This window comes from Sphaerospermopsis sp. FACHB-1194 (assembly GCF_014696235.1).
Taxonomy (GTDB): domain Bacteria; phylum Cyanobacteriota; class Cyanobacteriia; order Cyanobacteriales; family Nostocaceae; genus Sphaerospermopsis; species Sphaerospermopsis kisseleviana.
Map to the genome: position 1 here is coordinate 1 of NZ_JACJPU010000028.1, position 57,671 is coordinate 57,671.

Here is a 57,671-nt window from a genome sequence, read left to right on the forward strand (position 1 = left end):
GTACATCCTATAATCCTGGTTATCCTGATTCAGACAATTATCAATTATCAATTATCCATTATCAATTATCAATCACATCCCGTACATCCTATAATCCTGGTTATCCTGATTCAGACAAAATAAAATCATAATAAAATAATTATATCCCCAGTCACCACCAATTCACATAAAATATGTTATAATTAATATTATGAATAAACCAAAATATTGCATCTACCAATGACCCGATTTATATATGATGAATTTTCTAAAGACTACCTAGAAGAACTCCTGCAAGATTTTGGAGAAATTCAAGCACCTTATAAAATTTCTTCAGAAGTTAGAGAAATAGACGTTTATTTCTCACCATTTCCTCAACAAAATCCCAATATTAAAAAATTGGGACTTTTAGGAGACTTAGCAAAAACACCAGCAATATTTGAACCCTATCGTAACTCTGTTACTGATGAACAGATAGAAGATTGTATTTTGAAATTGTTGGAAGTTAAAAGAGTTCTGAGAAAGGAATTTAAAGACAAAAACACCAAAATTCCAGATCATCAAATCCCCCGACTTTGGATCATTACTCCCACTTTATCAGATAGAATATTATCTAGTTTTGGTGCATTTTCATCAACTAAATTTTGTCAAGGAGTTTATGAAATTGCTGAATATTTCCGTGCGGGAATTGTCGTCATTCATCAATTACCAGAAACTCCCGAAACTATCTGGTTAAGAATTTTAGGAAGAGAAAAAGTACAATCAAAAGCAATTGATGAGTTACTATCTTTAGATACTGACGAACAATTCAAACGAAAAACGCTAGAATTATTCTATGTGTTGATGGACAGAATCGCAATCAGAAACCCTAAAACAATCACAGAGGTAAATATGAAACGGTTAGTTAACTACTATCAACAAGATCGTGATTTAGCGGTTCAAGAAGGTAAAACTGAGGGACAATTATCATTAGTTATCAGACTTTTAACTAAAAAGTTCCAAGAAATAAACCCGAATATCACTCAAAAAATTCAACAATTATCCCTAGAAAAAATTGAAGAATTAGCAGAAGCATTACTTGATTTTAACCAATATCAAGACCTAGAAAATTGGTTACAACAAAATCAGTAATTTGGTGACTGGGGACTGGGGACTGGGGACTGGGATATAATTATTTTATTCTGTAGGTTGGGTTGACGCAAGGAAACCCAACATTTTTATTTAACGCAGATAAACAAAATAAATCATCACTAAAAACGACAATCTCTAAACAACATCCTGTACATCCTATAATCCTGAAAATCCTGATTCAGACAATTATCAATTATCAATTATCCATTATCAATCACATCCCGTACATCCTATAATCCTGAAAATCCTGATTCAGACAATTATCCATTATCAATTATCCATTATCCATTATCAATCACATCCCGTACATCCTATAATCCTGGTTATCCTGATTCAGACAATTATCAATTATCAATTATCCATTATCCATTATCAATCACATCCCGTACATTCTCAAATCCTAAACATCCTGATTCAGACAAAATAAATCATCAATAAAATCATAATAAAATAATTATATCCCCAGTCCCCAGTCCCCAGTCCCCAGTCCCCAGTCCCCAGTCCCCAGTCCCCAGTCCCCAGTCCCCAGTCCCCAGTCCCCAGTCCCCAATTACCCAGTCCCCAGTCCCCAATTACCCAGAAATAGGCCATAAATAAATTAAACCTACAGGTTCAACTCGTACCGCTTTCACTTGATAAGTTCTTTCAATTCTCTCCGGTTCAGTAATTAATTCTATCTCTAATTTTTCCAACCTTTTCACCCAATAACGACGATCTGCGTCTATTTGTTTTTGTTCATCTGCGGGAAATAATGATAATTGTATTTTGGTGGTTTCTTCCTGTTTTTGGGTAATACGTTCTTTTTGTTCTGCTAAAATCTTTTTCATTTCCCCAGCTTCTTTTTTACCCCTTTCAGTTAATTTTTTCTCTGCTCTTTCTGCTAAAATTTGAGCGCGTTTCTCTAAATGGGGAATGAGTTCTGCAATATCCTGACTTGCGTGTTTTTGTAGTCTGGTTTTGATCCCTTCTCCTACTTCATGAAAATGGGCGATCGCTAATGAGTCTTCTAACAACTGCAAGACATCCTGTTTATCCCCTTCTCCCAATGGTTGCAGTCTTTTTTTACCCCGGTTTGCAGGATCTATCCATTCTGCGGCCATTGCGATCACCTCATCATGCAACCTGGCCGCTTTGTCTCCGTATAACGACAACCGCCCCAAAACAATAATTTTCGGGATCGGATCATTGGTTAAACACACAGAAGCACGGGTAAGTTCATCATGTAAAAACCCTTGGGATAAAAACCTGCTTAATAATCTCTGTACTAACCGATGTTCTAAATGTAAATGTACTACATCCCCATCCAAAGAACCTGGATCACGGAAAACTACCGGACGAATAGGTGCTTCCCTGCGCCATTCCCAGGGTTTTTGTCCTCTTTGTTTCGGTACTCGTAAAGTATCTAAAGTTGCTGACCAAGTAGGATCTGCCCCAGTTTGCTGATCCAGTGCTGGAATCATCCACCGGGCAGTTATCGGGTTATTAACCGCCTCACTTTCATCCAGCGGTGTCAATGGGGAAGCGTTGAGAATTTCTAAAGATGCAGAGATGGCCGCCCGGAAATGTTGATCACTTAAATTTAACCATTGCTGTGATTTTTTTAACATTTCTTGCAGTTCACCCAGTTGTTTATTTAGGTCTTTTTGTCTGATTCTTGCTGCTTCCAACTCGGCGTTAATAACTTCTAAATTCCCCTCTGTTTTAGTATCTATTTTATCGGCTTGATTAATTTCCTCCGTAATATTATTGATGCTTTGATGGCGAATACCGTCCGCTAATAACCGGGAAACTTTTTTCTCTACAACCGGTGCAAGACTGCCTAACTCTCGCTGAATATTATCTGTTTTTCGTACCAAAACATCTAAAACTTTATCTTCCACCCGTTGAGGTAAGATAAAATAATAACATCTCACTAAAGGCGATCGCTGTAATTTTCTATCTATCCGTCCGTTGCGTTGTTCCATCCGGCTAGGATTCCAAGGTACATCAAAATGAAACAGATCCGCGCAGTGATTCTGTAAATTTACTCCTTCTCTCGCCGCATCCGTAGCAATTAAAATCCGTAATGGATGCCGACTAGGATCACTATTAAACGCCTGTTTAATTTCTTCCCTCCTGTCATCCCCTATCCCCCCATGAAACACATCTATGCGGTTATCTGCTAGATGGGAATGGGCGATCGCTGCCTCTAACTGTTGTTGTAAATAGCGTTTTGTATCTGTATATTCAGTAAAAATAATCACCCTTTTATTTAACCAAGCAGCGTTATTTTCCCCCAAATCAGGACAAAGATTAACTTTAATCCACTCTATCAGCTTGATAATCCTGGGGTCTGGCTGATACCGTACTTGATCAGCAATTTCCCCCATTTGCCGTAAAATCTCTAATTCCCTTGGTGTTGCTTGTAACCCATCTTCCCTACTAGCGGCGCTCATTTGTGCATCTTCTTCCGCTTCTATTTCTGCCTCTGGTAACTCCGCCCTGTCATCATCCGCCCCCGCAGACTCTAATAATACTGGGGACTGGTGACTGGTGATTGGTGACTGGGAAAAATAGGAATAATTTCCCTTTGCACCCCTACCTTCTTGACTTCTTTCTATAGCAGTTCTATGTACTTTTAAAGTCCGAGCAAAAGCTTCAATAGAAGATAACAACCGCTTTTGTAAAGATGTAATTACCAACATTGCCGCAGCTTGGGCGGTTTTAGAAACATCCTTTAATCTTTCTTCCCGTAAATGACGATATTCTTGTAATAACCGAGATAATTGTAACTCTGGGGCATTTTCTGGCAAATTATCAATAATAATCGGTGTTACCTGACGCTGGGGAAAAGCTTCCCCGATCTCCCGTAAGTCCTGCTTTAATCGCCGTACCATCACCGTATCAAGTAACTGCCGATTTCGCACCGGTACACCCCGACAAAACCTTTGCGGATCAAGAATTTCCAATAAAGCTGCAAAACTATTAGAGTGGCCATTGTGAGGCGTAGCAGACAAAAACAACTTATGTTCAAATCTTGGCGCTACTTCCCGGATAGTCCGGGTAAGGTGAGAGTCCACCGCATATTTAGCCCCACTCGCAGGGGCGGCATTGTGCGCTTCATCTAAAATTAACATAGAAGCGGCGTTAAAATCTCCCAACCAATCCCGTAAAGGTGCAGAGTATGTTTCATCTCTAAGTAAAGCATGGGAAATAATAAACCGGCTGTGAGTCGTCCAAGGGTTAATTCCATAACCTCGTTCTTGACGACGGGCGGCGACAAACTCCCGATCAAAAATCATGAAAGTCAACCCAAATCGGCTTTCCATCTCCTCCCGCCATTGTCGCACTACGGAAGGAGGGCAGGAAATAACAACACGCTTAACTTTCTGCCGCATCAGCATTTCCCGCAAAATTAAACCCGCTTCAATGGTTTTACCCAAACCCACATCATCGGCAATAAATAAGGCTACCCTGGGCATAAGTAAGGCCTTCCGCAGTGGTTCTAACTGATAAGCTTTAACTTCTATCCCTGCTCGATAAGGTGCTTGAAATAACTTAGTATCTGTGGAAGTTACGCAATTCCAGCGTAAGGTATGCAGGTAAGCACTAAATAACCGGGGCTGGTCAAAACCACAATTAGCTACACTTTCCCAGGAAGTAGTACCAATGATTTTTGCGTCTATTTCCCGTTCCCAGAGGACTTCTAACTGTTCTCCTAATGCGTCATCTTCTAAGCAAGATAAACTAACTTTAGTATCTTCTTTATCATTGGGTTTAGGTACTACCTCTTCTACGAGATATTGACGCGATCGCACCCGTACTATTTGACCTGGTATAATATTATTTATGTCAGTTACAGTATTATTCACCTCAACCAGCCCCCTAACTGAGTATTTGCAAGCTAATCATAATCATAATCTGTTTCATATATTTCAACACTGAGTATTTGCAAGCTAATCATAATCATAATCTGTTTCATATATTTCAACATCTGGTGAAACCCCAGTAGCAGATAAATCTAAAACATCATCTGTCAAGCTGATAATTTCCCCCCTAAAAAATTCCGCCAGGCTTTTAGCTGCTTTTGCTACTTGTTCAGCATTCCAAGTTGATACAGGTGCTGGTGATATGGGTGATTGGTGATTGGTGATTGGTGATTGGTGATTGGTGATTGGTGATATGGGTGTTGGTGATATGGGTGTTGGTGATATGGGTGTTGGTGATATGGGTGCTGGTGATATGGGTGTTGGAGTTAGTGGGGGTGCAGAATTATCTACTGAAGCTGTATTCGTAACTACAGGCTCAATTTTCGGTGTAGGTGGAGGTGGTGGTGGTGCGGGTTGTGATGTAGGTGGAGGTTGATTATAAATAGGGGTTGTCGGTAGTTGCTGAACACTAGTAGAATCTTGTGGAGGCGAATTTTTTTTAGCTGTGGCAGAAGTAGATGAAGTTGCTTTTTCCAAACTTACTTGGATGTCACGTTGAAAAGTGTGGTGAAAAGCAGTTGTAATGATAGGTAAATAAGATTTAACTTTGTCATACCATTTAGGTTGTACAGCAACACGAGCTATGACATCATTTAACTCGATTAATTGGCACATTTGACCTAGTAAAGTTCGTGGTGGTAACTGTTGGATGTTATTACGGACTTGATGCCAAATCTGATTTAAATCATACTCCGATCCCGCTACTACTTCCTGTGGGGGTGCTGTGGGTGTTGTCTCAGGTGCAGGAGGTGTATAAACAGGTTCTGCTGCTGGTGTGGATATCGTGTGAGGTGCTGTGTTAGGTGCTGAATTTTGATTTGGTTGATGATTTGGTTGATGATTTGGTTGATGATAAGCTGGTGCAGGTGCAGAGACTGGAGAATGGTAATTTGGTTGAGTATAAGCCGGTGGTGGTGCAGATACAGCAGATGTATTTGCTGCTTGGGGGATACTAGGCGCTTGTACCTGAATATTTGCACTAGGTAATAAACCCAGTAATGTGACTTCTAACCACAAACGGGGTTGAGTAGTATTTTTGAGTTGTACTTCGGCTGTTCTTAAATGTTGCTGTCCCCGCAGAATTGTGGTTATATCTAACCTGTGGGCAAAGTTAACTAATAAAGTCCAAGTTTGTTGAGTACAAGCAACTAAATCTTGTCGAGTTGGGGCGGTTTTGGCTATAAGTAAATCTCGATAAAAAGCGGCTAAATTTTGGAGAATGATTAAGGGTTCACGTCCTCGATCTAGGATTTTGCGGGTAGAATCTAATACTATTTCTGAGTTATCTTGAGCGATCGCCTCTAATAAAACCAGCAAATCTTTTTCACTCACTGAACCCACCAAGTCCCAAACCTGATCCGGTGATACTTCCCCTGGTAACAAAGCTAATTGATCTAATAAACTTTCTGCATCCCGCAAACCACCCTGTGAAAGTTGGGCTACCAATGTAATAGCATCTTGAGAAATATTAATACTTTCGTTATTAGCAATTTTACTTAAATGTCTAACCATCGCTTCTAACTGAATCCGCCGAAAATCAAACCTTTGACAGCGGGAAATAATTGTTGGTAATACTCGCTGGGGGTCAGTTGTCGCTAAAACAAAAACTACGTGCTTAGGTGGTTCTTCCAGGGTTTTAAGTAACGCATTAAACGCGGCGGTACTTAACATATGACATTCATCTATCACATAAACCTTATAGCGACACTGCACCGGAGCAAACTGCGCTTTTTCTATCAATTCCCGGATATTATCAACACCAGTATTACTAGCAGCGTCAATTTCAATTACATCCAAAGAATAGCCTTTGGTAATGCCTTGACAAATATCACACACTCCACAGGGTTCAGCAGTGGGATTGTTACTTTTAAGACAATTTAAAGACTTAGCCAAAATCCGGGCGCTGGAAGTTTTCCCCGTACCTCTAGGACCAGTGAATAAATAGGCAGGGGCGATTTTTGCCGAATTAATGGCATTGGTGAGGGTAGTAGCGATCGCCTCTTGTCCCACTAGTTCAGCAAAACTCTTGGGGCGATACTTATGGTGTAGGGGTTCGTAAGGCATAAAGAATAGGCAGTTAACAGTGAACAGTTAACAGTTAAAGTAAATATATGTAAATATCTATGGAGTATCACCACCAACAAGAATTTGGGGTTTCACTATTTTAACAACTGATGACCATTTCCTCTGGCAAAGAAGGGAACAGGGAGATGGTGACTGGGGACTGGGGACTGGTGACTGGGGACACTTCGACAAGCTCAGTGCATCGCTGGGGACTGGGGACTGCCTCCTTACATAGCACCTTGTTACCTAACATCGCTAGAATTTTAAGAGCAAGTCCTAAGTTGACAATTTCATAGACAAAACTATACTTATATTGACAAAAATCAATATATTTTTAGGAAAAAATCAACTACTTGATATATAATACGGTGATATCAAGTATTGAATTGAGACTATTGCCGACGCGAAAACCAAGCAATGATGGTGGTAGTCTTTTTCAGAAACTTAATTGGAACACAATCGCGTCTGGCTAAGGCGTGAAAGTCTACTGAGGGATAACTGCTCCCATGCTCCCGTTGAAGTAGAAAGTAAAGTCTAGTTTTGTCTAGGTTTTATATAGCAGGTAACAATCAATGGTGCAGCAGATGCTCAAGCGGGTAATTCAGTGGCTCAAAAAATTGTTCCAGAGTTTATTTGCTAGGAAACATAGTCCTAAACCAGTACAGCAGAATATTGAGAAAACAACCGCACCACCTCTGAGTGATACGGATCTAGAATTTCTGTTTACAGAACTGTTAGCAGGAGTTCATCAAGCTAGAGGCCAGGCTTGGGCGCAAAACTGGTTACATAAAATTGAACATCGTGTCAGCACTCAACAATGGCTAGATTGGCTAAATCACTTTGGAGAGAGATTATTAGCATCTACTAAACCTCATAATGAATTAGCGGCACGGTTAGTACAGTTGGGTGAGTTGGAGGTTGGTGAAGTTGGCGACCTGGCATACAATATTGGTATGCAATTGCTGACACGCACCCAAGCAGAACCTATTTGGGAATATGATGGACCCGATGCTGTCAGTCCAACTGTCTCTGAGGAGAATTTTCCAGAGGAAGAATACCAAACTGTGACTTGGGATGAATTATTGGTGATTTTGCAGGAAAATGACATCTTACGTCAGCAAATTGTACAAGATTTCGCTATTGAAAGTGATGACCCACAACAAATTATTCAGGTACTCATAAATAAATCTCAGACAATGGGTGAATCTGCTGGATCGGAAAAGTCAGATCAACCCATTCCTGAATGAATTGATGACAATATGATGACAATATTAGGTAATTAAATGATTTTTTTGACACAAGGATAGCTACAATCTAGGAGAAAGAAAATCCAAGAATGTGGCAAATGCTCAGGTGGCTATTGCAGTGGCTTAACAACTTATTCAAGTACCCCTTTGGCAGTCGTCGAACTCATGAGTTCAACGGCGATGAGGTGTCTATGGTAGAAAAGTCTCTACCAGAATTAACCAACGTGGATCTGGAAGTATTGTTTAATGAGTTGCTTGAAGGTGTACATCAAGCGCGGGGACAACAATGGGCGCTGAAGTATTTGCAGCGAATGGAACCCCGGATCACTGTTGAGCGTTGGATCGATTGGTTGCTGATATTTGCTGAAAAGTTGCTTTCTTCACCAGCGCCCAATAGTAAGATCGCAACGCGAATGGTACAACTGGGTGAACTCAACATCGGCAAAGTTGGAGAACTGGCATCGGAAATTGGCATCCAGTTGTTAAGCCGTGAGTTCTTAGCCCAAAACTTACCGCAAAATCTACAAAAAACTCCACAACCCGCAGCGGTGGCAACCACACCACCAGTAGAACCATCGTTAAAAACTCCAGGACAACGATTGCTGCGGGATTTGGGTGAGCAATTATGGCAGTATGAACAGAAGGAAACTGTAGATATTGCACCAGATATTGCACCAGATATTGCACCAGATATTGCACCAGATATTGCACCAGTATCCATGAGATTGGAGGAGTCTTGGCCAAGTAATCTACAGCATTTGAGTGTCCAAAATGCAGTAGCAGAAATATCTGATGTGATTTATGAGTATGTAGGGGAAGAACACCCAGGGACGGTGAAAGCAGAAGTAGAGGAAGTTGTAGCCTCTCCCTTGGCAGAAAATTGGGATCAGTCGTTGACTAATTTGCAGCCACAAGTAGCCCAAACTCTGGATGAGTTGGTGATAAGGTTGGAACAAAGTACCAGTTTAGTTCAACAACTAGCTTCGGAATTAGCATTGCGTGATGCCTACGGTGGGCAAAGCCATCTTCCGGCAATAACTCAACGTCTGAGTTATCAACTGACTGTCACTAACCAGGCGGAAATCTTATTTTACCAAGGTTTACAACAAGCTAAGTCTGGTGATTTGTTGGGGTCTTTGGCTTTTTATAGTCAAGCTATTAAATTGCAACCAGAATCTTACGAGTATTGGTTTAATCAAGGGTTGACTTTGTTTCATTTACAAAGGTTTGAAGAAGCGATCGCTGCTTATGACCAAGCAATTAGTCTCAAATCTGATTTCTCTAAAGCTTGGTACAACCGGGGTAGTGCTTTAGGAGAGTTGGGTGATTTTGATGGGGCGATCGCTTCTTTTGATCAAGCTATAGAGTTTAAGTCTGAATACCAAGAAGCTTGGGCTAGTCGGGGTTTAGCCTTGCTCAAATTAGGTCTGATTTGGGAAGCTATTTCTAGTTATGATCAGGCTTTGAAATTACAACCCCAAGATCAGGAAACTTGGTATTACCGAGGAGTTGCTTTGGGGGTAGGTGAGCAGTTTGAAGAGGCGATCGCTTCTTATGACCAAGCTTTAAAAATTCAACCAGACTATCATGAAGTGTGGATTGACCGGGGTGTGGTGCTATTTAACCTCAAACGCTGGTCAGAAGCAATTGAATCCTGGGACGAAGCATTAGCTATTCAATCTGATTTTTACTTAGCTTGGTATAACCGGGGCATCGCCTTAGAAAACTTAGGCAGACGCGAAAAATCTATTAAATCCTATCAACAAGCCATCACCATTAAACCTGATTTTCACCTCGCTTGGTATAATCAAGCTGTAGCTTTGTTTTACTTGGGAAGACTTACAGAAGCTATTTCTTGCTATGACAGCGCCTTAGAAATTAAACTCGACTATTGGGAAGCTTGGCTTGGTCGCGCCTTAGCCGTGGGGAATGTGGTTAATAACAAAGCATCTCTGAGTTTACCCAGTAGCATAGCGAAATCTCATCCTACCCTCAATCAGGGAGGTTATGAGGGCAAAATAGCCACTTATGAAGAAGGTTTAAAACATCTCCGCCCTGATACCCACCCAGAAGGTTGGGGAAGATTGCATTTAGCACTGGGTAACACCCACTACGAACACGGCAAAAAGCAACCTTCACCCCGCTATTATTGGCAACAAGCGTTAACTGAGTATCAACAAGCACTATTAACACTCACTTATGAAGATTTTGCAGAATTGCATCTAGAAGTATTGCAAGCTGTAACCAAAGTGTTTGTTGCTTTAGGGGAAATAGAAACAGCAAAGGAATTACAAAAACAAGGTCTAGATTTATTACAACAATTACTAAATCAAAGCACCTGCTCGGAACAAAACAAAAAACAACTCGCTTTGAAATTTGCAGGTTTCATACAATTAGGAGTTGATTTAGCGGTAAATGCAGGTGATTTAGTAGAAGCTTGGGAAATTGCTGAACATGGCAAAAATACCTGTTTAAAACTACAGCTTTCTGGTGGGAGTAATGAAATTTATTCCCTCAACTATCAAGGGATTCAACAACTACTCAATCCGCAAACTGCGGTTATTTACTGGCATCTTAGCCCGGTTGCTTTACACACCTTTATTATTAAATATGATGCCCCATCACCGCTACTTTTATTAACACCTATCCAAGAGGTAGAAGTCATACCAGAAGCAGTAAAAAGGTTACTAGAATTTGAAAGCTGGCTAGACTTTTGGCAAAAAGAATATCAAGAATATTGCCAAAATCAAAACTTAGAAAATCCCCTGGAAAATTCCTGGTGCGTGGATATGGAAGGCAGATTATTAAATCTGCGGAATATCCTCAATATTCCCACCATTATTCAGGAACTGGAAGGAATTACCAATCTAATTTTAATTCCCCATCGGGATTTACACAAATTGCCTCTTCATGTCCTTTTCTCTCTTGCACAACCAGATGTAAATTACACTATCCATTATCTCCCTAGTATTCAAACGGGTTTGGATTTAAACACCAATGGGTTATCAAATTGGCAACAGCAAAAATTCCTAAGTGTGGAAAATATCAAACCAGCAGTTAATGAGGAAATACAGCAAGAAATACAATTTGTTGACTTTGCAGCAGCAGTGGTGAGACAGATGTTTGATAATTCCCAACACATCCAGGGTTCACAAGCGACAAAAGATAATTTAGAAAATGCCCTAGCCGCAGATTATAACATCTTGCATTTTACTGGTCATGCGGTTAACAATTTAAGTGAAGTTGCAAAATCAGCTTTAGTTTTAGCAGATGAAGATAAACTGACTTTATCAGAAATTAGTCAACAGACTTTTAGTAATTACAATCTGTTTACTCTCACTAATGCTGAAAATGTTAGTCATAATATTCAAAATATCAGCAGTGAATATGTGGGTTTAACAACTGGGTTGTTAAATAGTGGTGTTCCTTATGTATTGAGTACACTTTGGAATGTGGAATCATCTGCTAATGCTTTAGTCATTATAGAGTTTTACAACAGATTACTTTTTCATCACTCTCCAGTTACTGCTTTAGCGGAAGCTACAACTTGGCTAAAAGAAATAACTGTTGCAGAACTGATCACAGAGTATGAAAATTTACTCAATAATCTGCAACCAGAAGAGTTGAAATTGAGGGATTTTGTCACGATGCAAATTGATAAACATCGCCAATTATCACCTCAACAACAGCCTTATAATCATCCTTACTATTGGGCGGGATTTATCATTGCTGGATGTAATTGAATGGATCTTAAAATTACACATTACCTTAAAAACTGTGCATTTTGGGTCTGATAAATTAGAAAATCTGGGGATAACAGATAGCTAAAACTATTCCCTATTCCCTATTCCCTATTCCCTATTCCCTGCCTCAACGAAGGGACTTTTTCAGCAAACCCTATCTAGGGTTTGCTGAATAAACCTAAAACCTTGATATATCAAAGGTTAGAGGCTGATAAACACAGAAATTAGTGCAAGGGTTTTGAAGGGTATACCGGAAAAAGTGTGCATTTTTTGGGATTTCAAGAGATGGCAAAGAAATTTTCAAATCTCCTCCTGACTCCTGACTCCTGACTCCTGACTCCTATGCCCTCACGGAAAGACTTTCTCAGCAACCCCTATCTATTTTAGATGAAATGTTGAAATTGGCAGTGGTGGTTAATTCTTTAGAGGATTTTCAACAGGCTTTGAAATCTGCAACATCAAATTGATAATCTCCGGGCTAGAATCTACTGTAGAGACGTTCCATGGAACGTCTCTACATTCTTTTTCGGAGAGGTCTAATTGACAATTATCAATTATCAATTATCAATTATCAATTATCAATTATCCTATCTCATATTTTGTTTTTTCTCAGCTTTCGGATCACGATTTGCTACAGCAGCTAATTCTGCATCCATTAAAGTTTTACCTGTTGCTGCTAAATAAACATCATCTAAACTAGGACGAGATTGGGCAATACCAAAAATGGGTAAACCTGCATTATTTAACGCTTGTTGAATAGAAATTAAAGCGTCATTTTGGGGAGTAACTACCAAATTTAAGGAGTTACCTTGGGCGGAATTAATGATAATTTCTTGCACAAAAGGTAAAGATGACAGCAGATTTTTTGCTTTGTCTGCTTCTTCATTTGGTGAAAATTCGCGGATGCGTAAGGTAATGCGATCGCCTCCTACTTGATCTTTTAATTGGGAAGGTGTACCAGTGGCAATTACCAAACCCCGATCTATAATTGCTACCCTATCAGCTAAAGCGTCAACTTCTTCTAAATAATGACTGGTGATGACAACCGTAGTCCCCCCAGCGCGTAATTTTCGCAAAAAGTCCCACACCACAAAACGGCTTTCTATATCAAGTCCTACCGTTGGTTCATCTAATACTAAAACATCTGGGGAATGTAATAAACCAGCGGCCAAGTCTAGACGTTTGCGTAAACCACCGGAATAAGTGCCGGTTTTCTTATCTGCGTATTCCTGTAACCCGAGTAAATCTAATACAGTGTTAATGCGTTCTTTGATAACTTTACTGGGGAGGTGATAAAGTGCTGCTTGCAGTTGTAGCAGTTCTCGACCGGTTAAAACCTTATCTAAAGCCACCTCTTGAGCGACATAACCCAGCTTTTGACGTGCTAGTTTAGGGTTATCTAACACCGAGATTCCCGAAACTTCGATTTTTCCAGAGTCAGGGGTGGTGAGGGTACACAAAGCGCGGAGAGTAGTGGTTTTCCCTGCACCGTTGGGACCAAGTAAACCGAATATTTCCCCTGGTTTCACCTCAAAGGAGACATCCTTAACAGCGACTACAGAACCGTAGCTTTTTTTTAGATTTTCGATTAAAACTGCTGAGGCCATGACAGCAATAAATCCTAACTATACATTTCGCAACAATCTATTTTCTATTGTACGAGTTAGGCGTTAGGTGTGATGAGTTCTGGGTTTCATTTTGAGAAACTTGTTTTTTGGTATAAAGCAGTACAGTGTCTCAATCAGGATTTCCAGATTTTCAGAATGAACAGAATTTTGCAGAAAAAGCCGAATTTTACCATGACACAAGAGTTAAGGGGTTCATTTTTTTTTATTTTTTGGGGCAATTTTGGGATAAAATATGTTTTATAGATGTTTGATAGTCTTTAGGGAATAGCCTAAAAACCTTATATATTAATATATACTAATAGTTTTAAAACAAGCCCGTGACGAGGATTGAACTCGTGACCTCACCCTTACCAAGGGTGTGCTCTACCACTGAGCCACACGGGCAAAATTGAAATTTACTTTTCGGGTTTTTGATGATTTATGAATTACAAAGCTGAGAATTTAACTCGACACTCAGCTATTGTAACCCATATCATCTCAAAGTGGTGGGCCGGGCTGGATTTGAACCAGCGTAGGCGCAAACCAACGGATTTACAGTCCGTCTCCATTAACCACTCGGACACCGACCCGCTTCGTTCCACTTTTCCTATAGTAGCAGCAGTTTTTAGGTTTGGCAAGGGGTTGGGAAAACTTTTTTTCAAAAAAACCGGAAAGGCTTAAATCACAACGGTTTCAGATGATTAACCCCTGAGTTAACCTGTTTCTTGCAGGGAGTGTAAGCGGTGATCAATGTCATTATCTCAAAGAGTGTTTAAATGTGATAACTGTGGCTTTGAGATTGACAGAGATTTAAACGCTGCGATTAATTTAAAACAAGAAGCGGTCAGATTGATCGTGTTAGCCTGTGGACTAGATAGTGCCGACACTGCTAGGGTGAAACAGGAAGAAAAAGCCAACTTTTGTTAGCATTAGTTAGCTTTTTTGTATCGGGTAAAATTCCAACCGATAACGATAAAGCGCCACCGGACGAGAACCTGCGGTAAAATAATCAGGATCTTGGGGTGAAAGGTACACAGCAGTCACTTGATCTGCTTCTATTGTTGGGTATAATTTGGGGTCAGATGTGGAAACTAAATGATAAGCTGTGGTAGATTCTACATTGTTAAAATAGGCACGAGAACCACCTTTAAAATATTGTTGAAAAACTTCTGCGCTGATAAATTTACCATCGGGATTTTTTTCGGTTGTGCGTGCGGTGACTACAGAAACTAATTGGCGATCGCCACGAAAAAAGGTAATTTGACGATTAGGAGATTCTGGATCTAATTTAACTGCTAATACAGCATCATCTCCTAAATAAGCTCTGGATAAGTTCAAACTGTTAAATACTCGATCAGCTACTAAAATTAGTGATTGTTGATTTTGTGATTGTTTATTTGTTTTAAAGAAAAGATTGAAACCTGAATTTTGTGGTTTAACTTTCACAAATCTCACTACAAAATTCACAGGTTGATTTAATTGACTGCGATTTGCTTCAAATCCTGGTGTGATAATATCTGGTGCTAAAGGTGCAGCTAAATCTACCAAGGTACTGGTGACATTCCAAGTTCCAGCTATCCAGTCAGGGTAAACTAAATCTCCCTTTGCGGGTTTGACTGATGTTAATTTTTCCCATTGTGTAAAGTTGGCTAATTTTTCGGATAATTCACCTGCTTTAGCTTCTGCATTGGTAAATAAAAAGAGGATGATTAAACAAAGACTTAAAATGGTTTTCAGGAACATAATCAACAACTCAAAAAAATCAATTTAAATTTCAAACATTAAATTTCCAACATTAATCTGATGTTAATCCTGTAAGGGTTTAGCACTGCTAAACCCCTACTTATGAATTTTGATGCAGATAAACGATTTATTGAATCAATCAGTTGCAAAAATTACAAACTTTCTAGCGGTAAAGGTTGCCAAACTTCACCGTATTTCTCCCGTAAAGCCAACCAATTTTCTACCTGTCCCGCTTCATATTCTCCGGGTTTACCCCATTGTAAAAATAGGCTTAATGCAGGTTCTTCTTTTTCATCTAAAAACCGGATAGCGTAGGTTGTAAAATTACCTCTTTTAGCTTCACCTGTTTCAAATTTCACCTTGGTGATTTTATCCATATTCAAATGAAATTCAAATCCTTCGGTGTGCATATTCGCATATTTACCTTTTGGTAATTCTGCATAAAATAGTTTTTCTATTTTTCCTCTAGCTTCTAATACTGCGGCGCTGCTAGTGACTATTAAACGCAAAGTTCCTAAATTTTCGCAAGCTTCCAAAAATTCTTTCAATGTTGTATTCATACGCCTAATGTAAATTACCAAAAAGGATGTCATCTATATTATAGATGTATTTTATACTATATATGATATTTTTGTCTGAATCAGGATTTGCAGGATTTTTGTTTTTATCATAATTTATAAGATTTTAGTCATGAAGATGCAGGATAAATCAGATATCTGAGGAAAGATTAGTGTTGTGAATATTGAATCATTAATTATTTGCAGCATCTTCAACAGCAAAATGAATTTATCTAACTGACAGTAATTAATATTAATACCTGAAATCTATATTTATCAATTATTATATTAATTACAGCAGATTGCAGATTAATCAGGTACAGAATATAACTTGAAACCTAGACAGAAACAGAGTTTTACTCCTGACTCCTGATTCCTGCTGTATCAATTTAAATTACATAATCCTGTGAATCCTTTAATCCTGGAAATCCTGATTCAGACAAAAAACTCAACCCAACCTACAGAATATTGACGAATATTTAACTCATCAAATCTTGAAACATCGCTGTACTTAAATAACGCTCCCCAAAAGAAGGCTGAATCATCACTATTAATTTACCTGCATTTTCTGGCCGTTTACCGATTTTAATTGCTGCACACAAAGCCGCACCAGAAGATATACCTGATAATAACCCTTCTTCTGTTGCTAATTTGCGTCCATATTTCATTGCATCTTCATCATCAACTTGAACCACTTCATCAATTAATTCTGGACGCAAAACATCGGGAATAAAACCAGCACCAATACCTTGAATTTTATGAGAACCAGATTTACCACCAGAAAGCACAGGACTTTTACTAGGTTCAACAGCAATAACTTGAAAATTCGGTTTTCTTTGTTTAATAACTTCCGCTATTCCGGTAATAGTTCCCCCAGTTCCTACCCCAGCAATTAAGATATCAACTTCCCCATCTGTATCAGTCCAAATTTCTTCAGCGGTGGTTTCTCTGTGAATTTTTGGGTTAGCTGGGTTGCGGAATTGTTGCAACATAAAAGCATTGGGAGTATTTAGTACTATTTCCTCTGCTTTATTAATTGCTCCCCGCATTCCTTCAGTACCAGGTGTTAATTCTAAATTAGCACCATAAGCACGCAACATGGCGCGTCTTTCTTGGCTCATGGTTTCTGGCATGGTTAATATTAATTTGTAACCACGGGCGGCTGCTACCATTGCTAAACCAATGCCTGTATTTCCTGAAGTTGGTTCTACTAAAATAGTTTGTCCTGGTGTAATTAAGCCCTCAGCTTCTGCTGAAATTACCATACTTAAAGCAATTCTATCCTTAACAGATGCTGCTGGATTCATACCTTCTAGTTTAACAACTATTCTGGCTAATACTCCCTCAGACTGAGGAATTTTGTTGAGTTGTACTAACGGCGTTCTACCAATAAGTTCTGTTACGTTTTTAGCAATTCGCATTTATTAACCCCTAAAATTATCCTCAGATTATCCTAAGATTATCCTAAAATTGTCAATAATCATTCTATCTCTTTATTCATCATACTCGGTTTTTAGATATTTTTTTGATAGTTGAGTAACATTTATTTTAAGAATTTTATCTATCAACATAATTTTCTTGTAATTCCTCACTTGATCAAAATCCAAAAATATTTTGCCAAAATTTTAATTGGTAAAATTTTAATTGGCAAAATTTTAATTGCTTTTTTGATTTCTTTAGTTTATTTTTAATTCAGTTCCAATTTGTCATGATATACTGTTATTTGAGTACAGAGTTCATCATTAAAAATCATCTTTAAATATCCTCAAGTATTTGCCCATAAAGCTTTACAGTTGAGTACAAAAATCCCCGCACCCCACCTGATAAATGCTAGTACCCCCCATTACAAATACTAGCACCCCTACCCTCAAAAATTTTTATAATTCTTACTAGATAAGACTTACAGCCTTTGAGTACAACTTTAATGATTTTAATAATTTCAATTCTGGTGGGGTAAACTGTGTGCTAGGGAGGCAACTGATATAAACATTTATAGGATTTACGCAGAGATTCCCCTCTACCCCCCGAAATTCCTAGACGCAAGTCTGGTGAACTAGGGGGGACTTCTTAACCATAATTAAATGGTAATCTCTATTCACAAGCGGTTAAATTCTGTCAGTATTATTGATTACTAAATCTAGCATATTTTAGGAGTGGATTGGGATTTTTTATGAATTTTTAATTTCAATTGCTTGATCAACATTTATGAGATTCGCTATTTACATTTGTAACTGATCAAACTGCTGGGTTTAAATTTTAGATTTTAGATTTTAGATTTTAGATTCACAGCAAAATTTAAATATTAGGTATTATCTACCAATTTTATATTTTGAATCTAAAATTACTACATCAAATCTAAAATGTGATAGCTGTTTGAGAAATGGCAATCAGAAGGTGCAGCAATAACCCATAAATTACCTTTAATTAGATTTTATTACTGGGTAATTGTAACCTAGCGAGGTAGAGCAAACATGAAATTAAAAATTTTCAATGTGCTAACAGTTGGTTTGGTTACTTTAGCTGTACTTTCTCCGGGAATAATAGTTTTTAATTTAATTTGGGGACGACATCTAGAGTTAGTTAAGACACAGAATTTATCTTGTGAATTCACGAAAATTAATCAAGGTTATGCTTCTTTTTCTTTCTCAAATCAGAGTGTAAATACTCTGGAATCTCTAACTCAAAAAAAAATACCTGCAAATAATTTTTTTCTCCAACTGCAAATGATTGTTGAACAATATAAAATCGTCACAATTTTGCAATGGTTGGTTTTAGCTACACCTATTTGTATTGGTTTGGGAATCATTGCTTACGATAGATATCTTGTTTATCGTGCTGCTGTTTTCAAAGCGCAAGTAGAAATGTTAGAAAGACTTTGGCAACAAAGTATTGAACAATAAATCGTAAGAAGTCAGGAGTCAGGAGTCAGGAGTCAGGAGTCAGAATATTGTTTTTATGAGGGATCTACTTCAAGCAAGTTTTTCATAAATTATGAATCATGACTCGAAAACTCTAATTAATTGTCAATACTGTATCCTGAATCCTGAAAATAAAGCAATAATTTTCAAGTTTCTTGTTCACCATAAAGTAAATTACCATGTCAGAAGAACGCCAAACTCAGTATTTTAATTTGATTGATGAATTACTCAGATGTCCTAATGGACAAGAACCAGAAGTATTGGAAGCTCAACCCGAATTAGTTGATTCTGGTTTGATACATACAATGCTACAAGTTGCGACTATGTTTGCCCATGAAGGTAATCAAGATGGCGCTCAATTTTTATTTTTTATAGCTAAGGAATTAGCGAAACAATTAGGTTTATATCCTGATATTTCCAATGAGGTTGCAACTCAGGAGTAATAATGCTATTGACTTCAACTGATGCAGGAAAAATAGCTTTAGAATTTCTGTTAGCAGACTGGAACATTGCGGAAGAATACAGAGATTGGTTTACTATCATTAACTCGCGGTTAATGGGTGAATATTGGTACATTGTAGAATTGGGTGTGGAAGGTTTTCCTGATAAATGGTTTATCCAAGTTTATGATACAGGAGCCTGTGACCCAAATTATACATTTATGTCTCCTATCTCTGGTTCTGAAGGATATATGGATTTGAAAAATCTACCAAATATTCTCGCTGATGTTTTAGTCGCTGAACGCAATTCCCGATAAGGTAAGAATTCAGGAGTCAGAATGTTTGATAAATACAGGACTTAGTTCAAAATTTATTTGTGCTATACAGTTCAATAATTTTGAATTAATTATAAATGGTCATTATATTAGAGGTGATGCTTTTTTAAAGTTCACCTCTTTTTGTGATTGGTGACTGGTGACTGGTGACTGGTGACTGGGAAAATACAAATAATTTCTCCCTGACTCCTGACTACTAGAAATTAATATTTTATTTAGAAAAACCTGCTAAATTGTCATGTTTAAATAACAAGATTATGTTATACTAAATAGTAGTGATAGACGCTACAGAAATATCAATCAGAAATATCAGTCAAATGATTGCTGAAGATATCCTAGCTCAAGAATTCACACGAATCTTAGACCATTATTACCCTGACCTTGGGGAAATATTGGAAAATTGTCATGTGAAAGTTATAACCTCTTTTTGGGGACGACCTGCTAGACGCTTTCAATATATAGGAATTTATTGTTCTGATGACATCATGCCATTAGTACAATCACAAAAAGAAATATTGAGGGAAGTAGCAGAAAATATGGGACTTATTCAGGTAGTTTGCATAAATGCTAAAAGATTGCTCCGCGATCCACTATCTAAATTAAGACAGTCGGAACCGCGTTTATGGTTGGATTTGCATTTAGTGGCGGTCTAGAATATAGCCAATCATGAAAATAGGACTTTTCTGCAATATCGCCAGTGTTGATGATGATGTAATTAGATATGCTGCTGACAATTCTTTTGGTTTAATGGGGAGTCCAACTTTTTCTCTTTTGAGATTGAGAAATACTGTCAACATATATCGACAAATCAATAACAGTGGTGCAGATCAATTTCTGTTAGCGCGGTTCTTTTTTGTGACTAAAACTGATGATGAAGCGGTAAATAAAGCCTTACCTTTCATCCATAAATTTAGCCAGAAAACCATAGCTAACTCGACTCAAGTAATGCAGAATAGTCCCCATCCCCAACAATCCTATTATCAAACAAATATCTGTTATGAAATAGATTATTTGCTGGAAAATTGGATAATTGGGGATATTCAAACCTGCCGCGACAAAATCAAGAAATTCCAGGACGAATAAAATCTCAGCACAATAGCACTCAAACCCTCATCTTTATTTCTGTAAAAAAATTTTGAGAGTTTGCAGCGTTACAATCAAGAGGTGCGAAATTATGTCTAAACTGCCGTTACTTCCTCCTGATGATTTACCTCCCGTAGAGGTGACAAAACAGGACGGAATGTTACAAATGGAATTAGAGCAGTCTATTGGCAGATGCTTTTATTACGCTTGCGATCGCATTACCCAAGTCTTGCTATCTAACTGTCATTGGTATATCACCAAAAACGGTAATGCTCTGTTATTAATTATTGACGCTCCTGATATAGTATCTTACTGGCATATAGTCAGCAATATTCCCCAATTTGGTAAAAGTTTAGAACCATTTACCAAAGAAGCAAAAGTTAGAGTTTATCCGCCTTTTGGTAAAGGAATGCCCTTTGAAATTGGCGTAAATGAAATCTCTGCTTATCGAGATTGGTTATAGTTTGGTAATGGGTAATGGGTAATTGGTAATGGGTAATGGGATAAATTATCCTATCTTGTGGGATAGGCATCCTGCCTGTCCTTTATTTATGATTAGCCAGGGTAGGGTTTGCTGAATAAACCTAAAACCTTGATATATCAAAGGTTAGAGGCTGATAAACACAGAAATTAGTGCAAGGGTTTTGAAGGGTATACCGGAAAAAGTGTGCATTTTTGGGGATTTCAAGAGATGGCAAAGAAATTTTCAAATCTCCTCCTGACTCCTGACTCCTATGCCCTCACGGAAAGACTTTCTCAGCAACCCCTATTTATGATTAGCGGGCAAGATGCCCGCACCACCAGAAGAAATCAGGAAATGTTGAGATATTTTCTGATGTTGAACTTCCTCAACTGATAACTGATAACTGATAAATGAATTTAAGCTGGTTCAAACTTCAATGAAACACCGTTCATACAGTAACGTAAACCAGTGGGTTTGGGTCCATCGTTAAATACATGGCCTAAATGTCCACCACAACGGCTACAATGAACTTCAGTTCTGGTCATGAAAAAAGAACGATCTACAGTAGTAGCGATCGCCCCATCAATAGGTTTAAAAAAGCTAGGCCAACCAGTACCACTGTTATACTTAGTGTCTGAAATAAACAAAGGCTGTCCACACCCAGCACAAACATAAGTACCAGGTTCATAATTTTTGTCTAAAGGACTGGTATGAGGTCGTTCTGTACCATGTTTTCGCAACACCTGAAACTGTTCCGGCGTTAAAATAGACTTCCATTCCTCTTCAGCTTTGGTGACTTCAAATTGTGTATCCGCAGATGCCATAGGTTCTGAACTCCCAGTTATATACCGTGAAAAAAAGGCTGTACCGACTAAGACGGCACTAATTTGTAAAAAATGGCGTTTGTCCATAGATATATTATTGGCATAGTCAGAAGGGAACAGGAAACTGGGGACTGGGGACTGGGGACTGGTGACTGGGGACTGGGGACTGGGGACTGGGGAAGAAAATTTTAGATTTTAGATTTTAGATTTTAGATTTTAGATTTTAGATTTTAGATTGGAGTTAGGGGTTGCCGAGAAAGTCTTTTCGTGTTCGCGCAGCGTGACGTAAGTTATGGGAATAGGAGTCAGGAATCGTAGGGGCGAAGCATTCGGAAAATAACCTGTGATCAAAATTGAGAATTGATCGCCCGAATGCTTCGCCCTTACAGGAAAATAACCTGTGATCAAAATTGAGAATTGATCGCCCGAATGCTTCGCCCTTACAGGAAAATAACCTGTGATCAAAATTGAGAATTGATCGCCCGAATGCTGATGCTTCCAGCACGCTTCGCGAACGCCCTCATTAATAAAGGTTAGCGTTTAGTTTGAGCTTGCTCTGCTCCTGTATAACCAGTTACTAGCCATAGTATAGCTCTAACTCCATCGCGGATAGCTTTTTCGATAGGTTCTGGTGCAGTTTTTGAGGGAACAGATACCGCCTTAAATTCAATACCTCGACTACCCAAAACAATCTCACCAATTACACAAGCACGGCGCATATGAAAATCAGAAGTAATTAAATAAACGCTTTTGATACCCCTTGCTTGCAAATCATCTACCAACGTAGTAAAATTAGTAACTGTATCAACAGCCTCATAATCTAAATATAAACGCTTAGGATTAATTCCAGCTTTAACAAAGATTTCTTTCGTATAGCTAGGTGGACTACCACCAGTAATCCATATTGGTATATTGGGATGCTTTTTGGCAAATTCAGCGGTAAACTTCTCCCTTTCTAAACGTTTAGTAGAACCGCCCAAAACTAAGACTGCTTGTGGATGTACAAACTGATTTTGTATTTCTTTGTATCCCCACCATATAAACAGGGGTAGGATAAAAGACATAAACCGCAAAGATTTACCTTTAAACAATAGCTTTTTCAAGGCTGTGTAAGTGTGTTTGCGAACATCAAAATTTTATCTAAAAAATTTTATCTCAAAAATTTTATCTAAAAATTATTTACAGCTATTTTCAGGTAAATAAACCACATTTTGATTTAGGTTTCGCGTCAACAATGTAAGGGCGTTCGCGAAGCGTGCTGGAAGCATCAGCATTCGGACAATTAATTATCGGTTTTTACCTAAGACTATCATCCGAATGCTTCGCCCTGACTGTGGTCTAAAGACATGAAAACTGCTGTAGATTAAGAAATTTGGGCAAAATAAACCCAAATCAGAACTTGGTAGATGCTTATGTATAAAAGTATGTATCCACGATATAAATAGGGTCGCTCTCTTCAATGCACTATCCTAACTTATATTAGACAATTTATCATAGGGGTTAAGACCCATTAATTGTTCAACTTTGTAGTTTAATGTAAATATACGGGACTGGTGCGACTTGAACGCACGGCCTGTCGCTTAGGAGGCGACCGCTCTATCCAACTGAGCTACAGCCCCAAATAAACAAACATCTACAATGATAGCAGTAGATTTAGTCAGAGTGCCAACTATTCTCCCAACTACCACCACCTATTTCTAAACCACAAAGATTACTCTGTGCTTTGAAAGTGATTTGAGTTTTACAACTACTGAATTTTCGCAGTGTTAAGTCTAGCTTACCTTGCATTGTATCCCGGCAACAAATCGCTAAACCATTGCTGGTGGGTGCGCGTAGGGGTGTACCTGGTAAATCAGTAGTTCCTGTTAATTCCACCTCATAATGAGAATTTCTGGCTTGCATTTGCCATTTACCCCAAGGCTGAATTTGCCAGCTTACTTGTGAGTTCCAGGGAACAAATTCATAAAACTGCCCTTGATAATGAATACCAATCATGGCTACTGATTCCATCCACCATAATACACCACGTCTGCCACCACCAGCAGTTAAAGCTAAATCGGGTTCGTTGTCAAAACAATTACAATTAAGCCAAAACCATTTTTGAGGAAACGCACCACCCCAATTTTTTTCCCCGTAGGCTGGGGCGTTGGTAAATTCGTAAATTTTACCATTCCAATCTATCCAACCGGTGGCTAAACCGTGAGCCATTAAAATTTGCCAACCTGGTTCAAAAATCTGTGAAAAAGACAACCAGCCAGCGGTTGATTGCTGGATACTATTTTGATTACCCCATCCGTAAACAGGTTTGATTTCATACTGCCAACGGCAGTAATTACCCGTAGCAGGATCGGTGATTATGCCTTGATTTAAAGTAGCTGTAGCTTGATAACCTTCTTGAATATGGTGTGTAAAGTCACGGGGTAGGAGATAGTGAGGAGAAACTTTTAAGTTTGTTTTTCCCCAATGTCCTAAAGCTAACACATCTCGACTCGCCCAGAATTTGTTGACATCGGGAAATGTGCGACACAAATATTCATCATCTGGACCCAGGACTTGAGCAGCACCACCGCTATCAGGTTTCCCACCAATAGGATCTTCCATGGAATACATAAAAGCGAAGGTTTGCCCAATTTCCGGTAATGTAACGCGATAATACCAACCTTCAAAAAAACGGCGACTTGTACCGTCCCAGTGGTAGCCGCTGTGAGGTGTTTGGGTTGAGTTGAGGAAGTTTTTGGGAATAATCAGCATAAATACAGTATACAGAAATCCTATTTGATTTTTGCGAAGTTGGGCAAACCTTGATCAATTGAAAATTGACAATTTTTTCATTCAAGGCTTCCGCCGTGAGCGTCAGCCGATAGCGTAGCGTGGCGTTAGCCATACGGTTTAAAACCTTCCCTTGCAAGGGGAAAAATAAAAAATTCGCTTTTTCAAAGTTCCTTGTTTCCTATTCCCTAGTCCCTAAATTTTAAGCAATATTTCACAATTATTGCGAGATATTACAGAAAATCAACTTTAGTAAATATATCACACACATTCAAAAATTCATGCTAGATTATTTTCATGGTACAGAAAGGTTAAAAATTCAAACAAAAACAACTGAATTAGAGCCTGTACCTCCTGCTCTAATGTCATCGCAATCACGGTTAGGTTGTGGCTTCCAAGTGTTTTAGCCTTGATTTCATCGAGTTGTAATTGGAGGTTTTGAAACGCATAGCCAGAAATGCCTGCCTAGTTAGAATGAAGGATGCACAATTCTGATTGGTAGATTGCGAATCGGGTCCACCTTAGTTGATGTAGTAAATTCGGATTTTCCCATTTTTTTGAATTATTTAGTTACAAACAAACCACTGTAATTTGCTGATGTCTCTCTGTCGCAACTTACGGTGGTTTATGGTTTGGGTAGCTTTCAATAATTGACAATTAACAATGAAGAATTGACAATTACCGCTTTGGTTAAAGTCAGAGGATTGAAAAAGCGGAATTTTTGAGAAAGCAGTGACGATTCATTTACAGCATATTTCATTTTAGTGAGGTACAAACGGAAATCATAAAACCCTTGTGGAACAGGCATCCTGCCTGTTAGCCTTGTACCTCATAACTTAGGAAACGGCTGTATTAGATGCGATCGCTACCATTGCGATTTTTACCCAAAATCCCCAATAGACCTCTCCACAATAGAATCTATTAATTTGTAATAAGCTGATGTGCAGCTAAACTGTATAATCAAAAAACCTGAAGTTACAGTAGCACAAGCATCTTGCTTGTATTAATTATTCAAGTTAAAGGCATAACAGCTTATGTTGTAGGGGCGAAGCTTATGGGCGATAATTTAACGGAAAAATCAGACATCTAGATATCCCATAAGCTTCACCCTGCCCCATAAATAAGTTCCATAATTTCTTTTCTGGAGAAGTCTAATAATTCTATTTTGCATCATCATGCAAGCTGTTTAATCTAAAAATATAGTTAAATATAGTTAAATATAGTTAAATATAGTTGTTTCTGTGCAGGGGAAGAAAAAATGAGGGTTTGGCTTGCCTGTTTCTTTGTATTATTTGCTTTGGCAGAATTTTTTGACTGGGTGAAACAATTATCTCTACCATTACCTATCTATATTTTAGGCGGAGCATTCTTAGCGGTTGTTTCCAATTACGATAAAATAGTCGGTTCTTATTTCAGTGATGTACAAGCAGAAATATTACCAGAACCATCGCATTTAGAAGCATCAACTCCATCAACTCCAACTCCATCAACTCCAATTTCATCAACCATTTCATCAACCATTTCATCAACTCCTGTTGCTGTCACAATGTTAACTCCTATGGAAGAAGTTAACAAACCCTCACAGGAATAAATAAGAACATTCTATACAATAGACATCTCCAAAATAGAATGTATTAATTTGTCATAAGTTGAAACTAGGGGCGAAACTTATGGGCAATAATTTAACGGAAAAATCAGACATCTAGATATCCCATAAGCTTCAAGGATTTGTTGTTTTTATACAATAGACTTCTCCGAAAAAGATGTAGGGACAATTCATGAACTGTCCCTACGAATGGGTTTCAGGTTATGCACATTTCATGACCGGAGATGTCTAATAGATTGTTTAAGTAGAAAATTTCATTAACCGAACAGTATTGCGTTGTATGCAACGTCTCTACATTTTTTACGGAGATGTCTATTTCTTATCAAAAAATAAACAACCAATTTATTAGGCTTTGGGGATTTCATTACCTGTTAGGTGAGTTCGTAGTTTGTAGGTTGGGTTGAGGTACGAAACCCAACATCGTCAGGTTGCGCTGTTGCTGAACCCGACCTACTTGTACTGACTTTTGTGATTTAAATAAGAGTTCACAATTACTGCTATTATAATACTTGAGGTGTTAGATCAAGAATGCGGTAAACCAGGGGTAAGAAAATGACGGGGAATCAAGAACCACTGCCGATTTTACAGGGAAAAATTTTACAGGGAAAAAGAGGAAGATACAAAATTATCGAACGTATAGGAAAAGGGGGTTTTGGATATACTTTTCTCGCTGAGGATTTGAATCCGCCAGTAGAAAAACTCTATTGTGTTGTTAAGCAATTACGAATGGATCTTTATGATGATCCTAAAACTGTTGCAGGGATCAAAGAAGCCTTTGAAAAGGAGGCTAAGGCTTTGCAAAGATTAGGGGGAGGTAACATTCCTTCCTTGTATGATTATTTTTCCATAACTGTACCTGACCCTCTACTGCATATTCCACAAGAGTTTAATTTTCTGGTTCAACAATATATTGAAGGAAAGGATCTTGGTGAAGAACTAAAACAACAAGGACTTTTCTCAGAAACAAAAGTTTTGGATTTATTAAAAAATATTTTACCAGTTTTAAAATTTATCCATAATAAGAAAGTTATTCATCGGGATATTAAACCCCAGAATATTATCCGTTCTACAGAAGAAGAGAACAAATTTTATTTAATAGATTTTGGAGCAGTAAAACAAGTAATTCAAGGTGATATTGACACTAATGAAACATCTATTGTCTTTGGAGATGATAATTATGCTCCTCCAGAACAAAGATCCCGTAAACAAGTTAATGCTTCCAGTGATTTATATGCTTTGGCTGCTACTTGTGTGCGATTATTGACAGGTGAATCTCACAGAGATTCCCGCGATGTCAAGAATCTTTGGAATTGGCGAAAATATCCCCATATTAGTGAACCTTTAGGTAAGATATTAAGGCGTATGCTCCGAGAAGACCCTTATTATAGATACCAGTCAGCAACGGAAGTCATAGAAGCTTTGGAGGAAATCAAGCCTCTGAATAAACCTGATGAGTCTTCTACAGATACAGAAATCGATCCTAGTGATGATACGAAAGGAGTTATCAATCCTCGGATAGTAACTGAAGTCATAGAACCTGCTGATAAGCATTCTAAAGGTAAAAAAATCAATTCTAAAGATGATACAAAAGTTATCAATCCTCATCAATTCGATCCTAATCCATTCCCTAAATTTTTTATTATTATTATCGGTGGAATTATTTTGTCTTCTACTGTGTTTTTAGCTTATCCAATTATCATAAATTCAGGAGGAAAACAAACGACAAATAGAGTTCAGGAAATAGCCACGGAAAAATTACCGGATTTACCTGATAATCCTACTCCTACAACGCAATCTACACCTCAAGAACCTGTTGATTCCGCTGCAACACCTCAAGGTGAACCTGCTGATTCTGCTACAACACCTCAAGGTGAACCTGCTGATTCTGCTACAACACCTCAAGGTGAACCTGCTGATTCTGCTACAACGGAATCTACACCTGTTATATTTCAAAATTTAGAAGCATTATTAAAAGCAGGAAAATGGCGAGATGCAGATTTAGAAACTTGGAACTTGATGCTAAAGTTAACTAAACGAGAACAGGAAGGATTTTTAAGAATTGAAGATGTGAAAAATTTTCCCAGACAGGAATTGCGGAAAATGGATCAATTATGGGTAAAATATAGCAATGGTAAGTTTGGCTTTTCTGTACAAAAGCAAATTTGGCTGGAGTTGGGTGGTAAGTTAGATGGAGAACCTGACTGGGATACTTATCAAAAGTTAGGCGATCGCGTTGGTTGGAGAAAAAATGGTGATTGGCTCAGTCACGTTAGTTACACCTTTAGTACAAATGCACCAACAGGACACCTGCCGGCGGGGGTTTTGGGTGGTTTGGGGTGGGGATGGGTAGGGTGGAAGTAGGGGTACTCTTTTCTCTTCTCTAGACTATAACCCATAAGCGTTATACAAGATTATAAGTATTTCTTATCAAGAAGTAAATAACCGATTTATTAGGCTTTGGGGATTTCATTACCTGTTAGGCAGTTGGTGTAGTATACCTGTAGTAAATTTGTGGGTTGGTATGAGTAAAAAACCTAACATAAACGTCAGGTTGCGCTGTTGCTTAACCCGACCTACAAAACATAGATAAAGTATTACCTGATACAGAAATAATTGATTAAATAGGGATATAGACACACTCACACCTAAAAACCCCAGAAAAACCCCAAATAGGTTGTCAATAATAGGAATAATTTTGCAAAAACTCTCCAACATGATGAGGATTGTAACAATTAGCAAAGATAAACTTTTCCGCAATTTTGATTATTTCAGGATTATTTTCTCGCCAAACTTCATATAATCTCTTAGCATCTTCATCTGTTTGCTGTTGTTGACTTTTTTGGTGATTTTTCTGATTTTTCTGATTTTTCTGATTTTTCTTTTTTTTATTTGTTAATTTAGGTAATAATTTATCCCCCCAATAAAATTTTTTACCTTTTTTCTCTTGAGATTTATATTGATGACAAAATTTCTTATATTTACGACTACATTCTTCTAGATCTTCTCCTAAAGCTAAAAAAGCAGGGTGCCAAGTGGTAATTCCATCATCACCTAACCTTTCATAAACTCCATAATTACTAAAATCATAGAAAAAACCATTTTGCATACCAGCAGCTTGGGGATTAGCATGAATATATCTGATAGTATTTAAAGCTCTGGTTTTATCATTGTTAGAAAAACTTGTACTATGGTATCTTTTTTCCCAAAAATGTCCACATCTATTTAACATTCTATTAAAACACATAGCAGAATACCAGTTAATATAGTGCATGATTTTCGGTATTTCTTCTGCTTCTTTTGGTTCAATTAAATAATGAATATGATTACTCATAATACAGACACTATAGAGTTTAAAACTATATTTCTCTATGGCTTTTTTAATCACATATAGAAATATTTGACGACATTCTAAACGGGTTAAGCGAAATTCTCTATTGTTACAGCGAACTGTAATATGATAGGAATAGTTACAATGTGATTGAGTTTGTGATGACATGAAAAGTAATAAAATACAAGCAAGATGCTTGTGCTACTGTAACTTCAGGTTTTTTGATTATACAGTTTAGCTGCACATCAGCTTATGAGTAATTCATAAATTACCCTTTCCTAATGATCAGATTTTAAGATCCCAACATATATAATATACCCAATAGATATCTCCAGAAAAGAAATTATGGAACTTATTTATGGGGGCAGGTCGAAGCATTTGGGATATATAGATGTCTGATTTTTCCGTTAAATTATCGCCCATAAGCTTCGCCCCTACAACTTATGACAAATTAATACATTATTAATACATTATATTTTGGAGAGGTCTAATATACCCAGAACCCCGACTTCTTTAAGAAGTCGGGGATCTAAAGTAGGACTAAATACTCATTAACGACGAAGTTTTTTGGCTATATCTGGCCACTTTTGATCACCTTTTTGAATATTTCCAGGAATGTCTTTTTCCCAGCGTTTTTGAGTGTCTAAATTAACATTTAAGTACAGCTTACCGTCCACAATTTTCCAGGCATTAGGATCAATAGGTGCAGTATATCCTCTACTGACAGCCCAAGCACAAAATCCTCCATATTGAGGAGCGTATTTTTCAGGATTTTTAATAAATAAATCGCGGTTTTCGGCTGTGGAAAATCGCCAATTTACATCCTGCCATTTGTGGGTAAAATTACTATTACCTGGAATTGCCTTTGCTTGTTGAAAATAAGCAACGGCATCAAAACCTTTTAAAACAAAAGAGTCTTGGACATTGAACACTTTACTAGCGAGTTTTAAAGGGGCATTAGCGGGGATATTTTGCCCTTGAATAGCATTTGGATCAAAATTACTATTATCAGTAGGTTTAAGGCTGGAAGTTAGGGTTGTCTTATTAGACTGAGAACTACAACCTGAGGCTAATCCTACTATGAATATTGAGGATGTGACAAAAGCGAGAAAGTGCCGGTGATTCATAGAAATGTTTATTTTTTTGATGACAGTATTAGAAATTTGTGACGAAAGCGAGAAAGTGCCGATCATTCATATATCATCAATCCCTAAGAAATTCTCGGCCATTTACCTATCCATTCGCCACCGCGAAAACGCCACCGGGGAAATAATAACCGCATAACTACCCAAGCAGATAAATAAACTGCTAACCAAACTAAACCATAATGTTGAATAAATCTGGTTAGGTGAAATTCGGTTTTAGGAATATGAGGTAAACCGATATTGGCAATGATTAAACCTAGAAATACCCCTTCTATAACTCCTGCATAAAGTTGAAATATTCCGGGCCAGTCGTGGTCCCAGAGATATTTTTGCAGAAAATCGTATAGGATATCCCAGGCCATGCCAAATAAACCTACATAAAACACAACCCAAAAGTAAACTAAATTGGAAGCAATGCCTAAATATCCTTGATAAAAAAGCAGGGAAACTAACATTCCCACTGTTGCTAATAAAAAAATTCGCGTTTGCCAACGTCCGAATAAAGTTGGAGTCATAATGTTGTTAGAAGTGTGGTTAAAGTGTGGTTAGAAATGCTGTTAGAAGTGTTGTTAGAAATAATGTAAATTAAGGTTTTTGAAAGCAATTAAGGCTTTTGATTCAATGCCCATTTTAACCATTGCCAAAGCGAATAAATTCCTTCAATATAGCGGACTCCTGGAGCTTTTTCAGCCGCCAAAGCCTCGATAGAACGATGGGCAGCATATTGTAGTCCTAAAAATGTGTCTACGGGGGCGTAGGGACCGCCTAAGGTGATAATTCCTGCTGCATATATGCGAGAAGGATGATTTCGCAGTTGTTTAATTTCAAAGTTGTTTTCTACATGAAAACGTTTTTCTAGGTTTAGTTCTAAATCGTAATGCAGTATTAGGTCTTTTAAAAATGGACTTTCTAAAGGGTCAGAAACTAATCCTGTACAGTCAATAACAAAATCAGCGGTTAGGGTTATTAGACCTCTGTCTATATGAGCAACAACTTGACTTTGGGAATTACGTTCTAGTCTGATGATTTCACCATAACGAATTGTATACCATCCTTCCCTTATTCCTTGACGAACAATGTCGCGCCATTTTTTGCGACTAGCTGTGGTTGTTCCTCCCCAAGCTTTTAATAATTCCCGTCGTCTGAAGGGATCAGCGGCTTCTAACATTGTCCGCATATCACCGCCCCAAGTTCCTTTTGGCCAGTTAAAAGGTTGAAATTCCCAATCATTTTCTACATGGCGTTTAGCTCGCCCAAATTGATCACCTTTGCGGGGTTCTCGGTTTAAATGAATTACCCTAATATTTTTGTTGATTTTTCGGGCTTCATACAGCCTTTCCAAGATTTGTGAGGCGACAATTCCTGACCCTCGAAGGACAATAGTACCGCCTCTTTTTTCTAATTGTTCGTAAATGTAATCATGGGGTTCATAACCTTGAACTACAGTTGGATGATTTCTTTCTTCGGGATATTGCTGACGATATTTTTGCAGGTTTTTTAGTAGTTTAATTCTGGGATAACCTGTGCAGAGATGGACATATTTAGCTAATAAAAATTGGTGATTTCCGTCTTCTTCATCAGAAGTGGAATAGGCAATACAATAACGCCCATCTTCCGTTTGTCGTAGACTGCGAATACTGCCATATTCTAACATTTTACCCCAACTAATGCGATCGCCTTCCCGGTCCATAGACTCAAATACATCTTTACCGCGAGGGGTGTAAGTATCTGCATAAACAGGTTCGGCGAAAATTTGCCACAAAAATCCTAAAGCTGCACCAACTTGTCCAGAAAAGAAGGATCTCCAAGCATCTCTTAAAGCATATCCTGGCCACCCCCAAATATTATCAGGACAGGAATCTGAACCAGAACGAATCCTTTTATATCGGGGAATTTGACAGTTTCTCAGGAGGCTTTCATAGCGTTTATAAGGTTTGTCTTGAACACTCAAAACTTTAATATTTTCTGGTTTAACTCCTGCGATTCTCAACATATCCACCCAAACAAAACTGCCCATTCCTCCCCCACAGGCCAGGTATTCTGTTTCTCTGACTAAAACACCACTGCGATCAATAGCTTTTAGGGAAACTTTTTCTGCATTCCAAAAATTGAAATTATAGGGAAAACCCGCAGGTTGACTAGGTAGAGTGTTAGGAGTTTGCTGTTCTAAGGCATCCGTGTAAGGGTTAAAAATGATGGTTGATTCAGAATCTAATGACTTCCGTACCCTAGATGCAGGAATAATCTCAGATTGGGGGTTAAAAATTGTGGAATCATTTTCCAGTACAATGGTAGCATCATCATCGCTGGCTTCAATGAGAATAACGGTAATAGTGTAATTACCTATTCCCAGTATATCGCCACTGTTTAACTTCCGACGTTCTTTAAGTAGTTTTTGATCGTTGATTCTAGTACCATTGGTACTTTTGTCTTCTAAATAAACCTGATTGTTTTCTAAGGTAATTTGAGCATGAAGCTTAGAAATTTGTTTAGTAGAGTCTGATAACTGTACAGGAGACACCCTTTCACCATTGATAACTCTAGGAAGTTTATCTATATCATCTCTTCCGATAGCTACTGGCAGGTTAAAAACCTGTTCTTCTGGCTCCTGTGTCAGTTTATTTTCGGAGATTAGTTTGATTTGCATGGTTTCAATTTTAGCTTTTAGAACTTGATATCATATTACACATCTTGTGAAAATTATGGTAGTGACAATTCATAAATTGTCTCTAGAACAGGTTTCAAGTTATACAGATTTAATGACTACAAGAGGTCTATTGATAATACAAAAGTTCTGATCTCTAATCAGCCACAGTATTGAAAGTTGAAGGAAGCAAATTCTGACGTAGAATGTATAATCTACCCGGTCTTAGCCCGGAGAGTGTCAACAAACTAGGTTATTTCCACAGTGATTAATGAAATTTTAGTAAAAATCCGTGCTGTTCTCCTGCAAGATCAACGTTCACCTTTAACTTTTAGTGTCCCTAATTTCCTATCAATTATTCTGTTTAGTAGTCTAGTAGTGACAAGTTTAATATGGGTAATAAGTGAAATCAAATGGTTACAAAATAGTGAGTTAAGCATTTATGATCAGATGTTGCGTTCGCGCCCTCCAGAACCTCCTGATAACAGAATTTTATTAGTGACAATTACTCAAGAGGATCTGAACAGGGAAAAATGGCCTTTATCCGATCAAACTATTAATAAATTACTAAAAAAATTAGAGTCTTATCAACCCCGTGTCATTGGGTTAAATATTTATCGCCATGAACAAAAAAATTTAGCTGCTAATCTCAAAAAGCCAAATCAAATTATTGCCACTTGTTTATTAAGTAATATTGATAGATCAGAAGTTGCCCCACCTGCCAATTTTCCTATAGATAACATCGGTTTTGATGATGTAGTGACCGATAACGCAGTTGATCAAGTTATCCGTCGTGGTTTATTATTTGTTGATTATACAACAGAAGATCATCAATGTAAAACTAGATTTTCCTTTGCTGCTTTATTAGCTATTATTTATTTAGAAAAACAAGGTATTGAATATAGTTTTACTGAAAAACAAGAATTACAAATAGGTAAAACTATATTTCCCCGCTTATATAAAGACGCAGGTAATTATCAAGATACAGATGACGATGGCTATCAAATTTTATTAAATTACCGTCACCCGAATAACCTAGCCCAACAAGTTACTCTCACACAAGTTCTCACAGATCAAGTTAACCCCAATTGGGTAAAAGATCGCTTAGTAATTATTGGAACTACTGCCGCTAGTGTACATCCTGGTTACTATACACCTTATAGCAATTTATCAGACCAACCAGCGAGAATGCCTCGTGTTTTTATTCATGCCCAAATAGCCAGCCAAATTATTAGTACAGTTCTCGATAATCGACCTATAATATATTACTTTCCAGATACTTATGAATGGTTATGGATTTGGATTTGTTCTATTGTAGGTGCTATTGTAGCAAGGCAATGGCGACATCCTTTACTATTAATAATAGTAGAATTTTTTATTATTGTTAGTATTGTAGGAATTGCGGCTGGTTTGTATTTGCAAGCAATATGGATACCTTTATTTACTCCTTCTTTAGCTTTAGTTATTACTAGTGTTGCTGTCATGGGTTACACGACTTATCAAACTCAAAAACAAAATCAAGCTATTCTGCTGCAAGTTGAAAAACAACAAGAAGCTATTGCTCAAATCAGCTTAATATTGGATCAATCGACACAACTGCCATCGGATTTTAACAACTTTGATTTTTCAGAAATATCAACATTCAAAACTGATGATTTACTTTTAGCAGGGCGTTATAAAATCTTAAATACCCTTGCTTCTGGTGGTTTTGGATGTACTTATTTAGCAGAAGATACACAACAAAAAGGTAATCCTATTTGTGTAGTTAAACAATTAATGCCCGCCCGTAGAGATACAAGATTTATGGAAGTTGCCCGCAGATTATTTAACACGGAAGCGGAAATTTTAGCAGTAGTGGGAAAACATGATCAAATTCCTAAATTGTTTGCTTCTTTTGAAGAGAATAAAGAATTTTATTTAGTTCAAGAATATATTATTGGACATACTTTAAGTGAAGAACTACCCCCAGAAACAGGCGTGAAAAGTGAAGCTTATGTTGTAGATATGTTGAAAGAAGTTTTAGAAATTTTATCATTTATCCATCAACACCGTGTAATTCATCGGGATATTAAACCTACAAATATTATCAGACGTACTCAAGATAATCGCTTGGTGTTAATAGATTTTGGTGCTGTCAAATTAATTCAACCACGAATAGAAGGAGAAACGGAATTAGCTACTGTTGCTATCGGCACAAGAGGTTATTCACCACCAGAACAATTTGCCGGTCATCCCCGCTTATGTAGTGATATTTATGCTTTAGGTATGATTGGTATTCAAGCTATTACAGGTATACCTCCCCAAGAACTACCAGCAAATCCCGAAACTGGTAATATTATGTGGCGAAACAGAATTAATGTTAGCGATGAATTAGCAAGGATTTTAGATAAAATGGTTTGTTATCATTTTGGCGATCGCTATCAGTCTGCTACCGCAGTTATTCAAGATTTGAAGTCATTAATAATTCGTAATTCGTAATTCGTAATTCGTAATTGGCAGCATCCCAAATGCGTAAATTTATTTTTATCTATGGAAATAATATGCCCCAAGGCTTAATATGATTGAACCGCAAAGGGCGCAAAGGACACAAAGGTAAGAAAGTTTAAGAGATTTTTAGTGTTGCTGTGGTTATTTTTTGACAATTGGGATGCTGCCTCGTAATTTGTAATTATGAATTACTACGTATATAGTAAAAATTATTACTGATACTTTTTATTGTATAAATCTTATCTAAGCTTTTTTGTATATATATAAATATAAATATATAATGCAAATTTTTACATTAAACTATGCAAATAATACATAAATAAATTTCTATGTTTACGATTAGAAACTATTAGGATTAGAAACTATAATGAATATTATTTTTTTGTTAAGGTTCTCCCAAAAGGAAATTTGAGTAACTTTCACAACATAAATGGTATCAAGCATCACGTTATTCCAATAAATAATGTGAAGTAATTCGGTGCATAGGAACAAAAACAAGTGTTGAAGAAATTTGTGATGATTGGGGTTTTAACCCTATGTTTGTTAGTATTCCCACTCATGGGTAATGCCTTAGCCCAAGGAACAAATACACCAACTGCTCCTGATACTGGAGATACGGCATTTGTGCTGATCTCATCGGCACTGGTATTGTTGATGACACCTGGATTAGCATTTTTTTATGGTGGGTTTGTGCGATCGCGCAATATCCTCAACACCTTAATGATGAGTTTTGTGTTGATGGCCATTGTCGGAGTCACCTGGGTTTTGTGGGGTTATAGTTTGTCCTTTGCTCCTGGTTTACCCTTCATCGGTGGGTTACAGTGGTTAGGGTTAAACGGTGTCGGTTTAGAAACAAGCGGATATTTGCAAGGTTCAGCCCCGGAAGAAATAGTTTCTTATGCGGGAACAATACCCCATCAAGCATACATGATTTATCAAGCCATGTTTGCAATTATTACTCCAGCCTTAATTTCTGGGGCGATCGCCGAACGGATGAGTTTCCGCGCTTATTGCTTATTTGTGCTATTGTGGTCAACCTTTATCTACACACCCCTAGCGCATGCTGTCTGGGCAAAAGGTGGATTTTTGGGCTTATACGGTGGTTTAGGCGCTCTTGACTTTGCTGGTGGTACAGTAGTGCATATTAGTTCAGGAGTTTCTGCACTGGTAGCAGCCACAGTTCTCGGACCTCGGAAAAACCACCCAGATCGTCTGAGTCCACCCCATAACGTCCCCTTCATTTTATTAGGTGCTGGCTTACTTTGGTTTGGCTGGTTTGGCTTTAACGCTGGTAGTGCCTTATCTGCGGGTAGTATTGCCACAGTAGCCTTTGTTGCTACCAACACCTCAGCCGCCGCTGGTGCGTTAATGTGGCTAATTTTAGAAGCAACCCTGAGAGGAAAACCCACCGCCGTAGGTGCTGCTACAGGTGCAGTAGCAGGTTTGGTTGGTATTACTCCCGCCGCAGGATTTGTCACACCCTTAGCAGCAATACTAATAGGTTTTATTACTTCTCTTGTTTGCTTTTATGCTGTGAGCTTCAAGCACAAATTGAATGTAGATGATGCCTTAGACACCTATCCTGTACATGGTGTGGGTGGAACATTAGGAGCAATTTTAACCGCCATCTTTGCTAGTACCGAAGTCAACCCAAGCGGGAAAGATGGGCTATTACGTGGTAATTTTGGGGAAATATTTGTAGAATTGGCAGCGATCGCCATAGCTTATATCATCGCGGCTGCTGGTACATGGATCATCCTCAAATTTATTGATGCTACCATTGGTCTGCGTGTAAAAGAGGAAGCAGAAAACCAAGGTTTAGATATCCACGAACACGGAGAAGAAGGTTATAACTCCGAGTTTGGCGATCGCATTAACGTTTATAGTGATAGGTGATAGGTGACTGGTGACTGGTGACTGGTGACTGGGCTATTAATCTTCCCCATCTCCCCATCATTCCACCTCCCCTGTTTACTCAACAATTGGTTATTTTTTATTTGCAAGTCCGTGAGATCCCCAGCTTCTTAAAGAATTTGGGGACTTTATCATTTAAGATTCAAAGGCCAAATTACTAAATTTTTGTAAACTTGATGTAAATTGAACTTACTCGGCATTAACTGACCACAGAATAAATTTTCAAGGTTTAATTTTGAATTTTTAATTTTTTAATCGTGTCCACTTCCGCAAAACCATTTCCAATCTGGGGATTTTTCTTACTGGTGACAAATGGTATCCTGATGTTAGCCATCATTTTACTGATTTGGCGACAGCAGAAATTGACCACTGCCTTTGCAACTAGCACTCCCCCACAACCAGTCAACCTCAACCCTCAAAACCAAGCTTTCATACCAGAGTTAGGACCACGTCATAAACTAAATTACCAACAATGGCTAAAAATTCTTAAACAAGAAGCCAAAGTAGCAGCCGAAAAACCGCCAGAAAAATTAACCATATTAGCTGGAGACTCTTTAAGTTTATGGTTTCCACCTGATTTATTGCCAGAAGGCAAAAATTGGTTAAATCAGGGAATTTCTGGTGAAACTAGCGAAGGATTATTAAAAAGATTAGAGTTATTTGACCGTACCAAACCAGAAGTCATTTTAATCATGATTGGCATTAATGACATGATTCGCGGCGTAGGTGATGAAGAAATTTTAGCCAATCAAAAACAAATCATCCGTTATCTACGGAAAAAACACCCCAAAGCCAAAATTGTTCTACAGTCGATTTTGCCACATGGGGGAGAAGAAGCAACTTGGGAAGGACGGGAAAAACTATTAGCTATTCCTAACAGTCGTATTCGCAAGTTAAATGAGGAACTAGAAAAAATAGCGAATCAACAAAAAATTAAATATGTCAACTTACATCCCTTGTTCACTGACAAGCAAGGTGATCTGCGTCGAGAACTTAGCACCGACGGTTTACACCTCAATTCCCAAGGTTACACAGTCTGGCGCACTGCATTGCAGATTTACAATGAACAGGGAATAGGGAACAGGTGACAGGTGACAGAAAAGAAATCATCACTGTCATTATCTCAAAGAGTGTTTAAATGTGATAACTGTGGCTTTGAGATTGACAGAGATTTAAACGCTGCGATTAATTTAAAACAAGAAGCGGTCAGATTGATCGTGTTAGCCTGTGAACTAGATAGTGCCGACACTTCTAGGGTTAAACAGGAAGAAAAAGCCAACTTTTGTTAGCATTAGTTAGCTTTTTTGTATCGGACAATATTAGCTTTTGCCTATTGCCTATTCCCTATTCCCTATTCCCTATTGCCTATTCCCTATTCCCTTCTTTCCCAGTCCCCAATCACCAATCACCACATTAACTGAATTGTGTCTTGGCAAGAGAAAATAAGAAATATTGATTTTAGCAGACAACACAAAATGGATACCAAAGCTTTTAAACGTAGCCTCCAACATTCAGAAAATTACAATCGGAAAGGATTTGGACATAAAGCAGAAGTGTCCACTCAGTTGCAGTCTGAGTATGAAAGTAGCTTAATTCAAGAGATACGCGATCGCAACTACATCCTTCAAAGAGGTAATGTTACTATCCGACTAGCACAAGCATTTGGATTTTGCTGGGGTGTAGAACGTGCCGTAGCAATGGCCTATGAAACTCGTCAGCACTTCCCCACAGAACGCATCTGGATCACCAACGAAATAATTCACAATCCTTCTGTGAACCAACGGATGCAAGAAATGGAAGTCCAATTTATTCCTGTTGAAGCTAATAAAAAGGACTTTTCTGTTGTCGATCAAGGTGATGTAGTCATTCTGCCCGCCTTTGGTGCCAGCGTCCAAGAAATGCAAATTTTACATGATAAAGGTTGCCAAATTGTTGATACAACTTGTCCTTGGGTTTCCAAAGTTTGGAACACAGTTGAAAAACACAAAAAAGGCGAATTTACCTCAATTATTCACGGTAAATACAAACACGAAGAAACCGTTGCTACCAGTTCCTTTGCAGGTAAATATCTGATTGTTTTGAATTTACAAGAAGCCGAATATGTGGCTAACTATATCCTCAATGGTGGCAACCGTGAGGAATTTTTAACCAAGTTTGCTAAAGCTTGTTCTGCTGGATTTGATCCTGACAAAGATTTAGAAAAAGTGGGTATTGCCAACCAAACAACCATGCTCAAAGGTGACACCGAAAAAATTGGTAAACTCTTTGAGAAAACCATGATGCAGAAATATGGACCTGCTGCATTAAATCAACATTTCCAAAGTTTCAACACCATCTGCGACGCTACCCAAGAAAGACAAGATGCCATGTTGGAATTAGTCGAACACAATTTAGATTTAATAGTAGTAATTGGTGGATTTAATTCCTCGAATACTACACAATTACAACAGATAGCTTTTGACCGCAATATTCCTTCCTATCACATTGATAGCGTTGAGCGTATTCTCTCAGCTAACGCCATCGAACATCGGCAATTAACTGGAGAATTGACAATAGCAGAAAACTGGCTACCGGAAGGAGAAATAGTTGTTGGTGTCACCTCTGGAGCTTCTACACCTGATAAAGTTGTAGAAGATATCATTGAGAAAATTTTTGCTTTAAAAGCAAACTGGTAAGTAGGGGTTGCTGAGAAAGTCTTTCCGTGAGGGCATAGGAGTCAGGAGTCAGGAGTCAGGAGTCAGTAGGAGATTGGAAAATTTCTTTGCCATCTCTTGAAATCCCAAAAAATGCACACTTTTTCCGGTATACCCTTCAAAACCCTTGCACTAATTTCTGTGTTTATCAGCCTCTAACCTTTGATATATCAAGGTTTTAGGTTTATTCAGGAAACCCTAAGTAGATCAACATCATTAAACATAAAATGTTGAAAAGCTAGATACCCGACTTTTGACAGAAGTCGGGTATCTGGATATTACGCTATTTTCCAATCATCAATCACCGATCATCAATCACCAGCTATTTGGACCACATTCCGCACCCACAACTGTCACACCCCAAGGAAATGGATGTATTTAGTACATAGGAACTAATTGCTGAGAAGATTTGTTAAAGCTTAATAGGAATTATTACTATTTAGATAGAGATACGTTCTTGTTTCATTGACTCTACATTAGATTCCGAAAAGCCCTTATGTCAAGCCTGATTGAGATGCTCTTACCCTGCACATCAGGGATATTTATTCTGGTTGTATTAAAAATCTCTCAACAGTATTAACTCTTTATTTTGATATTGAAGAAAACAAAGATAAAATAGAAGAGTCCTTGGTTGAAGCAAAAAAATATTTAGCCCTTTTGTTAATCTACACTAAAAGTATAAAAGAATTTAAGTAAATTCAGAAAGATATATATTTATTTACCATAGGTGAATACAAAGAGGTTATAGAAGAGGCCAATAAAAAAGGCTTAAAACTTTCAGTTAGATATGCGTCTATCCAAGAAGCATCCATAAGAGATATCCGTCTTGCATCAGATATAATACTGAAAAAAATTCTTGAAACAGCACCAAAAGATAAAAGACTATAATTTCTTTGACACTTGCAATTTTTTATATATTTACTTTGAGGGAATACGAGATAATATAGAAACATCTTCTAGTGAAAAACATCATGCAAGCATACAAACTCAAAGGAAAAATTGATTCATCTGGTAAATTAGTAATTACCGACCCCCTGAATTTACCTCCTGGAGATGTAGAAATTGTAGTTTGGCAAGCTACTGAGACCCTTGATAATACCACAACCCCAGCAAGTGAACCAGCACCAGAAACACCAAAGAGAAAATCTAGGATAAAAGCATTTGAGGGTTTATTTGAAAATGCCCCACCTGTTCCAGCAGACTTTGATCCAGATCAAGCTAAATATGAATATTTAAAGGAGAAATATAACCTGTGAAAATCCTGCTAGATACTAATATCATCATTGATAATGCCCTAGAAAGAGAGCCTTTTTGGAATGTAAGTGAACAAGTTTTATCACTGATTGAACAAGGGAAAATTGCAGGTTATATTTCAGCTTCAACTTTTAGTGATTTGTATTATATCATCCGTAAAGCCAGAGGTCGAGATTGGACGCTTACCTATTTAAATCAGTTAGTTACTTTCTGTCAAATTGCCACGGTAAATCAGGCTGCAATTACAATGGCTTTCACAACCAATTTTAAAGATTTTGAAGATGCCATTCAATACTCCACTGCTGTAGTTAATCAATTAGATGCGATTATTACCCGTAATTCTCAAGATTTCCCCGTAGTTACACCGCGAATTCTTACTCCTGACCAATTAATTGAGGAATTAACCAACTCTCCTTGATTGATTTAAACTAATTTTGGATTTTAGACCGACCTTAAACATCCAATCCAAAATAAGAGTGGTTTAGTAGAGAATTTTAATAATATAATTTTATCCTGATAATCTCAATACATGATTTTAACTTATGCTTATCTAAAAATAAAGTTAAAAACGCCATGAAAATTTCAGAACATTAATTTGATTAATGAGCTAAATAGTCCAATTAAAATATGCTTATCATCATTGAAATATTCTGGTTTTGCTCCTGCACCAATTAAGTGTTCACAAGCGATTAATTCAAAGAATTTTGGGAACATATATAAAGGCTGTGACATCATGCTTAAACCGTTTAAAATCATCGCCTTTACTACCTGACCTGCACTGACTTTTTCTTCTGGTTCTGATCCTAGTAAATTATTAATTATTTCTACTATCCCTAAATGGTCTATCTTCTTCAAATCAAGGTCTTTTACATTAAACATGACAACAGAAACTCCACCAAAGTATCTATTTCAATTTTCTCATTTTTCTGTTGAGTCAACACATTTTTTTAGTTTTTTCATCGTAATTGAGGATAAACTTTTCAATGATTTTGAACTCAGTTTTCTATCAAAATAACCTAAGAACCAATAATTTTATACTTAGTTGTATTTGTTAACTGTATCTCTATCTAAATAGTAATAATTCCTATTAAGCTTTAACAAATCTTCTCAGCAATTAGTTCCTATGTACTAAATACATCCATTTCCTTGGGGTGTGACAGTTGTGGGTGCGGAATGTGGGATTTGGCATTTTGGCAATCATCCACTAATGTAACCTGATATATTACAGAAATTACCAAGATGTTTTTCATTATTATACCGTGGACGGGTTAAAACCCGTCTCTTTTGTCATTGTAATATTTGCCATTTTGGCAGAAACTCAAAAATTAATTGTGCTAGATTAATCAAAGTTGCAGAGATTAATCTATGAATCAAACAATTTACACGGTTTAAATTACCGTTTTTATTGTTGATGTCATTGACAATCCTGACAACCTATTGAATGTTATTTCTACTATTTTTTTTATATTCCAAGGTGTATTGCCACTTTCAAGCTATTAGTGCGGACGGGATAACCCCCGTCCTTTTTTATTTGGGGTAATAACTGAATTTTTGGCAACCGGATCATCTATTATCAGTTTTTCGCATATTTGCATACATCCTCTGGGAAGATGCAGCCACAAAACCAGACAGGTTAAATTACTTTGGGATGTTGTTATGCACTGGATTTATAGCGAGGTTTGGTTAACCACCAAACCTTTTTTGTGTGTCAACATTAAGACCCACATTCCGCACTTCAAAAAGTAGTATGATTTAACTACAGTGATGGTCAATTAAAACTTATGATTTTAACAATTACGTATCAAGTACAAAGGGGAGATATATCACTTAATACTCATAGGAATAGGAAAAATTAACCAACTTATATCTAAAGTATTAAAATATCTAAAGTATTAAAATATCTAAAGTATTAAAAACCAATGACTGATGATTACTCTCCTGCTTACCGATGGGAAATTTTCCACTACACCCCGTTTTATGGTAAAAATTAAATTGACAACAAAAAACATCAATAGTAATCATGAGTCTAATTTGGCAAGTTGATTTTTATCGCAGTCCCCAAAAAGATACAGCAGGACAGATATTATGGGATTTATTGATTTGTGATCCAAGTCGTAACTTTGAATATATCGCTACCTGTCCCCAGTCACAAGCAAATTCAAATTGGTTAACAGAACATTTTAAACTAGCAGCTAAGGAAAAATTACCTGATATTATTCAAGTTTTTCGTCCTCAAGCTTTAAGTTTAATTACAGCAGCAGCGAATAATTTAGAAATTGAAATTGAAATTGAAGCTACCCGTCGCACTCAAGCGTTAAAACAATGGTTGCAAGAAAAGCAATATTCCTTAGTTATTGATAAACCACCACCAACACCATTACCAGAAAATCTCTGGGGTGAAGAATGGCGTTTTGCAAATATTCAAGCTGGTGATATTATTGATGAATTTGCAGATCGTCCGATTCCTGTTTTACAAATACCAGAATTTCTACAACCAATTAATTTAGGTTTAGCTTCAACTGTTCCTATTCCCGGTGTGATAATTTATGGTGGTAGACAATCTCTGCGTTTAGCAAGATGGTTACAAGAAACTAACCCTGTGAGTTTAAATTATATTCCTGGTTCACCTGATGGGTTAATTTTAGAAGCAGGTTTAGCAGATAGATGGATTTTAGCAACTTTTGAAGATGCAGAAGTTACAGCAGCAGCAAAAGTTTATGAACAACGCAAACAATTAAGTAAAGGTTTGCATTTTTTATTGGTACAACCTGATGATTCAGGGATGACTTTTAGCGGTTTTTGGTTGTTAAAAGAGGAACAGTAAAATTATTTGTAATGCAAGTCAATATTCTGACTCCTGACTCCTAAATTCTGAAATTATTTCCTCAATTCGTGCATACTTCTGACAATTTTGGTAACTATATTTCTAGGTGCAAATCTCACGGATCTAGCTAATATTTGATTTCTAATTCCGGGAATAGCAATAGTTTTATTTGCCATTAAACTATCATAACCAATTTTAGCCACACTTTCAGTTGTCATCATTCTATTAACATGAGAAATTTTTGATTCTTCCATTGCTGCGGATTTTTGAAATTGACAAATGTTTATAAAACATGAAATACTAATTATTGTTTTCATTAATTGTTTAATTAAATACAGATATGCAAGCAAGTTTTTTAAGTGCAGTTGTTCTACCTCTATCCTTAGCGATCATTATGTTAGGGATGGGATTATCTCTTGTCCCTGAAGATTTCCAACGAGTAACAAAATATCCCAAAGCAGTCGCTATTGGTTTGTTCAGTCAATTAATTTTGTTACCTATTATTGGTTTTATCATTGCTAAAGTTGTACCGATGCAACCTGTAATTGCAATGGGGTTAATGATAGTTGCATTGTGTCCAGGGGGAGTATCATCAAATATTATTACGTTTCTTGCTAAAGGTGATGTTGCACTTTCTGTCACTCTCACTGCTTTTAGTAGTTTAATTACAGTGTTTACAATTCCCATTTTTGGCAACCTTGCATATCAACATTTTATAGGTGAAAGTGCTACCATTGCTTTACCTATTTTACCGACAATCTTACAAATTTTTATCATGACTATTGTTCCTATTTCTATGGGAATGATAGTGAGAAAATTGTTTCCTCAATTTGCAATTTCTTTGGAAAAAGTAACCAACCGTCTTGCAGGAGGATTATTAGCTTTAATTATTCTTTTGTTAGTTATTCGTGAGTGGGAAAAACTACCTGGTTTTATTGTTCAAGTCGGTGTTGCTGTTGTTTTGTTGAATACTATTTCTATGTTTTTGGGGTTTTATGTGAGCAAACTTTTAAATCTAAAACCTGCTCAACAAATCTGTATAGCGATTGAAGTCGGGCTACAAAATGGTACACTGGCTATAGCTATTACTGCGGGGATTCTGAATAATCCTGATATGGCCATACCGGCAGCAGTTTACGCTTTATATATGTATGTTACAGGTTTTCTGGCTATTTTGTATGGGAGAAAGTTAGCTGAAATTCAATCTGCATAATTTATCATCGTTGGGGTTAAACAACATATTGCTTCCCCACCGAATCGGTATTTTATTCAGTTTTCTAACTTAATGGTTCTGTAAAACCAAACTTGTTAAAAATCCAATGATACCATTCTTGATGAGTGGTAATAAAGGTTAGTGCTGTTTCTAAGTCAACATCTAAATCTTTGTTATAAATACTAACAATTAAATCATAAATTAAATCAAATAAAATTCTATCTTGTCTATTGAATAAAATAAACTTCCCATTGGTACTATTTTCTAGTTGTTTAATTCTTTCTCTCCCCACTTTACCCGTAATTTCTTCTTGACGTTCATCTCTGATTAAAATAAACTGGGAATTAGGATTATTAATAACTAGGGTTTGCTGAATAAACCTAAAACCTTGATATATCAAAGGTTAGAGGCTGATAAACAGGAAAAAAGTGCAAGGGTTTTGAAGGGTATACCGGAAAAAGTGTGCATTTTTTGGGATTTCAAGAGATGGCAAAGAAATTTTCAAATCTTCTCCTGACTCCTGACTCCTGACTCCTGACTCCTATGCCCTCACGGAAAGACTTTCTCAGCAACCCCTAACTAATTGATTAAAATTACTAATGCGAGTTGTAAAGGAAGTACCACTAACTTCTAAAAATGCCATTACATGATATTTAGTTCCTCTTTCTATCACAATATGTTCTGGTAATACCTTTTTACCAAAACGATATTGTGTTAATTTGAATGACTGAATGTGAGTTAAAGCTTCAGCAATATTCCTCAATTTACCCATATCATCACTATCACTAATAATAATTGCGTTATGATATTTATTTTCTAATTCTGTACGACGTTGTTTGAGATATTCAATTACTGGATTTCCAGAACTGCTAGAATTGACATTTTCACTCGGTGAATATTTTGCTAAATTTGATAATTTATCCTGTAAGGTGCTAAAATCAGCAGTCTTAGATAATTGAGTACCTTGAATTAATTGGTTTAAAACTTCTATGATTGTATTTTGCTGTTGTTGTAAAAATTTTAATTGTTGTTCTATTTTTTCATTTTGATCTAATTCTCTAATTGCTTTTCTCTCATCTGGTAAAGGAATATTGTTCACTCTCAAATCATAGTATTTAGCAGCACGGTTTAAAGCAGCACGAATGGGTGTTTTACTTAAAATATCTTCTAAATCTTCAGACGTAAATAACTGTTCTAAGGAAATATCTAAAGTTTGCATTTTTACTTTGAGAATAGCTTTAATTTCTCCTTCTGTCAGTTGACGCAAAGCAATTTGATATTGCGATATTCTCCCAATAATAGATTGATCAAATGTTGTTTGCAACTTTTCCCATCTATCAGGAAATAAGTTCAAAATAATTAAACTATTGGGAACATGAGTAAAAATCTCTTTTATTGCTTCCCCAAAATTCCATAAAATATCTTGGTTGTGAGGAAGTCCTAAACCTTCTAATTGATCAAAAATAATAATTAGCGGTTCATCTAAAGTGGATAATTTACCTAACACGGAAATTGCTTCTAAAGAAAATGCTTCTTTACTAATTTCCTCTCCCCAATTTGGTAAATCCACCTTTTCTGCTTCTTCATCAGTTAACATATTTCCTGCTAACCAACGAGTGCTAATATTTCTGTAGTTATAATCTGTATAACTGCAATATTTTACCATTCCTTTAATGATAGATAAAGCAAAACTTCCTGCTGCGTAATTATTCATCCACCATTCATTAATAGTCTTTTCTATATATTGCCAATATTCCCGTTTACGTTGAGTATTGTCTTTACCTAAAGCATTGATGTCATGATCTTCTAAATCATATAAAGCTTTTAAAATATCTATGTCTTTTTGTTTGACTTCTCTATCAGATAAACTAACTATTTTTCTAAAGGTGTTAATCATTAAAGAATCTAATTGATTTAAATTTCCTACCTTTTCAACCAAAGATTCTAAAATTCTACTGTAGATATGATAAAGTATAGATTGAAAATTATTAGGTTGCCGAATAAATAATAAGCGGTTGCTTGTTAATCTTTCATGGGTAAGTCGCATCATTAAATGAGTTTTCCCTGTTCCTGGTTCTCCAATAACAACAACTCCTTTACTTTGATGATTGGGATCTAATTTGATGTTATTTAATGCAGTTTGTAAAATCTGAAATTGTTGATGATAAGTATCAGGATAATCGGGATGATTTTGGAAAGGTGTATCAACGCGACTACTACTAAATGGGTTAGGTTGTTTTTTCAGATTTTCTAACATGATTCTTTGATAAAGATGATAGGTAAATATGGCATCATAACGCGCACTATGCGCCATATCAGGATTAAAATATAGATGATTATGATCTTTTAAATTCAAATATTTACACAAATATTCTAAAGAATAACTTTCTAAATTTGGGAAACAGTCTTTAGCTAAAATCCAAGTACAATCAAACTTTAATTTATGTTGTAAGTTCTGCCAGGATAAACCAACTTGTTGGCAACTGTGTTTGAGGATTTCTATATCATGTTCTGCATAGTGACAGATGATTTTTTTATCTTCAACAATAGTCAAAAATTCTGTTAATAAAGTTTTCAAACTTTTGGTATTGAGAACATTTTGAAAGCCATGATAACTACCATCACAAAAACCTTCATAAATTACCACACCTTGACTATCAACTATCGCTAATTCCGTAAGATATGGCTTACCTTCAGTATCTAAAATAACGAAATCCATATTGATGAAACTCTGAGTATTGTTTTAACGCTTGTGATAATTACATCATAAGCTATAAAATACTCAGTAGGCAATTAAACAAATACAGTAAATTTCATTTTAGTTATGTAAAATTTAAAACTCCCTTAGCGGGCAAGATGCCCGTACCACAAGAGTGTTATAATTTGTATCTATAACTTGATTAACCTAGAGTTTCCTATAAATCTTACTTTCTCTTTGCGCCTTTACGCCTTTGCGTGAGACAATCATTTATAATGTCTGATAACTTCAGCAACAGACCAAGCTTGAGCGATCGCACCTCTAGGAGTATGGGGTGCATCACCATCAAAAATTTCCGAAATTGAACCTAAACAACCATTAGATGAAAAATGATCTAACAACGGTTTCCAGTCAAAAGGTAAGGGTGTTTCAGGATAAAAACGCTCCCAAGCTCGAATATAAGCACCGATCAACCAAGTCCAAACCGTACCTTGATGATAAGCGCGATCGCGTTTTTGCGGACTTCCTTCACATTTTCCCTGATATTCTGGATCACTAGGATCAAGACTGCGTAAACCATAGGGAGTTAATAACCGCGAAGTTGCTAAGTCTAAAACTTTTTGTCCTTGCTGTTGGGAAAAAGCACAATGATGTAAAGATAAAGCTAAAATAGCATTGGGGCGAATTTGGGAATTACGACTATCCTCTAAATCAATGAGATCATATAAATAACCTAACTGGGGATGCCAAAATTTTTGTAAGGATATTTTTACCAGTTCTGCTTGTTGTTGATAACGTTGTTTTTGATTGATTAAACGACTAGAATGATCTATATATTCATGACTTAAATGTTCTGACCATTTACTTAACCAACATAAAGCAGAATACCATAAAGCATTAATTTCCACTGCTTTACCGCAACGTGGTGTTACAGGTATTCCTTCTACCAGTGCATCCATCCAAGTTAACGCTACATCTTGAGCATCCCAAGACACTAAACCATCAATAGCATCAACTTGAATATTATAACGAGTACCGCTAACAAAAGCTTTATGAATTTGCTGCACAATAGGAAATTGTTCTAACAAAAATTGCCAATCTTGAGTAGTTTCTAAATAAAGTCCTAAAATTTCAATCCACCATAAAGCAGCATCAATACTATTATAAAATGGTTCGTTATCTACATCAGGAAAAGTATTCGGTATGAGTCCATGACGACAGTAACTCCCAAAGGTTTTTAACAGTCCTTTAGCAATTTCAAAACGTCCTGTTACTAATGTTAATCCTGGTAAAGCAATTAATGTATCTCTTCCCCAATCATTAAACCAATGATATCCTGCAATTACCGTAGGACTGGCTATGGAATCACGATAAACTATAAATTGATCACTGGCTTTGAGTAGTTGTTTTTGAATAGGTGATAGGTGACAGGTAACAGGTGACAGTAAAGAAGAAAGTGTTAAGGAAGAATTTTCACCCCATTTTCCCGTCTCCTCATTTCCCCACCCAAAAATCTGCGCTATTCTTGCTTGTTCTGTTACTACTGCTTCTGTAAAACTATCAGGTGAAAAATTTTCTTGGGAGTCGGGGAAACCTACTTTAGCTTCTAGGGTGACTGTATCTCCTGGTTGCAAGTTTACGGTTAAATAACCAGGACTATATAAATCTTGGCGATCGCCTAATCCTCTTTTTGTTTCTGCTGGTAAACTATAATTCCAATACCATAACCCATCTACTTGATATTTTCCCTGGGTCCATCGTAAATGCCAAGGTGTACCAAAGTTACCACAAAAGTTATCCCAGTTATTCATTTGTAAACACAGTATATTTTGATGGAGTAATTGGGAAAACTGGATTTTTTTGTTACCTATTTGTTGATGGTGAAAATTGCGATCGCCTATAAACAACCTTAACCTTAAAATCCCTTCCTCTTTCCCCTCATACCGATATTCAATCAAAACTCTTTGATTATTGCTACAGACCTTTACCCTATCCCCTTCTAGTCCCCATTCCCCAGCGATGCACTGAGCTTGTCGAAGTGTCCCCAGTCCCCAATTTGGCATTACCAAACGCCTAGATAACTGCCAATTATCCCCACTCCAAACCCATTTGGGAACTGGGTTATGATCAAACTGTTGTAAAAATTTATATCCTGTTGGTTCAATTTTACCCGTACCCCAAAGATTTGTTCCCAGTTCTATAACTTTTCCTGGCATTTCTAAACTTGCTTCTAAATGGGAAAGTAGTAATTTTCTGCCTGAAGGTGGATTTGTAGCCGCAAATAACCAACCATGATAAGTCCGTGTATGCACATCCGCATCTGTACCACTGGCAAAACCACCTAAGCCATTAGTTAGTAACCATTCTCTTGTATCTAAATCAAACATTGGCTTTTAAATTGGTAGCGGGTAATGGGTAGTTGGTAATTGGTAATGGGTCATTGGTAAAAACTCTTAACTATCAACTATCAACTATCAACTGTTCTCAAAATCGTAATGACTATGATATAGTCGTAACAGATTGTAACTAAACTGTGATGAGCGTGGAGGAATGGTTGATCTAACCCAGATACCCACGCCAAAAAATGGATATAAAACTCAAGGAGAACTAGGTTAAATGTCACTCAATAATGGATGTCTTCGTGTTGGTCAACAGGCTCCCGATTTTACAGCAACAGCTGTAGCAGATCAAGAATTTAAGACCATCAAACTTTCTGACTATCGCGGCAAGTATGTAGTCCTGTTTTTCTACCCCTTAGACTTTACCTTTGTTTGCCCCACCGAGATCACAGCATTCAGCGATCGCTACGAAGAATTCAAGAATCTTAATACAGAAATCTTAGGTGTTTCTGTAGATAGTGAATTTTCTCACCTCGCTTGGATTCAAACAGATCGTAAATCTGGGGGTGTGGGTGACTTAAATTATCCCCTAGTTTCCGACATCAAGAAAGAAATTAGCGCAGACTATAACGTTCTCGATCCAGCAGCTGGTATTGCTTTGCGTGGTTTGTTTATCATTGATAAAGATGGTGTAATTCAACATTCTACCATTAATAACTTAGCATTTGGTCGCAGTGTAGATGAAACATTGCGTACATTACAGGCTATTCAGCACGTTCAATCTCACCCAGACGAAGTTTGTCCTGCTGGTTGGCAACCCGGAGAAAAAACAATGGTTCCCGATCCTGTGAAGTCTAAAGTTTACTTCGCAGCAGTGTAGGTGACTGGTGATTGGTGATTGGTGATTGGTGATTGGTGATTGGGAAAATATTACCTATTACCTATTACCTATTACCCATTACCCATTACCCATTACCCATTCTTAATTTTTAACTTTTAACTTTTAACTTTTAATTATTTATGTTGACATCTACAGATTTTACAGGTTTATTGAACGAGCGATTTTTCCGCAATTTGTTACCCAAACCAGCACTCGATGATTTAAGATTGGGAATATTAACACCTGACTTTAAATTAACAGATGTTACCAATAATCGCACAATCAAATTATCAGATTATCGTGGTCAACAGCCTGTTATTTTAGCATTTACAAGAATTTTTACAGAAAAACAATATTGTCCTTTTTGTTATCCTCATATTAAAGCATTAAATGAAAATTATGAGGAATTTACAAAACGGGGTATAGAAATTTTAATGATCACCAGCACAGATAAACACCAAAGTCAAGCAGTAGTAAGAGACTTAGGATTAAAAATGCCCTTATTAATAAATCCTAGTTGTCATATTTTTAGAACATATCACACAGGGCAAGCATTAGGAGCGCCCTTACCAGCGCAGTTTGTATTAGATAAAGACGGGAAATTAAGTTACAGACATCTATTTTCTTTTTTAGAACATAATGCCAGTATCGAGAAATTACTAACACAATTTAATGATAGGAGTCATTCTGACTCCTAACTCCTTACAACTTCACCTGTGCTAAATGACTGCGGGGGTTGTAGGTACGAATAGAGCGGAGTTTTTCATAATATTCTCGCTCCTGTGGGGTGAGGTCTTTGGGGGGTGCGATCGCCACTTTCACAAATTGATCACCGCGTCCACCTTTAGCCAAAGGCCAACCCTTACCACGTAACCGCAGAGACTGACCAGAACGCACCCCTGCTGGTAACTTAACATTCACACTACCATCAGGAGTAGGAACATCAATAGAAGCACCTAAAGCAGCTTCATCAGGAGTTATCGGTACTTCACAAAGAAGATGATCACCTTCAAATTGGAAAAAAGAATGGGGTTGCAGTTCCACCTTTAAATATAAATCTCCCCGTTGTTGAGTGCTATGGTTAACTTGACCTTTACCCCGCACCCGCAACCGAGTACCGGTTTTTGCACCTGCGGGAATACGAACATCTATAGTTTCATTACCTAGACTAAACCGTTTTTGCACTCCTGCGAATCCTTCAGCAAAAGTGAGACTAATCGTATATTCACTATCTTGGGCAGCAGCACCGCCCATATCTTGAAAACCAAAATCATTAAAACCGCCAAAACCTGTACCTGGTTTACCTGTAGAGGTACGATAGGAATAACTTTGTTTGTTGGTGCGTGGTCCTGCACCACCAAATAAATCATTAATGAAATCATTAAAACTGCCGTATTGACCAAAGTCAAAACCGCTCATATCTACCCCTGATCCACCAGGGAAACCACCTTCTCCTACCTGCCGCCAATATTGACCGTATTGATCATATTTTTTGCGTTTATCAGGGTCAGAGAGAACTTCGTAAGCTTCGTTAACTTCTTTAAATTTTGCTTCTGCTTGTTTATTACCGGGGTTAACGTCGGGATGGTATTTGCGGGCTAATTTACGAAAAGCTTGTTTAATGTCTTCTGGACTGGCAGTTTTACTGATTCCTAAAATTGAGTAATAGTCTTTAAAATCGGTTGCAGCCATCTACCAGCCTCCTGTAAAAATTTAGGTAAAGTTAAGTTATGTTTTTTTCTAAGATGTTGAGATTTACTGTTTGCCTGGTCTAATGCCCGGAAACAGGATGATGATCCTAAATTAGCAAAGAATAGCAAAAATCCAGTGTGGTTGTCGCTCATAGTGCCAGCGCAATTACCGTACTCTTGAGGAGGCAGGAGGAGAAAATTTTAGATTTTAGATTTTAGATTTTAGATTGGAGATGACAAAAATAATCCAAAATCCAAAATCCAAAATCCAAAATCCAAAATTGTATCACCAATCACCCCACCTTACTTATAAATTATGTCGTCTAGTCCTTCATCTAAGCTGGGGGGAGCATCCCAGAGTTGGCGGTGCATTCGCAAAATAACGTCTTCTGGAACTTGGCGATCGCGTTTTTTATTGCGTGTTAAACATAACCAAACGGGAGTTCTTACCCATATACCAGTAATGTGAGTAAAACCAGTGTGACGGGCTAATTCTATAACTTCCCGGCGATTTCTTCTTTGGGCGTTAGTAGCATCAAAAATGGTGGGTATATTGGCAATAGTGGCTTGTTGAAACTGTCTTTCAACTTCTTGCCAAATCAAAAACCAAGGACCTTGAGTGGCTTGAGAACCAAAAAGCTGCCCCCGGATAGCATCTGTAGAAATGAGTTGCATCTGAGGGCATTCTGTTAGTAATTGTGCAGCCAATGTTGATTTACCGCTACCAGGAAGACCAATTAGTAAAAGTAGTTTAGTCATTGGGAATAGGGAAGATGGGGAGATGGGGAGATGGGGAGAAATTAAATTATTTGTATTTTCCCAGTCACCAGTCACCAATCACCAATCACCAATCACCAATCACCAGACTAAATAACTGTTCCATCAGGAATCACGGCATTTTTGAGAACAACTACAATCCCACTACGGATATAAAATCCTTGTTTTTCCCGTTCAGCTTCTTGGACGTTATCCTTGTTGATAATTTTCACATTATGACCAATGCGGGCATTTTTATCAATGATGGCTCGGCGAATAATGGTATCTGTACCAATACCAACGGGAATATCACCTTGTTCTATACTACATTGACGTTCTACCGATGGTTGGTAATAGTCTGAACCCATAATCAGGGTTTCTTCAATTACAGAACCTGATTCAATCCGCGATCGCACTCCCAAAACTGAATGTTGAATCCGGCAGTCTTTCAAAATACAACCTTCACCAATCATTGATTCTGTAATATTGCAATTCAATAATTTAGAAGGTGGTAAGTAACGAGCGCGGGTGTAAATTGGTGCTGCTTCATCGTAGAAGCTAAAGGGTGGAAGAGGCTGCTTAGTCAGGGCTAAATTGGCGTTGTAAAATGCTTCTATTGTTCCGATGTCTTCCCAGTAATCATCAAATAAGTATGCCTGAACATTATGATCTTTAGCGGCATCAGGAATAATTTCTTTACCGAAATCAGTCCGTTCTAAAGATTCTTTCAGCAGTTTGATTAAAACATCTTTTTTGAACACATATATGCCCATTGAGGCGATATATGGTTGTAATTCAGCTTGTTCTTTAGTTAACCCCAGGATGGTTGTATCAACGCGCATTTTGGCTAAAGCGTCACCCTTGGGTTTTTCGCTAAAGTCAATCACCCTACCAGAGTTGTCAATTTTCATTAAACCAAAATCGGAGGCGCGGCGATCGTCTATGGGAATCACAGAAAGGGTAATATCAGCGTTGGTTTCCCGATGACGCTGGATAAACTGACGGTAATCCATGCGGTAAAGGTGATCACCAGACAGGATCAGAAATTCGTCTACATCCCATTCCTGTAACATCCAGAGATACTGACGTACAGCATCGGCTGTACCTTGGAACCAGTTGGGGTTTTCTGGAGTTTGTTGTGCTGCTAACACTTCTACAAACCCATCACTGAAGCCACCGAAGTTGTAAGCACGGGTAATATGGCGATTTAAAGAGGCTGAGTTAAATTGTGTGAGAACGTAGATTTTATAGATTTCTGAATTTATGCAGTTACTGATTGGGATATCTATTAAGCGATATTTCCCAGCTACGGGTACTGCGGGTTTAGCGCGGAGTTTGGTTAAGGGATACAGTCGTGTACCCGCACCTCCACCAAGAATGATTGCTAAAACTTTTTTCACAAAATTTCTCCAGACTGCCTTTCAACTCTCACCTACAGTTTAGGACTATCAGTGGCAACTGATAAGGGGGGATCAAAGAATCTTGAGGAAGAATTTTTGAGATTGGGTTCAAACCAGTAAAATAGAACTAATGTATTAATAATGGATAGATTTTGTTAATCAGGTAGAAAATCATCACTGATGACTTGTTGTAGATGATATGGGCAAATCACAGGAAAAGATTCTCTTGGTAAACCTGTTTCAGCTTTTGCTTGCTTGACTGCTTGTGTGTAACATTCTGTAAAAATTTCCTCTAGATAGGGTTGGAGACTGGGAGAATCCTGGAGTGATTCTTGTACACGTCTGCGATGTTCAATGATGCTGCTTTCCCAGCTACCGCTTCTCTGGTTCGGTTGAAATTGCCATTTAAGCAAATGCAGCAGAATTACAATCAGATTACTTTTAAGACTTTTGCGTTCACTCCTTCCCATATCAGCGATTTCTTCAATCAGGTTTTCCCAGTCTACATTGGTGTAGTCCTGATTTTGTAATTTAGACAAGGTTGTTTCTATCCATTGCAGGTAGTCGGTTTCATATAGGGTGGGGGAAGGTGTTTTAGGTAAAGACATGGCGATTTCCATAGCTTTTACTTTGAGCTTTTACTTTGATTGTAGTTTTTCTGGGTGGGAATATCGCTCTGCAAACGATGAAGCTGATAATATTGGGTTAATCAACAAGAAAAACTCAATCACAGGTTAATGTTTTCTTGTAGGATAAGAATCAGTATCATTACTAAAGGGATATAATCAACCCTGATTACCTGAATAAATTGTAAGAAATCAAACATTTATGAGATTAGATTTAGTTGAATATTATCAAGATGAAAATAAATGGCGTTTAAAAAATTGCCAACTAGGTGATATAAACTTAATTGTAGGTAAAAACGCCTCTGGAAAATCAAGAATCCTCAGAACTATTAAGTTTATAGCGGATTTTTTAGCTGGTGAAGAAAGACTGAGTAAGCTGGATGGTAGGTTAAGAGAGTGGAAGCTAACCTTTGATATTAATCACACAGATGAGAAAAAAGTCTACATCTTAAAAGCTGAGAATGGACAAGTAATTAAAGAGAGTTACACGATAGGAGCTAAATCTTACCTGAATAGAGATGAATCAGGAAAAGGTAAAATTCAGGCTGTACAATTAGATCAGGAAATTGATTTTCAAACACCGCCTAGTGAAGTTGCTGCTTTTAATCGTAGAGATTCTATTCAACATCCTTTTTTCGAGGAAATTTACAATTGGGCAAACTCATTGAGATATTACGAATTTGGAACGGATTTAGGTAGAAAAAGTCAGCTTGAAATTAATAATGAAAGTTTTTCTTTACTCAAAGGAAATATAGACTTCAAAAATAAAGACAATGTAATTGCTATCTTTAAAAGAGGAGAGGAAGAGCTAGGAGAAAGTTTTATTACATCTATAAAATCCGATATGTTATATCTAGGTTACAAAATAAATGAATTGGGATTGAAAACTCCATCAACTTCGATTTTTAAAGGAGATAAACTATCTTTGCCAGACGGAAAATATCAATATCTTTATGTTCAGGAAAGTGATTTAAAAAATCAAACTGAACAATCAATTATGTCTCAAGGTATGTTTAGAGCATTATCTCTCATAATTCAAGTAAACTATTCACTCTTAGCTAAAAAACCTAGTTGTATTTTAATAGATGATATTGGTGAAGGACTCGATTTTGAAAGAGCATCAGCGATGATTAAGTTACTTGTTAGTAAAGCTGAAGCAGAAAAAGGATTAGTTCAGTTAATTATGACCACGAATGATCGATTTATTATGAATGGTGTTCCTTTAGAATATTGGTCAGTTATTGAGAGACAACCAGGATTAGCCAAACTTCATAATATACATAATTCAAAAGAAATATTTGA

The 57,671-nt window shown here is 37.3% G+C and carries 47 protein-coding genes, 3 tRNA genes and 3 pseudogenes (1 of these 53 running past the window's edge); 25 read left to right on the top strand and 28 right to left on the bottom strand.

Translation table 11 applies throughout. From position 1 onward, the window contains the following. The first annotated feature begins 219 nt into the window (after positions 1 to 219). Entirely contained in the window at positions 220 to 1,110 is an 891-nt protein-coding gene (locus H6F45_RS16190; protein WP_190347693.1) for a DUF4351 domain-containing protein, read from the top strand. Positions 1,111 to 1,524: 414 nt separating this feature from the next. Here H6F45_RS16190 and H6F45_RS16195 read toward each other — a convergent pair whose 3' ends face one another. The 4 genes from H6F45_RS16195 to H6F45_RS16210 form a co-directional block, all read right to left on the bottom strand. Further along, a complete protein-coding gene (locus tag H6F45_RS16195; protein ID WP_190347694.1) occupies positions 1,525 to 1,701 on the bottom strand; it encodes a hypothetical protein in 177 nt (58 codons plus the stop codon). After that, positions 1,683 to 4,961 (bottom strand): DISARM system SNF2-like helicase DrmD, encoded by a 3,279-nt coding sequence (drmD, locus tag H6F45_RS16200; RefSeq protein ID WP_347237739.1) that lies wholly within the window; start codon positions 4,959 to 4,961, stop codon positions 1,683 to 1,685. Before drmD ends, H6F45_RS16195 begins: the two co-directional genes overlap by 19 nt. Positions 4,962 to 5,045: 84 nt before the next feature. Continuing rightward, entirely contained in the window at positions 5,046 to 7,142 is a 2,097-nt protein-coding gene (locus H6F45_RS16205) for a DNA polymerase III subunit gamma/tau (protein WP_190347695.1), read from the bottom strand. A gap of 100 nt (positions 7,143 to 7,242) precedes the next feature. After that, a complete protein-coding gene (locus H6F45_RS16210; protein WP_190347700.1) occupies positions 7,243 to 7,395 on the bottom strand; it encodes a hypothetical protein in 153 nt (50 codons plus the stop codon). Between the two features lie 319 nt (positions 7,396 to 7,714). Between H6F45_RS16210 and H6F45_RS16215 the strand changes: the two genes are divergently transcribed. Next, a complete protein-coding gene (locus H6F45_RS16215) occupies positions 7,715 to 8,389 on the top strand; it encodes a hypothetical protein (RefSeq protein ID WP_137668375.1) in 675 nt (224 codons plus the stop codon). 89 nt (positions 8,390 to 8,478) lie between these two features. Continuing rightward, positions 8,479 to 12,132 carry a tetratricopeptide repeat protein gene (locus tag H6F45_RS16220; protein ID WP_190347702.1) on the top strand — a complete coding sequence of 1,218 codons (3,654 nt, stop codon included), beginning with the start codon at positions 8,479 to 8,481 and terminating at the stop codon, positions 12,130 to 12,132. Positions 12,133 to 12,719: 587 nt separating this feature from the next. On the opposite strand, the gene H6F45_RS16225 is transcribed toward H6F45_RS16220, so the two are convergent. The 3 genes from H6F45_RS16225 to H6F45_RS16235 form a co-directional block, all read right to left on the bottom strand. Continuing rightward, positions 12,720 to 13,739, bottom strand: a complete 1,020-nt coding sequence (locus H6F45_RS16225; protein ID WP_096572112.1) for an ABC transporter ATP-binding protein — start codon at positions 13,737 to 13,739, stop codon at positions 12,720 to 12,722. 333 nt (positions 13,740 to 14,072) lie between these two features. Further along, positions 14,073 to 14,144, bottom strand: a tRNA-Thr gene (locus H6F45_RS16230). Positions 14,145 to 14,243: 99 nt separating this feature from the next. Further along, positions 14,244 to 14,329, bottom strand: a tRNA-Tyr gene (locus H6F45_RS16235). A 148-nt stretch (positions 14,330 to 14,477) separates the two neighbouring features. Here H6F45_RS16235 and H6F45_RS16240 point away from each other — a divergent pair. Further along, positions 14,478 to 14,666: pseudogene (locus tag H6F45_RS16240) on the top strand (zinc ribbon domain-containing protein); the annotation flags it as partial. 6 nt (positions 14,667 to 14,672) lie between these two features. Here the strand turns inward: H6F45_RS16240 and H6F45_RS16245 are convergent. The 3 genes from H6F45_RS16245 to cysK all read right to left on the bottom strand — a co-directional run bounded on the left by H6F45_RS16245 (position 14,673) and on the right by cysK (position 17,460). Then, the gene (locus H6F45_RS16245; RefSeq protein WP_137668376.1) at positions 14,673 to 15,485 is read right to left on the bottom strand and encodes a DUF6816 family protein; all 813 of its coding nucleotides are present in this window, start codon (positions 15,483 to 15,485) and stop codon (positions 14,673 to 14,675) included. Between the two features lie 149 nt (positions 15,486 to 15,634). Then, a complete protein-coding gene (locus H6F45_RS16250; protein ID WP_096572113.1) occupies positions 15,635 to 16,042 on the bottom strand; it encodes a ChuX/HutX family heme-like substrate-binding protein in 408 nt (135 codons plus the stop codon). Between the two features lie 476 nt (positions 16,043 to 16,518). After that, positions 16,519 to 17,460 (bottom strand): cysteine synthase A, encoded by a 942-nt coding sequence (gene cysK, locus H6F45_RS16255; RefSeq protein ID WP_190347706.1) that lies wholly within the window; start codon positions 17,458 to 17,460, stop codon positions 16,519 to 16,521. A 1,050-nt stretch (positions 17,461 to 18,510) separates the two neighbouring features. Here cysK and H6F45_RS16260 point away from each other — a divergent pair. The 7 genes and pseudogenes from H6F45_RS16260 (at position 18,511) to H6F45_RS16290 (ending at position 21,671) form a co-directional block, all read left to right on the top strand. Beyond that, a complete protein-coding gene (locus tag H6F45_RS16260; protein ID WP_096572115.1) occupies positions 18,511 to 18,939 on the top strand; it encodes a hypothetical protein in 429 nt (142 codons plus the stop codon). A gap of 197 nt (positions 18,940 to 19,136) precedes the next feature. Beyond that, the gene (locus H6F45_RS16265) at positions 19,137 to 19,400 is read left to right on the top strand and encodes a hypothetical protein (RefSeq protein WP_190347708.1); all 264 of its coding nucleotides are present in this window, start codon (positions 19,137 to 19,139) and stop codon (positions 19,398 to 19,400) included. A 2-nt stretch (positions 19,401 to 19,402) separates the two neighbouring features. Then, complete coding sequence (locus H6F45_RS16270) at positions 19,403 to 19,714, top strand: hypothetical protein (protein WP_190347710.1); 312 nt, start codon at positions 19,403 to 19,405, stop codon at positions 19,712 to 19,714. A gap of 335 nt (positions 19,715 to 20,049) precedes the next feature. Further along, positions 20,050 to 20,385: a hypothetical protein gene (locus H6F45_RS16275; protein WP_137668371.1), complete on the top strand. Its 336-nt coding sequence runs from the start codon at positions 20,050 to 20,052 to the stop codon at positions 20,383 to 20,385. Between the two features lie 7 nt (positions 20,386 to 20,392). Continuing rightward, a pseudogene (locus H6F45_RS16280) lies at positions 20,393 to 20,860 on the top strand (LLM class flavin-dependent oxidoreductase); the annotation flags it as partial. A 46-nt stretch (positions 20,861 to 20,906) separates the two neighbouring features. Continuing rightward, positions 20,907 to 21,278 (top strand): hypothetical protein, encoded by a 372-nt coding sequence (locus H6F45_RS16285; RefSeq protein ID WP_096572119.1) that lies wholly within the window; start codon positions 20,907 to 20,909, stop codon positions 21,276 to 21,278. Between the two features lie 228 nt (positions 21,279 to 21,506). Further along, the gene (locus tag H6F45_RS16290) at positions 21,507 to 21,671 is read left to right on the top strand and encodes a hypothetical protein (RefSeq protein ID WP_190347713.1); all 165 of its coding nucleotides are present in this window, start codon (positions 21,507 to 21,509) and stop codon (positions 21,669 to 21,671) included. 23 nt (positions 21,672 to 21,694) lie between these two features. Here H6F45_RS16290 and msrB read toward each other — a convergent pair whose 3' ends face one another. The 4 genes from msrB to H6F45_RS16310 all read right to left on the bottom strand — a co-directional run bounded on the left by msrB (position 21,695) and on the right by H6F45_RS16310 (position 24,853). Continuing rightward, positions 21,695 to 22,189, bottom strand: a complete 495-nt coding sequence (msrB, locus tag H6F45_RS16295; protein WP_190347715.1) for a peptide-methionine (R)-S-oxide reductase MsrB — start codon at positions 22,187 to 22,189, stop codon at positions 21,695 to 21,697. 446 nt (positions 22,190 to 22,635) lie between these two features. Continuing rightward, positions 22,636 to 23,166 (bottom strand): YdcF family protein, encoded by a 531-nt coding sequence (locus H6F45_RS16300; RefSeq protein WP_096572121.1) that lies wholly within the window; start codon positions 23,164 to 23,166, stop codon positions 22,636 to 22,638. Positions 23,167 to 23,647: 481 nt separating this feature from the next. Next, positions 23,648 to 23,721: transfer RNA gene (locus H6F45_RS16305), tRNA-Arg, on the bottom strand. 34 nt (positions 23,722 to 23,755) lie between these two features. Beyond that, positions 23,756 to 24,853, bottom strand: coding sequence for a tocopherol cyclase family protein (locus tag H6F45_RS16310; RefSeq protein WP_190347717.1), 1,098 nt, complete (start codon positions 24,851 to 24,853; stop codon positions 23,756 to 23,758). Between the two features lie 1,276 nt (positions 24,854 to 26,129). Here H6F45_RS16310 and H6F45_RS16315 point away from each other — a divergent pair. Further along, the gene (locus tag H6F45_RS16315; RefSeq protein WP_190347718.1) at positions 26,130 to 26,462 is read left to right on the top strand and encodes a hypothetical protein; all 333 of its coding nucleotides are present in this window, start codon (positions 26,130 to 26,132) and stop codon (positions 26,460 to 26,462) included. Positions 26,463 to 27,029: 567 nt separating this feature from the next. Beyond that, on the top strand, positions 27,030 to 28,838 hold the full coding sequence (locus tag H6F45_RS16320; RefSeq protein WP_190347720.1) for a serine/threonine-protein kinase: 1,809 nt from the start codon (positions 27,030 to 27,032) through the stop codon (positions 28,836 to 28,838). Positions 28,839 to 29,154: 316 nt separating this feature from the next. Here H6F45_RS16320 and H6F45_RS16325 read toward each other — a convergent pair whose 3' ends face one another. The 4 genes from H6F45_RS16325 to H6F45_RS16340 all read right to left on the bottom strand — a co-directional run bounded on the left by H6F45_RS16325 (position 29,155) and on the right by H6F45_RS16340 (position 33,597). Then, positions 29,155 to 29,973: a transposase gene (locus H6F45_RS16325; protein ID WP_190347722.1), complete on the bottom strand. Its 819-nt coding sequence runs from the start codon at positions 29,971 to 29,973 to the stop codon at positions 29,155 to 29,157. 383 nt (positions 29,974 to 30,356) lie between these two features. After that, positions 30,357 to 30,932: a YHS domain-containing (seleno)protein gene (locus H6F45_RS16330; protein WP_190347723.1), complete on the bottom strand. Its 576-nt coding sequence runs from the start codon at positions 30,930 to 30,932 to the stop codon at positions 30,357 to 30,359. 83 nt (positions 30,933 to 31,015) lie between these two features. Beyond that, a complete protein-coding gene (locus H6F45_RS16335; protein WP_096572127.1) occupies positions 31,016 to 31,465 on the bottom strand; it encodes a hypothetical protein in 450 nt (149 codons plus the stop codon). Positions 31,466 to 31,554: 89 nt separating this feature from the next. Further along, complete coding sequence (locus tag H6F45_RS16340) at positions 31,555 to 33,597, bottom strand: FHA domain-containing protein (protein ID WP_096572128.1); 2,043 nt, start codon at positions 33,595 to 33,597, stop codon at positions 31,555 to 31,557. 261 nt (positions 33,598 to 33,858) lie between these two features. Between H6F45_RS16340 and H6F45_RS16345 the strand changes: the two genes are divergently transcribed. Beyond that, positions 33,859 to 36,072, top strand: a complete 2,214-nt coding sequence (locus H6F45_RS16345) for a CHASE2 domain-containing protein (RefSeq protein ID WP_190347724.1) — start codon at positions 33,859 to 33,861, stop codon at positions 36,070 to 36,072. A 507-nt stretch (positions 36,073 to 36,579) separates the two neighbouring features. Then, positions 36,580 to 37,977 (top strand): ammonium transporter, encoded by a 1,398-nt coding sequence (locus H6F45_RS16350; RefSeq protein ID WP_096572130.1) that lies wholly within the window; start codon positions 36,580 to 36,582, stop codon positions 37,975 to 37,977. Here the strand turns inward: H6F45_RS16350 and H6F45_RS27060 are convergent. After that, positions 37,962 to 38,084, bottom strand: coding sequence for a hypothetical protein (locus tag H6F45_RS27060; RefSeq protein ID WP_272109692.1), 123 nt, complete (start codon positions 38,082 to 38,084; stop codon positions 37,962 to 37,964). The two genes, H6F45_RS16350 and H6F45_RS27060, sit on opposite strands and share 16 nt — an antisense overlap. A 168-nt stretch (positions 38,085 to 38,252) precedes the next feature. On the opposite strand from H6F45_RS27060, the gene H6F45_RS16355 reads away from it, so the two are divergent. The 5 genes from H6F45_RS16355 to H6F45_RS16375 all read left to right on the top strand — a co-directional run bounded on the left by H6F45_RS16355 (position 38,253) and on the right by H6F45_RS16375 (position 42,360). Further along, complete coding sequence (locus H6F45_RS16355; RefSeq protein ID WP_347237740.1) at positions 38,253 to 39,083, top strand: SGNH/GDSL hydrolase family protein; 831 nt, start codon at positions 38,253 to 38,255, stop codon at positions 39,081 to 39,083. 3 nt (positions 39,084 to 39,086) lie between these two features. Then, entirely contained in the window at positions 39,087 to 39,284 is a 198-nt protein-coding gene (locus H6F45_RS16360; RefSeq protein WP_236104002.1) for a transposase, read from the top strand. A gap of 186 nt (positions 39,285 to 39,470) precedes the next feature. Beyond that, a complete protein-coding gene (locus H6F45_RS16365) occupies positions 39,471 to 40,670 on the top strand; it encodes a 4-hydroxy-3-methylbut-2-enyl diphosphate reductase (RefSeq protein ID WP_137666691.1) in 1,200 nt (399 codons plus the stop codon). Positions 40,671 to 41,659: 989 nt separating this feature from the next. Beyond that, positions 41,660 to 41,944, top strand: a complete 285-nt coding sequence (locus tag H6F45_RS16370) for a hypothetical protein (protein WP_190347725.1) — start codon at positions 41,660 to 41,662, stop codon at positions 41,942 to 41,944. Next, positions 41,941 to 42,360, top strand: coding sequence for a PIN domain-containing protein (locus H6F45_RS16375; RefSeq protein ID WP_137666688.1), 420 nt, complete (start codon positions 41,941 to 41,943; stop codon positions 42,358 to 42,360). Before H6F45_RS16370 ends, H6F45_RS16375 begins: the two co-directional genes overlap by 4 nt. A gap of 212 nt (positions 42,361 to 42,572) precedes the next feature. On the opposite strand, the pseudogene H6F45_RS16380 reads toward H6F45_RS16375, so the two are convergent. Further along, positions 42,573 to 42,821: pseudogene (locus tag H6F45_RS16380) on the bottom strand (DUF4277 domain-containing protein); the annotation flags it as partial. A gap of 1,141 nt (positions 42,822 to 43,962) precedes the next feature. Here H6F45_RS16380 and H6F45_RS16385 point away from each other — a divergent pair. Then, the gene (locus tag H6F45_RS16385) at positions 43,963 to 44,766 is read left to right on the top strand and encodes a Tab2/Atab2 family RNA-binding protein (RefSeq protein WP_190347726.1); all 804 of its coding nucleotides are present in this window, start codon (positions 43,963 to 43,965) and stop codon (positions 44,764 to 44,766) included. 53 nt (positions 44,767 to 44,819) lie between these two features. Here the strand turns inward: H6F45_RS16385 and H6F45_RS16390 are convergent, their stop codons facing one another. After that, positions 44,820 to 45,020, bottom strand: coding sequence for a hypothetical protein (locus H6F45_RS16390; RefSeq protein WP_190347727.1), 201 nt, complete (start codon positions 45,018 to 45,020; stop codon positions 44,820 to 44,822). An 86-nt stretch (positions 45,021 to 45,106) separates the two neighbouring features. On the opposite strand from H6F45_RS16390, the gene H6F45_RS16395 reads away from it, so the two are divergent. Then, complete coding sequence (locus tag H6F45_RS16395) at positions 45,107 to 45,979, top strand: bile acid:sodium symporter family protein (RefSeq protein WP_137666685.1); 873 nt, start codon at positions 45,107 to 45,109, stop codon at positions 45,977 to 45,979. A gap of 64 nt (positions 45,980 to 46,043) precedes the next feature. Here the strand turns inward: H6F45_RS16395 and H6F45_RS16400 are convergent, their stop codons facing one another. The 3 genes from H6F45_RS16400 to H6F45_RS16410 form a co-directional block, all read right to left on the bottom strand. Further along, positions 46,044 to 46,379, bottom strand: coding sequence for a hypothetical protein (locus H6F45_RS16400; protein WP_190347729.1), 336 nt, complete (start codon positions 46,377 to 46,379; stop codon positions 46,044 to 46,046). A gap of 165 nt (positions 46,380 to 46,544) precedes the next feature. Then, the gene (locus tag H6F45_RS16405; protein ID WP_242052646.1) at positions 46,545 to 48,698 is read right to left on the bottom strand and encodes an exonuclease domain-containing protein; all 2,154 of its coding nucleotides are present in this window, start codon (positions 48,696 to 48,698) and stop codon (positions 46,545 to 46,547) included. A 245-nt stretch (positions 48,699 to 48,943) separates the two neighbouring features. Beyond that, positions 48,944 to 51,064: an amylo-alpha-1,6-glucosidase gene (locus tag H6F45_RS16410; protein WP_137666684.1), complete on the bottom strand. Its 2,121-nt coding sequence runs from the start codon at positions 51,062 to 51,064 to the stop codon at positions 48,944 to 48,946. Between the two features lie 229 nt (positions 51,065 to 51,293). Here H6F45_RS16410 and H6F45_RS16415 point away from each other — a divergent pair, with 229 nt between their 5' ends. After that, on the top strand, positions 51,294 to 51,896 hold the full coding sequence (locus H6F45_RS16415) for a peroxiredoxin (RefSeq protein WP_137666683.1): 603 nt from the start codon (positions 51,294 to 51,296) through the stop codon (positions 51,894 to 51,896). Positions 51,897 to 52,036: 140 nt separating this feature from the next. Further along, on the top strand, positions 52,037 to 52,594 hold the full coding sequence (locus tag H6F45_RS16420) for a redoxin domain-containing protein (protein ID WP_190347731.1): 558 nt from the start codon (positions 52,037 to 52,039) through the stop codon (positions 52,592 to 52,594). A gap of 4 nt (positions 52,595 to 52,598) precedes the next feature. Here H6F45_RS16420 and H6F45_RS16425 read toward each other — a convergent pair whose 3' ends face one another. From H6F45_RS16425 to H6F45_RS16440, 4 genes are all read right to left on the bottom strand, one after another. Further along, positions 52,599 to 53,588, bottom strand: coding sequence for a DnaJ C-terminal domain-containing protein (locus tag H6F45_RS16425; protein ID WP_190347734.1), 990 nt, complete (start codon positions 53,586 to 53,588; stop codon positions 52,599 to 52,601). 302 nt (positions 53,589 to 53,890) lie between these two features. After that, complete coding sequence (locus H6F45_RS16430) at positions 53,891 to 54,346, bottom strand: AAA family ATPase (protein WP_137666681.1); 456 nt, start codon at positions 54,344 to 54,346, stop codon at positions 53,891 to 53,893. A gap of 107 nt (positions 54,347 to 54,453) precedes the next feature. Next, complete coding sequence (locus H6F45_RS16435; RefSeq protein ID WP_096572140.1) at positions 54,454 to 55,743, bottom strand: glucose-1-phosphate adenylyltransferase; 1,290 nt, start codon at positions 55,741 to 55,743, stop codon at positions 54,454 to 54,456. A 155-nt stretch (positions 55,744 to 55,898) separates the two neighbouring features. Further along, positions 55,899 to 56,363, bottom strand: a complete 465-nt coding sequence (locus tag H6F45_RS16440) for a DUF29 domain-containing protein (protein WP_242052647.1) — start codon at positions 56,361 to 56,363, stop codon at positions 55,899 to 55,901. A 208-nt stretch (positions 56,364 to 56,571) separates the two neighbouring features. Here H6F45_RS16440 and H6F45_RS16445 point away from each other — a divergent pair, with 208 nt between their 5' ends. Further along, positions 56,572 to 57,671, top strand: partial view of an ATP-binding protein gene (locus tag H6F45_RS16445; protein WP_190347736.1) — the 5' portion only. 94 nt of this gene lie beyond the right edge of the window; 1,100 of the gene's 1,194 nt are visible here — the first part of the coding sequence; its start codon is at positions 56,572 to 56,574; its stop codon lies beyond the right edge, outside the window.

Coding starts and splice junctions, on each gene's coding strand:
- H6F45_RS16205 (WP_190347695.1), bottom strand. CDS start 7,142: ATGCCTTACGAACCCCTACACCATAAGTATCGCCCCAAGAGTTTTGCT.
- H6F45_RS16325 (WP_190347722.1), bottom strand. CDS start 29,973: ATGTCATCACAAACTCAATCACATTGTAACTATTCCTATCATATTACA.
- H6F45_RS16440 (WP_242052647.1), bottom strand. CDS start 56,363: ATGGAAATCGCCATGTCTTTACCTAAAACACCTTCCCCCACCCTATAT.
- H6F45_RS16210 (WP_190347700.1), bottom strand. CDS start 7,395: ATGTTAGGTAACAAGGTGCTATGTAAGGAGGCAGTCCCCAGTCCCCAG.
- H6F45_RS16290 (WP_190347713.1), top strand. CDS start 21,507: ATGGCAAAGAAATTTTCAAATCTCCTCCTGACTCCTGACTCCTATGCC.
- cysK (WP_190347706.1), bottom strand. CDS start 17,460: ATGCGAATTGCTAAAAACGTAACAGAACTTATTGGTAGAACGCCGTTA.
- H6F45_RS16270 (WP_190347710.1), top strand. CDS start 19,403: ATGCTATTGACTTCAACTGATGCAGGAAAAATAGCTTTAGAATTTCTG.
- H6F45_RS16370 (WP_190347725.1), top strand. CDS start 41,660: ATGCAAGCATACAAACTCAAAGGAAAAATTGATTCATCTGGTAAATTA.
- H6F45_RS16315 (WP_190347718.1), top strand. CDS start 26,130: ATGAGGGTTTGGCTTGCCTGTTTCTTTGTATTATTTGCTTTGGCAGAA.
- H6F45_RS16220 (WP_190347702.1), top strand. CDS start 8,479: ATGTGGCAAATGCTCAGGTGGCTATTGCAGTGGCTTAACAACTTATTC.
- H6F45_RS16365 (WP_137666691.1), top strand. CDS start 39,471: ATGGATACCAAAGCTTTTAAACGTAGCCTCCAACATTCAGAAAATTAC.
- H6F45_RS16310 (WP_190347717.1), bottom strand. CDS start 24,853: ATGCTGATTATTCCCAAAAACTTCCTCAACTCAACCCAAACACCTCAC.
- H6F45_RS16195 (WP_190347694.1), bottom strand. CDS start 1,701: ATGGCCTATTTCTGGGTAATTGGGGACTGGGGACTGGGTAATTGGGGA.
- H6F45_RS16390 (WP_190347727.1), bottom strand. CDS start 45,020: ATGGAAGAATCAAAAATTTCTCATGTTAATAGAATGATGACAACTGAA.
- H6F45_RS16190 (WP_190347693.1), top strand. CDS start 220: ATGACCCGATTTATATATGATGAATTTTCTAAAGACTACCTAGAAGAA.
- H6F45_RS16260 (WP_096572115.1), top strand. CDS start 18,511: ATGAAATTAAAAATTTTCAATGTGCTAACAGTTGGTTTGGTTACTTTA.
- H6F45_RS16425 (WP_190347734.1), bottom strand. CDS start 53,588: ATGGCTGCAACCGATTTTAAAGACTATTACTCAATTTTAGGAATCAGT.
- H6F45_RS16385 (WP_190347726.1), top strand. CDS start 43,963: ATGAGTCTAATTTGGCAAGTTGATTTTTATCGCAGTCCCCAAAAAGAT.
- H6F45_RS16410 (WP_137666684.1), bottom strand. CDS start 51,064: ATGTTTGATTTAGATACAAGAGAATGGTTACTAACTAATGGCTTAGGT.
- H6F45_RS16430 (WP_137666681.1), bottom strand. CDS start 54,346: ATGACTAAACTACTTTTACTAATTGGTCTTCCTGGTAGCGGTAAATCA.
- H6F45_RS16340 (WP_096572128.1), bottom strand. CDS start 33,597: ATGCAAATCAAACTAATCTCCGAAAATAAACTGACACAGGAGCCAGAA.
- H6F45_RS16275 (WP_137668371.1), top strand. CDS start 20,050: ATGATTGCTGAAGATATCCTAGCTCAAGAATTCACACGAATCTTAGAC.
- H6F45_RS16395 (WP_137666685.1), top strand. CDS start 45,107: ATGCAAGCAAGTTTTTTAAGTGCAGTTGTTCTACCTCTATCCTTAGCG.
- H6F45_RS16330 (WP_190347723.1), bottom strand. CDS start 30,932: ATGAATCACCGGCACTTTCTCGCTTTTGTCACATCCTCAATATTCATA.
- H6F45_RS16265 (WP_190347708.1), top strand. CDS start 19,137: ATGTCAGAAGAACGCCAAACTCAGTATTTTAATTTGATTGATGAATTA.
- H6F45_RS16285 (WP_096572119.1), top strand. CDS start 20,907: ATGTCTAAACTGCCGTTACTTCCTCCTGATGATTTACCTCCCGTAGAG.
- H6F45_RS16225 (WP_096572112.1), bottom strand. CDS start 13,739: ATGGCCTCAGCAGTTTTAATCGAAAATCTAAAAAAAAGCTACGGTTCT.
- H6F45_RS16335 (WP_096572127.1), bottom strand. CDS start 31,465: ATGACTCCAACTTTATTCGGACGTTGGCAAACGCGAATTTTTTTATTA.
- H6F45_RS16420 (WP_190347731.1), top strand. CDS start 52,037: ATGTTGACATCTACAGATTTTACAGGTTTATTGAACGAGCGATTTTTC.
- H6F45_RS16415 (WP_137666683.1), top strand. CDS start 51,294: ATGTCACTCAATAATGGATGTCTTCGTGTTGGTCAACAGGCTCCCGAT.
- H6F45_RS16250 (WP_096572113.1), bottom strand. CDS start 16,042: ATGAATACAACATTGAAAGAATTTTTGGAAGCTTGCGAAAATTTAGGA.
- msrB (WP_190347715.1), bottom strand. CDS start 22,189: ATGGACAAACGCCATTTTTTACAAATTAGTGCCGTCTTAGTCGGTACA.
- H6F45_RS16215 (WP_137668375.1), top strand. CDS start 7,715: ATGGTGCAGCAGATGCTCAAGCGGGTAATTCAGTGGCTCAAAAAATTG.
- H6F45_RS16405 (WP_242052646.1), bottom strand. CDS start 48,698: ATGGATTTCGTTATTTTAGATACTGAAGGTAAGCCATATCTTACGGAA.
- H6F45_RS16320 (WP_190347720.1), top strand. CDS start 27,030: ATGACGGGGAATCAAGAACCACTGCCGATTTTACAGGGAAAAATTTTA.
- H6F45_RS16300 (WP_096572121.1), bottom strand. CDS start 23,166: ATGTCTTTTATCCTACCCCTGTTTATATGGTGGGGATACAAAGAAATA.